General features: G+C 41.1%; 43 protein-coding genes and 1 riboswitch (1 of these 44 running past the window's edge). Of the genes, 10 read left to right on the top strand and 33 right to left on the bottom strand.

All coding sequences use genetic code 11. The annotated features are described in order from the left end of the window. The 7 genes from G585_RS0109440 to dapF form a co-directional block, all read right to left on the bottom strand. Positions 1-1,035: the 5' portion of a glycosyltransferase family 39 protein gene (locus G585_RS0109440; RefSeq protein WP_022774596.1), read on the bottom strand. It extends 591 nt beyond the left edge of the window; only the first 1,035 of its 1,626 coding nucleotides appear in the window; its start codon is at positions 1,033-1,035; its stop codon lies off the left edge, out of view. A 52-nt stretch (positions 1,036-1,087) separates the two neighbouring features. Continuing rightward, positions 1,088-2,965 (bottom strand): threonine--tRNA ligase, encoded by a 1,878-nt coding sequence (locus tag G585_RS0109435; RefSeq protein ID WP_022774595.1) that lies wholly within the window; start codon positions 2,963-2,965, stop codon positions 1,088-1,090. Positions 2,966-3,120: 155 nt separating this feature from the next. After that, positions 3,121-3,627 carry an SEC-C metal-binding domain-containing protein gene (locus tag G585_RS0109430; RefSeq protein WP_022774594.1) on the bottom strand — a complete coding sequence of 169 codons (507 nt, stop codon included), beginning with the start codon at positions 3,625-3,627 and terminating at the stop codon, positions 3,121-3,123. A gap of 132 nt (positions 3,628-3,759) precedes the next feature. Then, complete coding sequence (locus tag G585_RS0109425) at positions 3,760-4,587, bottom strand: class I SAM-dependent DNA methyltransferase (protein ID WP_022774592.1); 828 nt, start codon at positions 4,585-4,587, stop codon at positions 3,760-3,762. A 68-nt stretch (positions 4,588-4,655) separates the two neighbouring features. Beyond that, complete coding sequence (locus tag G585_RS0109420; protein ID WP_022774591.1) at positions 4,656-5,129, bottom strand: COG2426 family protein; 474 nt, start codon at positions 5,127-5,129, stop codon at positions 4,656-4,658. A 96-nt stretch (positions 5,130-5,225) separates the two neighbouring features. Beyond that, entirely contained in the window at positions 5,226-6,275 is a 1,050-nt protein-coding gene (hisC, locus tag G585_RS0109415; RefSeq protein WP_022774590.1) for a histidinol-phosphate transaminase, read from the bottom strand. Between the two features lie 148 nt (positions 6,276-6,423). After that, positions 6,424-7,296, bottom strand: coding sequence for a diaminopimelate epimerase (dapF, locus tag G585_RS0109410; RefSeq protein ID WP_022774588.1), 873 nt, complete (start codon positions 7,294-7,296; stop codon positions 6,424-6,426). Between the two features lie 250 nt (positions 7,297-7,546). On the opposite strand from dapF, the gene G585_RS0109405 reads away from it, so the two are divergent. Beyond that, positions 7,547-8,797 (top strand): LL-diaminopimelate aminotransferase, encoded by a 1,251-nt coding sequence (locus G585_RS0109405; protein ID WP_022774587.1) that lies wholly within the window; start codon positions 7,547-7,549, stop codon positions 8,795-8,797. A gap of 72 nt (positions 8,798-8,869) precedes the next feature. On the opposite strand, the gene G585_RS0109400 is transcribed toward G585_RS0109405, so the two are convergent. The 3 genes from G585_RS0109400 to G585_RS17715 all read right to left on the bottom strand — a co-directional run bounded on the left by G585_RS0109400 (position 8,870) and on the right by G585_RS17715 (position 13,148). Further along, complete coding sequence (locus G585_RS0109400; RefSeq protein WP_022774586.1) at positions 8,870-11,002, bottom strand: M13-type metalloendopeptidase; 2,133 nt, start codon at positions 11,000-11,002, stop codon at positions 8,870-8,872. Positions 11,003-11,158: 156 nt separating this feature from the next. Then, complete coding sequence (locus tag G585_RS0109395) at positions 11,159-12,460, bottom strand: glycoside hydrolase family 28 protein (RefSeq protein ID WP_022774584.1); 1,302 nt, start codon at positions 12,458-12,460, stop codon at positions 11,159-11,161. Beyond that, entirely contained in the window at positions 12,450-13,148 is a 699-nt protein-coding gene (locus G585_RS17715; protein ID WP_022774583.1) for an MGH1-like glycoside hydrolase domain-containing protein, read from the bottom strand. Before G585_RS17715 ends, G585_RS0109395 begins: the two co-directional genes overlap by 11 nt. Before the next feature lie 231 nt (positions 13,149-13,379). Here G585_RS17715 and G585_RS0109385 point away from each other — a divergent pair, with 231 nt between their 5' ends. Continuing rightward, on the top strand, positions 13,380-14,246 hold the full coding sequence (locus G585_RS0109385) for a glycoside hydrolase family 43 protein (RefSeq protein WP_022774582.1): 867 nt from the start codon (positions 13,380-13,382) through the stop codon (positions 14,244-14,246). Positions 14,247-14,283: 37 nt separating this feature from the next. Continuing rightward, the gene (locus G585_RS0109380; protein ID WP_022774580.1) at positions 14,284-15,669 is read left to right on the top strand and encodes a hypothetical protein; all 1,386 of its coding nucleotides are present in this window, start codon (positions 14,284-14,286) and stop codon (positions 15,667-15,669) included. On the opposite strand, the gene G585_RS0109375 is transcribed toward G585_RS0109380, so the two are convergent. From G585_RS0109375 to G585_RS0109295, 17 genes are all read right to left on the bottom strand, one after another. After that, positions 15,632-16,786 (bottom strand): lysophospholipid acyltransferase family protein, encoded by a 1,155-nt coding sequence (locus G585_RS0109375; RefSeq protein WP_022774579.1) that lies wholly within the window; start codon positions 16,784-16,786, stop codon positions 15,632-15,634. The two genes, G585_RS0109380 and G585_RS0109375, sit on opposite strands and share 38 nt — an antisense overlap. 75 nt (positions 16,787-16,861) lie before the next feature. Then, complete coding sequence (locus G585_RS17710) at positions 16,862-20,428, bottom strand: ABC transporter permease (RefSeq protein ID WP_022774577.1); 3,567 nt, start codon at positions 20,426-20,428, stop codon at positions 16,862-16,864. Between the two features lie 9 nt (positions 20,429-20,437). After that, on the bottom strand, positions 20,438-21,655 hold the full coding sequence (locus G585_RS19365) for an ATP-binding cassette domain-containing protein (RefSeq protein ID WP_022774576.1): 1,218 nt from the start codon (positions 21,653-21,655) through the stop codon (positions 20,438-20,440). Positions 21,656-21,811: 156 nt separating this feature from the next. Continuing rightward, on the bottom strand, positions 21,812-23,209 hold the full coding sequence (locus tag G585_RS0109360) for a family 4 glycosyl hydrolase (protein WP_022774575.1): 1,398 nt from the start codon (positions 23,207-23,209) through the stop codon (positions 21,812-21,814). 117 nt (positions 23,210-23,326) lie between these two features. Then, positions 23,327-24,172: a carbohydrate ABC transporter permease gene (locus tag G585_RS0109355; RefSeq protein ID WP_022774573.1), complete on the bottom strand. Its 846-nt coding sequence runs from the start codon at positions 24,170-24,172 to the stop codon at positions 23,327-23,329. Between the two features lie 14 nt (positions 24,173-24,186). Further along, positions 24,187-25,095 (bottom strand): carbohydrate ABC transporter permease, encoded by a 909-nt coding sequence (locus G585_RS0109350; RefSeq protein ID WP_022774572.1) that lies wholly within the window; start codon positions 25,093-25,095, stop codon positions 24,187-24,189. A 127-nt stretch (positions 25,096-25,222) separates the two neighbouring features. Then, positions 25,223-26,665 (bottom strand): ABC transporter substrate-binding protein, encoded by a 1,443-nt coding sequence (locus tag G585_RS0109345; RefSeq protein ID WP_022774570.1) that lies wholly within the window; start codon positions 26,663-26,665, stop codon positions 25,223-25,225. A 301-nt stretch (positions 26,666-26,966) separates the two neighbouring features. Further along, positions 26,967-29,486, bottom strand: a complete 2,520-nt coding sequence (locus G585_RS0109340; RefSeq protein WP_022774569.1) for a glycoside hydrolase family 31 protein — start codon at positions 29,484-29,486, stop codon at positions 26,967-26,969. Between the two features lie 90 nt (positions 29,487-29,576). Next, a complete protein-coding gene (locus G585_RS0109335) occupies positions 29,577-30,380 on the bottom strand; it encodes an alpha/beta hydrolase (RefSeq protein WP_022774568.1) in 804 nt (267 codons plus the stop codon). A 160-nt stretch (positions 30,381-30,540) separates the two neighbouring features. After that, entirely contained in the window at positions 30,541-31,242 is a 702-nt protein-coding gene (locus G585_RS0109330) for a sugar transferase (RefSeq protein WP_022774566.1), read from the bottom strand. Positions 31,243-31,285: 43 nt separating this feature from the next. Further along, on the bottom strand, positions 31,286-32,263 hold the full coding sequence (locus G585_RS0109325; protein ID WP_022774565.1) for a hypothetical protein: 978 nt from the start codon (positions 32,261-32,263) through the stop codon (positions 31,286-31,288). An 88-nt stretch (positions 32,264-32,351) separates the two neighbouring features. Next, positions 32,352-33,113, bottom strand: coding sequence for a class B sortase (locus tag G585_RS0109320; protein WP_022774564.1), 762 nt, complete (start codon positions 33,111-33,113; stop codon positions 32,352-32,354). A 4-nt stretch (positions 33,114-33,117) separates the two neighbouring features. After that, positions 33,118-34,176, bottom strand: coding sequence for an LCP family protein (locus G585_RS0109315; protein ID WP_022774562.1), 1,059 nt, complete (start codon positions 34,174-34,176; stop codon positions 33,118-33,120). A 12-nt stretch (positions 34,177-34,188) separates the two neighbouring features. After that, positions 34,189-34,662, bottom strand: a complete 474-nt coding sequence (locus G585_RS17705; RefSeq protein ID WP_022774561.1) for a hypothetical protein — start codon at positions 34,660-34,662, stop codon at positions 34,189-34,191. A gap of 18 nt (positions 34,663-34,680) precedes the next feature. Further along, on the bottom strand, positions 34,681-35,505 hold the full coding sequence (locus G585_RS0109305) for a polysaccharide biosynthesis tyrosine autokinase (protein WP_022774560.1): 825 nt from the start codon (positions 35,503-35,505) through the stop codon (positions 34,681-34,683). A gap of 11 nt (positions 35,506-35,516) precedes the next feature. Next, positions 35,517-36,245: a YveK family protein gene (locus tag G585_RS0109300; RefSeq protein ID WP_022774558.1), complete on the bottom strand. Its 729-nt coding sequence runs from the start codon at positions 36,243-36,245 to the stop codon at positions 35,517-35,519. Between the two features lie 38 nt (positions 36,246-36,283). Continuing rightward, positions 36,284-37,009, bottom strand: coding sequence for a CpsB/CapC family capsule biosynthesis tyrosine phosphatase (locus G585_RS0109295; RefSeq protein WP_022774557.1), 726 nt, complete (start codon positions 37,007-37,009; stop codon positions 36,284-36,286). 268 nt (positions 37,010-37,277) lie between these two features. Between G585_RS0109295 and G585_RS0109290 the strand changes: the two genes are divergently transcribed. The 4 genes from G585_RS0109290 (at position 37,278) to G585_RS0109275 (ending at position 44,485) form a co-directional block, all read left to right on the top strand. Beyond that, complete coding sequence (locus G585_RS0109290; RefSeq protein WP_022774556.1) at positions 37,278-37,460, top strand: DUF4250 domain-containing protein; 183 nt, start codon at positions 37,278-37,280, stop codon at positions 37,458-37,460. Between the two features lie 180 nt (positions 37,461-37,640). Beyond that, on the top strand, positions 37,641-39,542 hold the full coding sequence (locus tag G585_RS0109285; RefSeq protein WP_022774554.1) for a hypothetical protein: 1,902 nt from the start codon (positions 37,641-37,643) through the stop codon (positions 39,540-39,542). 220 nt (positions 39,543-39,762) lie between these two features. Further along, positions 39,763-42,357, top strand: coding sequence for an ATP-dependent chaperone ClpB (gene clpB / locus G585_RS0109280; protein ID WP_022774553.1), 2,595 nt, complete (start codon positions 39,763-39,765; stop codon positions 42,355-42,357). Positions 42,358-42,541: 184 nt separating this feature from the next. Continuing rightward, a riboswitch (cyclic di-GMP riboswitch) is annotated at positions 42,542-42,617 on the top strand. Between the two features lie 134 nt (positions 42,618-42,751). After that, positions 42,752-44,485 carry a methyl-accepting chemotaxis protein gene (locus G585_RS0109275; RefSeq protein ID WP_022774552.1) on the top strand — a complete coding sequence of 578 codons (1,734 nt, stop codon included), beginning with the start codon at positions 42,752-42,754 and terminating at the stop codon, positions 44,483-44,485. A 64-nt stretch (positions 44,486-44,549) separates the two neighbouring features. Here G585_RS0109275 and G585_RS19900 read toward each other — a convergent pair whose 3' ends face one another. Next, positions 44,550-45,740, bottom strand: a complete 1,191-nt coding sequence (locus tag G585_RS19900; protein WP_022774550.1) for a cob(I)yrinic acid a,c-diamide adenosyltransferase — start codon at positions 45,738-45,740, stop codon at positions 44,550-44,552. A 22-nt stretch (positions 45,741-45,762) separates the two neighbouring features. Further along, positions 45,763-46,362, bottom strand: a complete 600-nt coding sequence (locus G585_RS0109265) for an HdeD family acid-resistance protein (protein WP_022774549.1) — start codon at positions 46,360-46,362, stop codon at positions 45,763-45,765. A gap of 103 nt (positions 46,363-46,465) precedes the next feature. Here G585_RS0109265 and yihA point away from each other — a divergent pair, with 103 nt between their 5' ends. Next, positions 46,466-47,074, top strand: a complete 609-nt coding sequence (gene yihA / locus G585_RS0109260) for a ribosome biogenesis GTP-binding protein YihA/YsxC (protein ID WP_022774548.1) — start codon at positions 46,466-46,468, stop codon at positions 47,072-47,074. A gap of 48 nt (positions 47,075-47,122) precedes the next feature. Here yihA and clpX read toward each other — a convergent pair whose 3' ends face one another. The 3 genes from clpX to G585_RS0109245 form a co-directional block, all read right to left on the bottom strand. Continuing rightward, entirely contained in the window at positions 47,123-48,391 is a 1,269-nt protein-coding gene (gene clpX, locus G585_RS0109255) for an ATP-dependent Clp protease ATP-binding subunit ClpX (protein WP_022774546.1), read from the bottom strand. A 14-nt stretch (positions 48,392-48,405) separates the two neighbouring features. Continuing rightward, positions 48,406-49,008 (bottom strand): ATP-dependent Clp endopeptidase proteolytic subunit ClpP, encoded by a 603-nt coding sequence (gene clpP / locus G585_RS0109250; protein WP_022774545.1) that lies wholly within the window; start codon positions 49,006-49,008, stop codon positions 48,406-48,408. A gap of 157 nt (positions 49,009-49,165) precedes the next feature. Next, positions 49,166-49,921, bottom strand: a complete 756-nt coding sequence (locus tag G585_RS0109245; RefSeq protein WP_022774543.1) for a hypothetical protein — start codon at positions 49,919-49,921, stop codon at positions 49,166-49,168. Positions 49,922-50,088: 167 nt separating this feature from the next. On the opposite strand from G585_RS0109245, the gene G585_RS0109240 reads away from it, so the two are divergent. Further along, complete coding sequence (locus G585_RS0109240) at positions 50,089-50,841, top strand: sigma factor (protein ID WP_022774542.1); 753 nt, start codon at positions 50,089-50,091, stop codon at positions 50,839-50,841. Positions 50,842-50,852: 11 nt separating this feature from the next. Further along, positions 50,853-51,995: an anti-sigma-I factor RsgI family protein gene (locus tag G585_RS0109235; protein WP_022774541.1), complete on the top strand. Its 1,143-nt coding sequence runs from the start codon at positions 50,853-50,855 to the stop codon at positions 51,993-51,995. Here G585_RS0109235 and G585_RS17700 read toward each other — a convergent pair. Beyond that, on the bottom strand, positions 51,992-57,109 hold the full coding sequence (locus tag G585_RS17700) for a choice-of-anchor L domain-containing protein (protein ID WP_155827795.1): 5,118 nt from the start codon (positions 57,107-57,109) through the stop codon (positions 51,992-51,994). The two genes, G585_RS0109235 and G585_RS17700, sit on opposite strands and share 4 nt — an antisense overlap. Positions 57,110-57,671 lie beyond the last annotated feature (562 nt).

The following is a 57,671-nucleotide window of genomic DNA, read 5'->3' as shown; positions in this document are numbered from 1 at the left end:
CGATGCCACAATTCCTACAATGACCAGCAAAGGAAGCACCATAACTGCCATAAGACTCTGAAGGTCTTTTATCTTTTCATTTTCATCCTGATATCCACATTTTATCAGTCTGATCACATTGTTAACCACAATAAAGACAACAAGTATGAACAATATAACCGCCAGGGAAGTGGTAATAATACTATTTGAGAAATATCCGCTAAAGAGATATTTGATACAGCTTCCAAAGGTCCTAAGTCCCACAGGCTGTATCCAGTAGCTTCCGCTCACAGTATGTGCCTGTCCAAGGAGAACTGCAAGCCATGGAACATAGCAAACAGCAGTCAGGTTAGCGCTGATGATAACAGCTGCGATTGCCTTGAAGTTCAGATGCTTTTTGCTACCTTTACCGCCCATAACAGCAACGTACTTTATTATCATCCAAAGTAAAACATAGAAATAAATGATTGCTACTGAAAGTGCAGCATAGTAATGGGTATAAAAAGCTGCTGTTCCAAACAAAAACAGTGCGATTACGTTTGGAAGATCCCATTTTCTGTCTTCGCTCAGATAGTTTTTCATCAGATTGAAGGCATGTATAAGTGAAGCTGTCACAAAGAAAAGTGCCCAGCTGTACATTCTGATTTCAGTTGTGTATTCAGGAAGTCCCGGCATAGTAACTGACGCAAAGCAAAAAAGCCCGCTTGCAAGCATCCCATGATTTTTCCTGATGACAGTGACTGCATAAACAAAAAGCAGTAAAAACGGCAGGATTGATGCAATCTTGCCACTTGTTTCAATTGGCAGACCAAAACTGCTTCCAAGGAGCAAAAACACCCTCACGATCATATAATAGAGCGGCGGGTGCACATCCTTTGAGGTAAGACTGATAAGTTCCTCAAAAGGTCTTTTGGCAAACTCCATGGAAAAAAGCTCGTCGTACCAAATATCTGTAGAAAAGGTCAGAAGAAATGCTCTGACCAGACAATATATAGCCGCAACAATAAAACCTATTCCAATACAGTCTTTTGTGACTTTAATTCTTTTTTCAGACATTCCATCCTCTTAAATATAGGCACAGCCAATAAATAGCTGTGCCTATGATTGATTAAAGTGATTCTATAAGTTCAAGTGAATGCTCTGTGTTAAGCTTCTTGCACATTTCAACAAATGTCTCTAAAGGAACATTCTGAACCTGCTTGTTTGAACCGCGTACATTGATAGATACTGTACCCTCAGCAGCTTCTTTGTCTCCAATTACAAGGATGTATGGATCTTTGTAATTCTTGAACTTTTTGATCTTCTCTTTCATGTTGTTGTCTGAGTAATCAGCTTCAACACGAACGCCTGCTGCCATAAGAGCTTTCTCTACCTTCTCAGCGTATTCGTTGTGCTCAACTCTGATCGGAACGATACCAACCTGATATGGGCTGAGCCAGAATGGGAATACACCCTTGAAGTTCTCGATGATGATACCGATAAATCTCTCAAGTGATCCATAGATAGCTCTGTGGATAACTACAGGCATCTGCATTGTTCCATCCTGAGCCTGGTATGTAAGGCCAAAGTTATGAGGAAGCTGGAAGTCAAGCTGTACAGTCCCACACTGCCATTCTCTTCCAAGAGCATCCTTGATCTGAAGGTCGATCTTAGGTCCGTAGAAAGCACCATCGCCTTCATTTACTTCGTATCCACCCTCGCCGTACTTTTCATCAAGAATTTCCTTAAGAGCAGCCTCAGCTCTGTTCCAAACTTCAATATCACCCATGAAATCTTCAGGTCTTGTTGAGAGCTCAGCTCTGTATGTTACGCCGAATGTCTTGTAGATCTCATCTGCGATAGAGATAACGTCTGCAATCTCCTCTTTTATCTGAGATTCCATTACGAATGTATGGTCATCATCCTGACGGAACTCCTGAACACGGAAAAGACCATTCATCTGTCCTGACTTCTCTTTACGGTGAAGAACATCATACTCGCTGTAACGGATAGGAAGCTCTTTGTAAGAGTGATTTGTTCTCTTATATGTCATCATGGCATTAGGACAGTTCATTGGCTTAGCTGCCATTGTGTCATCCTGCTCACGATTGTAGATAACTGAACCAGCCTGGATCTTGATGTTCTTTGGCTCTTCTGCAGGCTCGTTGATGTTCTCAAGTACACCAGGGATCTCAGCGTCTGCCTTAAGCCATCCTGAAACACCGGGAACCATGAACATGTTGTTTACGTAATGAGCCCAGTGACCACTGATAAGCCAGAGCTTTTTGTTGTTTACAAGAGGGGCAGCTATTTCTGTATAGCCGTGTCTTTCCTGTACTTCTCTTGAATACTTAAGAAGTGCCTGATACATCTTCCATCCTCTTGGAAGCCAGTAAGGCATACCGGGAGCTGTTTCATCAAACATGAAAAGATCAAGTGCAGCCCCGATCTTCTTGTGGTCTCTCTCCATAGCTTCCTGGATCATCTTGATGTGCTGTTTAAGCTCATCCTTGCTTGGGAAAGCATAAAGATAGATTCTTGAAAGCTGATCTCTATGCTCATCGCCTCTCCAGTATGCACCTGAAACAGACTTGATCTGATAAGATGCATTAAAGAGCTCCTGAGAGTTTTCTACGTGAGGTCCGCGGCAAAGATCCACATAATCCTCACCTGTATAGTAAACAGTGATTACCTCATCCTCTGGAAGGTCATTGATAAGTTCAGTCTTGAACTTCTGATTCTTGAACATTTCAAGTGCCTCCGACTTTGAGACCTCTTTACGTGTCCAATCCTCTCTTCTCTTGATGATCTCACGCATCTTGTCTTCGATCGTCTTGAAGTCATCCTGTGTTACAGCCTTTGGAAGAACGAAATCATAGTAGCATCCATCCTCGATCTGAGGTCCGATAGCATACTGAACTTCCTCACCGTAAAGCTCGATAACTGCCTTGGCAAGAATGTGCGCAAGTGAGTGGCGGTAAACTTGTAAATACTCTTCTTTATTCATTTTTTCATCCTTTCGTGCTACCCCTACCGGGAGCAGCCTCTTACATTATTTATATTGTATTAATCAACAAATAGAAATACCGACATTTACATATGAATGAGCAAGCCCTTCACACATAAATTCAATATTTCTACCTGTCAGATCAATATCTCAAATTAAGCGTTTTTGCCGTGGCACTTCTTGTACTTTTTACCACTTCCGCATGGACATGGATCGTTAGGATATACCTTGTCCTCTTTTCTGATAGTATGTGAAGCCTTCTCCTCTTTGTAGAGAGCCTTTCTCTTGTCCTCATCAAAGATTGCTTCCCACTCTGTAAGGTTGTAAAGCCAGTCAGCACCGGCATTTACCATATTCTTATAAAGAAGTTCCTTGTCAAAGCCAAGGTTAACCTCTGTGTCCTCTTCCATATCGTCGATAGGGTTCTGCTCTTTAAGAGAGTCATTGATACCATCGAGGAATCCAACCATTGTCATAAGATCAACGCCGTATTTCTCAGCAAGTTCTTTTACAGTTCCCTTTACAACTTCATCAGGGTTCTTCAAAAGAGTTGCATAGATGTCACGTTCTTTCTGAAAATATTCTGTCCACAGCTTCTGAAGACTTCCCTTATCTGCAGTCTCAGAATAAGCCATATCACGCCATTTTTTAAGTAATGCCATAACCAAATACTCCTATTTCTTTTTTATTATAAATTTTTACTTTTGTTCAAAGCATACACGTTATTTTAATATATTTGCCTGGATATGTAAACCAAAGTTAGTGTAAATATGATGGCAGAAATCATTAATCATTTACTTTCCATTTTCCCTGGCAACTATATAGATTCTCTCACTGCCATCCGTTACCGCTTCATGCGTATCTGCATCAATTGCCGTGATGAATTCAAGACCGGCTTCTTTTACAAATGAAGTCATTTCTTCAAGCGTATAGCCTCGCTGGTAATGAGTCTCTACTGACCTTCTGAACAGCTCTTTTTCCTTATCGCAGATAGCATAGATTGTCAGATCATATTCATTGATATGCTCATCTTCATGATAGTAATTATCCCAGATAAAGCTGCAATCCTCGCGGTTTTCTGCAATTGTCACATCGCCGATCACATCTCTGTACTTGTGAAGGGTATTAAAATCAAAAATAAATATTCCCTTTGGAAACAGGAAATTGTTAACAAGTCTGAATGTTTCTATAACGTCGGCATCATCAAGCAGGTAGTTTATGCTGTCACATACACTGACAATTGTTCCCGCAGTACAGTACAGGTCAAGCTCTCTCATATCCTGTTCAAGGAACATAAGATCAATCCCCTTATTTGCCGCTTTATTTCTGGCAATATCAAGCATATCGGGAGATAAGTCAATTCCCATTATGTCATAGCCTTTTTTTGCCATTTCAATGGTGAAACTACCCGTGCCACAGCCAAGCTCAACCACAAGGTTTTTTTCCTGGTCAAGAGCTTCTTCGCTATCCTCTTTGGCCACGTCAGCTCTTTTTTCTGCATTAATCGGCCTGCTGACACCATATTTTTCAATTAATTCTGCAATAAAATTACCCCATACTTCGTATGGGGTTTCATCCATGAATGTATCATATACACTTGCAAAATCTGTATAAGCTTCCATGTTTATTCCTTTTTTAAAACTGAATGATGATCAAACAGTCCAATACACTTCAAAAAATAATTTTTTGATCAGAAAAGGCTTCCTATAAGAAGTACTACCTTTGTTCCAAGTCCCATTATAATACCGGCAAGTACTACACCGCAAACGACTGCTTTGACGCTCTTTTTGAAATCCATATCAAGGATTGAGGCAGCAAGTGTACCTGTCCATGCACCTGTTCCTGGAAGTGGAATTCCAACAAACAGGAAAAGTGCCCAGTATAAACCTTTTCCGGCTTTCTCTTTTAATTTTTCTCCGCCCTTATGTCCCTTCTCAAGACAGAAAGTAAAGAAACCACCTATCACAGGCTTATCTTTTCCCCACTCAAGGACCTTTCTGGCAAAAAAGAAAATAAAAGGCATTGGGATCATATTACCGATAATAGCAATAATGTAGCTTGGAAGTACCGGAAGCCCCATAGCAATTGCATAAGGTACTGCTCCTCTGAGCTCAACAAGCGGAACCATCGAGATCAAAAATACTATGATATACTTTTTTAACATGAATAAATCTCCTAATCATATGTGCGTTCAGTCAGCAACTCAGAAATTTTATCATTAAACTGTATTAATCGCAATCATGTATTATAGATTCTTCGTTTAAACAATTTCCCGTAGGCTCCCTATCAGCGTATCCATCTGCTCATCGGTGCCTACAGTGATCCTTAGATATTCACTTATACGTGGCAGATCCCATCTTCTTACGATTATTCCGCGCTTGCGCAGCTCCTCAAATATCTTTTTCCCGGAAACATTTTTGTGCTTTGCAAAAATAAAGTTACTTGAAGAATCAGGAAAGACAAATCCAAGCTCTGACAAAAGTGGCTTAACTCTCTCCCTGGTTGCGATTATCTTGCTGCAAGTTTCCTTAAAATACTCTTTGTCGGCCAGTGCCGCTGCTCCAAGCTCAAGAGATGTCCTGTTCATTGTGTATGAGTTAAAAGAAAACTTGGCATCATTTAAGTAACCTATAAGCTTCTTAGAGCCAAAAGCAAAGCCAATCCTCATTCCTGCCATTGCCCTTGACTTTGAAAAGGTCTGAACAACAAGCAGGTTCTCATACTTATCAATAAGGGGTAGTGCACTCTTTCCACCAAAATCAATATAGGCTTCATCAACGATCACAACCACATCCCTGTTATTCTTAAGTATATCTTCTATCATGTCCAGATCTTCAACAAGGCCCGTAGGGGCATTGGGATTAGGGAAGATAACCCCACCGTTTTCAACATAGTAATCTTCCTTCTTTATTCTGAATTCCTCATCAAGCGGAAGCTGTTTGTACGGAATCCTGTATAGGTCAGCCCATACATCATAAAAAGAATATGTGATGTCAGGGAAAAGAATGGGCTTACCCGAGTTAAAAAATGTCAAAAATGCCATAGAAAGCACATCATCAGATCCAACTCCGACGAATATCTGATCTGAAGGCACATTGTAATAGTCTGACAAAGCATTTATCAATACGCCTGAACCCGGATCCGGATATAATCTCAAGGATTCATAACAAAAACTATCCAGGGCCTTCTTTACAGATGGCGCCGGTGGATAAGGGCATTCGTTTGTATTTAATTTTATAATATTGCTTATTTTAGGCTGTTCTCCAGGAGTATATGGAACAACTTTTCTGACATTTTCTTCCCAAGACATGTTAAATCCTCCATTACTTTATTGCTCTACCATGATAAAGCATAGTCTAACATATCATTTTTAAACTGGCAATCTCTTTTATCCCTGTATGTCAAATTTACTTCTAATCCTACGTTACCCTATTATCATCACATCCAATGTGATATCATCACACCTCAATCTCGCCCTCAAATACTGTTGTTGCAGGTCCTTCCATAATAACAGATGAACCACTAACCCCGTCCCAGGAGACCATTACTTCTCCGCCAAGGACATGAACTGTCACATCATTATCTGTAAGTCCGTTCAAGACGCAGGCAACTCCTGTTGCGCAGCATCCGGTACCACAGGCAAGAGTCTCACCTGTTCCTCTCTCCCACACGCGCATGTGAACATTGTTTTTATCATCAATCTTTACAAATTCTGTATTTACGCGTCTTGGAAAGAACTCATGATTTTCAAACTTTGGCCCGATCTTCTCTATATCAAAATTCTCAAGACTCATATCTTCAGGTAAAAAAACTACCGCATGAGGGTTACCCATTGAAACACAGGTCATGTGCCACTCTTTGCCATCAACGACAATTGGTGCATCCACGACCATATCTGTTTTTTCGCCATCATTGATACAGACCGGCACATCCTCCGGTTTTAATATAGGCGCCCCCATATCAACCTTCACTGATGAGACCATTCCATCATCACCAATAGTAAGATCTATGTATTTTTTCTTTCCTGCACTTACGATAACAAGGTTCTTTTTAGTAGTAAGTCCCTTGTCATATACGTACTTTGCAACGCATCTAATGCCGTTTCCACACATTTCTGAACGGGAACCGTCCGCGTTATACATCTCCATTTCAAAGTCGATGCTATCATCATCCACAGGATTTATAAAAATAAGGCCATCAGAACCAATTCCGAAATGTCTGTCAGAAACTTTAATAGCAAGCTCAGATTTCTTTTCCTGAGAAATCTTCTCACTTTTTCCATCTACATAAACATAATCGTTTCCACAGCCATGCATTTTTGTAAATTTCATATCTTAAACCCTGACCACTTCCAACAATCTGCGAAAGTGTCCTTTCTATACATATTTATTTTATAGCACTCAAAAGCCACAACAATTCATCACAGTTGCCACTTATTATTTTTCATATTAAACATCTGCAAAAAAAAGCGCAAGAAAAATGTATACAATTATACAAAAATAGTGTAGGATAAAAAACAAATTAAATTGTGCACGACAGATACGAGAAAAGTATAACACAGTAATAACAGGAGAACACACTATGTTTAAGCCAAATGAAGATTATTTAAAACTACCCGGAAGCTACCTTTTTAGTACGATTGCCAAAAAAGTTGCAGCTTTCCAGAAGGCAAACCCAGATAAAAAGATCATCCGTCTCGGAATCGGTGATGTCACAAAGCCACTGCCAAAAGCAGTTATAGAGGCTCTTCACAAGGCTGTTGATGAGCAGGCAGATGCAGAAACTTTCAGAGGATATGCCCCTGACCTTGGATACGAGTTTCTTCGTCACGCAGTTGCTGAAAACGACTTTAGAGCAAGAGGATGCGATATCGCAGACGATGAAGTCTTTATTTCTGACGGAGCCAAAAGTGATTCCGGAGCTATACAGGAAATCTTTTCAAAAGATGCAAAAATAGCAGTCTGCGATCCCGTTTACCCAGTATATGTTGATTCAAATGTTATGGCTGGAAGATGCGGGGATTATGATGAGAATACAGGAATGTGGAGCAATGTTATCTACATGCCTTGTACAGCTGAAAACGGCTTTGCACCTGAACTTCCATCAGAAACACCAGACCTTATTTATCTGTGCTTCCCAAATAATCCAACTGGTGAAGCCATCACAAAAGACCAGCTCCAGAAATGGGTTGATTACGCAAACAAAGCAGGCGCTGTCATTATCTTTGACGCTGCTTATGAGGCTTATATTTCAGAGGATAACATTCCTCATTCTATCTATGAGTGCGATGGTGCAAGAACATGTGCTATTGAGCTTAGATCTTTTTCCAAGAATGCAGGATTCACCGGTTTAAGACTCGGTGCAACGATCATTCCTCACGACCTTAAGGTTTCCTTCCAGGGTAAAGAGGTCCAGATGCACAGCCTCTGGGCAAGAAGACATGGAACCAAGTACAACGGCGCTCCATACATCGTTCAGAGAGCAGGCGAAGCCATCTACAGCCCTGAAGGCAAGGCTCAGGTAAAAGAAATGATCGCGTCCTACATGAAGAATGCAAAATACATCTATGATGGTCTTAAAGAAGCCGGATACACAGTGTATGGTGGCAAAAACTCGCCATATATCTGGCTTAAGACTCCAGACAACATGACAAGCTGGGAATTTTTTGACTACCTTCTCGAAAAAGCCAATGTAGTTGGAACCCCCGGTTCTGGCTTCGGTCCAAGTGGTGAACACTACTTCAGACTCACTGCTTTTGGAAGCTACGAAAACACAGTAGAAGCCATCGACCGCATAAAGGCCCTCGGGGACGGGGTTAATGGTCCATTTTAAAAACAAACCCTCGGGAACGGAAATAGGTCATTGCAATTAATGGCCCATTAACCCCGTCCCCGAGGGTCTTTTTTACCAGATCAAAATTCTGTTTTCCGGAGCAAGATACATTCCATCGCCCTCTTTTACATCGAAAGCCTTATAGAATTCATCGTACTGCTGCGATGTTACATTTACTCTGAGATAGCTAAGCGGATGTGGATCCTGAGTAAGCTGTGAATAGCTTGCTTCATATGTTTGCATATCTTTCCATATGTTAGCGTAGCTCTCAAAGAAAAGCTTATAATCAAAGTTTTCTTCCTTGGCTGCAAGAGTCATCATAGCTTTAACACCTGCTATATCTGCAATAGCTTCGGTCTGGACAAGAGAACCAATAGCTTTTTCATCACCATAGACTGTTATTCCATCATAGTAATCGATCAGCTTCTGAGCTCTTTCCTGGAATGCGGCATAATCCTCATCTGTCCACCAGCTACTGTAGTTACCATCCTTATCAAACTGAGCTCCATTTGTATCAAAAGCATGGCTTATCTCATGTCCGATAATAGAACCTATTCCTGCATAAAGCTGCTCTTTTGCCATATCATCACTGTAGAAATCTCCATCAAGAATTCCCAGAAGTATGTTGATCGAATTTACAGTTGGGTCGTAGTAGGCATTTGTTTCAAGAGTAGATATGCCTTCCCAAATATTCTTATTTACTTTTCCGTTTGTCCTCTTCTTATCAAGTTCCCACCTATAATTCGCAAGTGCCTTCTGTACTTCAAAATATGAAAGGCCATTCAGATCAAGACCGCTATAGTCCTCATATTCATTTGGCTCAATTACATTGATCTTCAGAGAATCAAGCTTGCTAATAGCATATTCTTTTGTCTCATCAGAGAGCCATTCCTCGCCTTCAAGCATTTCCCTGTAGACACTGGCCACATCTTCACAAAGTTTTGTTATAGTCTTTTTTGTCTCTGTAACATCATACTTAGCCATGTATGCCTTTTCCATTGATTCCGGCAAAGCATTATTTAAATAGACATATGCATATTTTTCATCAGAAAGAGCTCCTGACGCACCATAAATTGAACGCTGGGCATCAAGTCTTGCTTCAAAAGTCTCCTTGTCAAGATAAGCTGTACATCCTAAAACTGTTTGAACCATGAAGTATCCTTTTATGTTCTCAAGATTCTCATCTGTATAAAGTTCAGATACCTTGGCAAGAGCTTCAGGCTCTGTTACAAGGAAAAGCTCTGCATTATCAAAACCATTTGACTTAATAAACTCATCTACCGGGAAATTAGGCGCAAGCTCTGCCATTTCCTCGGGAGCGTAGTAGTTTAGTATCTTCTCATAAATTGCAGGATCGTTATTTTCGAGTGAAGTATATACCTTTTCAGCAAGAGCTGTCTCATAGGCCATGCAGGCTTCAAAGTACTTATCAGCATCATCCTGTGTATATCCCATTCTTGTCATGATACTAGAAAAGAGTTTTTTATAAGCATCATATTTTAGCTTACCAACAGTACTAAACTCTTTATACTCTGCAGAATCTCCAAGAAGCAGACCTGTATGGTCAAAATCTGTCACATATCTGGTTGAATCTGTGAGATCTCCAATATTGCCAACGCCCACCAAAGCAGGTGTAAAGAATGACCTGTCAACATCAGTAACAAATGCTGTGACATCATCTATACTCGAAAGAGATTCGATGTCTTTCACATAAGGTTCAATCGGAGAAACCCCCTTTGCATTTCGATCATCCCAATCAAGAAAAGCATTGTAAAATGCTCTTACAAGTTCAGCATCATGCCCCTCTATGCTTTCATCCTCTAAAGTTGCCAACGCCTTGTCGTCAATTATCTGTCCAACCTCAACAAAGGTACCGGTAGAGGTGTATCCTGCAGGGATCTCGGTGTTTCTGACCCAGTCATAATTTACCGCCATGTTCAGATCGTCTTTTTCTGATGGTTTTTCTGAATTAACAACATTCTCTTTAATATTGGAGTTTATCCACGGATTCCCCCCATCAATGACGTATGATGTGTCTTCAGCCTGAGCTGTTTCTTCGGAAGCCTCAACACTTGCAGCATCTGTTGATGCCTCTGCCGCAACCTCTTCCTTACTTTCCTCCTCGGCAGGAGTTTCAGTTACCGCACTATCAGCTGCAGTTCCGCACCCGGCAAGTAACAAGCATCCTGTCAAAAGAGCTGCCAAAATCTTGAAATATCAATCAATACTATTTCTTTTATCGCATATATAATACAATTATGCAAGCGTACTCACCTGCTTCCTAAAAGAAAAAGCCAGTGGAAGCCCCACGCCTCCACTGGCTGTATTGACTGAAAATTATTTTATCACAAAAATGTGCATTTATGTCTCGTTATCCTGATCTATAAACTTTTCCATACTCTTATCAATGACAAATTCAGCATCCATCGTAATATCTTTTGCATTTCTAAAAAAAGTATATCCCATCTTCATAGAATAGCGGCCTCTGTCAGATGGACGCTCATCAAGAATAAGATCTGTCTTGCCACTTTGATTCTTGAAAACAAATTTTGACTCAGTGACGCTGATATTTTCGATAGGAGAATAGTCTTCTCCGGCCATTATTATCGGTGACTCACAAGTAATAAAAACGTGATCGATGTTTATATCCCTGACTTTTCCCGGGAGCCTGTCCACGCCGTCCCTCTTGGTCGCAGTAATAGCCAGAGGTTCACCTTCACCCCACCAGTTCCAGACTCCGGTCCTTCTGTCCTTGCAATCCACAAAATTTCTGGTTGTTCCGCGAACATGGTGGATATCGATGTTGTAGATTTCGCCGCCATCTCTTGACCAGATGCCTATTCCCCTGATGCAGTCACGAACTATACAATCAGAGATGATTATGTCGTGAATATCTCCAAAGGTCTCTGTTCCGATCTTGATTCCCGAACAATTTGATGACAAAAGACATCCGTTAACCACAATATCCTTGCAATCCCCATACTTTTTATACATTGGAGATGTGGATTTAAGTACAATGCTGTCATCACCAGTTTTTATCCTGCAGCCTTTTATGATAACGTTCTGGCAGCAATCTGGATCTATTCCGTCATTATTGGGACCTCTTTTGTCATTGTCAATGACAATGTTCTCTATTCTGACATTCCTGCAACCCGCCATGTGAAGAGTCCAGAATGCGGAGTCAAAAAAAGTAACATCAGTAACAGTGAGGTTTTCCACATCCTCAAGATAGCTCATTCTGGGTCTGAAGCCTCTGACATTTAAAGGGCTCCCATTTTTTGCCGTTTCAGGATCTTCATCGTCAAAAAAAGCATTCCTTCCCTGACCATCAATTGTTCCCGTTCCGGTTATCGCAATATTCTTTTCATGAAGCGCAAATAAAAAGCAACCGCCTTCCCAGCCGTCAACCTCATTGTCCTCGTCGCCATCCTTGAAATAATCGATAACATCCGCTTCATCAAGACTGGACAAAAGAACTGCTCCATGCTCCAAATGCAGATCCACATTGGACCTGAGTCGAAGTGTGCCTGATAAAAACGTTCCTGCAGGTACCACAACTCTTCCGCCTTTTTCGGTGCAGGCATCGATTGCCGCCTGAATAGCTGATGTACATTTTGTTTTTCCGTCGGCTACTGCTCCATAATCAAGAATATTATAGGTCATTTTCTTTTAAATGCTCCTTTCCTTCCATATCCGTTTCGATGCGTTTTCCTCTGTCAAAAGAAAAAGCCTCTTTCCCGTCAATAAAAGCATAAGCCTTATTCTGTCCCTGTTCAATCCTATAAATATGTCCATTTATATGCTGTTCATAAAAGCCCTCATCTTCTTTTATGCTGCTCCAGATGAGTTTATCTCTTTTAACTACAACTCCGTACATCCTGCTCACATATTCCAAAACCGAAAGCATGGCAGGTCCGTAAGCATCCTGGCCTCCGGAAACGCTGTGTATAGATGGCTTCATGGTAAATGGGTCGTACTGTTGAACAAAAATGCAATCGTCACCTATTGCCTCAAAGAGCTTTCGGCCAAGCTTGGGGATCAGACTATAATAGCCGTAGTTTTCCATCGCATCGATCGCTCTCTGGAAGGTAAGAGCCTGGGGCTGACCACTCCAGTTATTCTCTGTATCATTCCTGTATAAAGGATCTGACACTGAAACTGACGGAAGTGGCATATTGGTCCAAAACTCTTTTTCATTAAGTAAATGCATACTGACAAACCTGTCAGCTTCTTCTCTGGTCATACTGTTCCAGTACATCATCCTCAGATTGTTGTGGATAAGTGTTGGCAACTTATTGTGATTCTTATCTCTGTCAAAAAATGCACCACTAACCCCGTCCCACAGGGCCATTTTGGTTCCCCGTCAAAGATATACTGAATCTGGTACTCATTGTGATAGTAGGAAATGCTTGTTGTAAAGTTCTGATTCCTTGCAACCCGCCCCACGGCTACTCCGTCATATTCCCCTTTATATACTTCTATGTACATCCTTCCTCCATTTTTTTCTGTTTTTATGTCAAGAATAGTAATTCTATTACAACTTCCATGTGATAAAATGAAAAACAAAAACGAGGTTTTTACTATGACACTTGAAGAAATCAACATTCGTGATCCCTTTGTATTACCTTTTAAAGACACATATTACATGTACGGAACAAGAGCCAAGACCTGTTGGGGACTCGCCGATGGCTTTGACTGCTATACCAGTAAGGACCTGGTAAATTGGGACGGCCCTTTTGAAGTATTCCACAAGCCTGAAAATTTCTGGGCTGACAAAAACTACTGGGCTCCTGAAGTACATATTTACAATAACACTTTTTACATGTTTGCGACATTTAATTCTGAAGCTCTCGATAAAAAAGGCACCATGATCCTGTCATCAGAAAGCCCTCTTGGACCATTTAAGGTTCACAGCGACGGGAAAATTACTCCTGATGAATGGAACAGCCTTGATGGAACCTTCTATCTGTCCCCTGAAGGAAAGCCATATATGGTATTCAGCCATGAGTGGGTAGACCTCGCAGATGGGGAGATTTGCTCTGTTGAACTCTCTGATGATCTGACACACCCTGTATCAGAACCAGTCACACTGTTCAAAGCTTCCCAGGCAAAGCCATGGGTTAAAGGAATGCAGCACAGACTTCGCAATGAGATTTGCTATGTTACAGATGGTCCCTTCATGCACCGCCTTGAAAACGGAGAGTTGATCATGCTCTGGGCAAGCATCTCAGAAGGCGGCTACGCAGAAGCTATTGCCCGCTCCGATAACGGAAACATCGATGGTAACTGGACCATAGATGAGAAACCTCTCTTTGATAAAGATGGCGGCCACGGCATGCTCTTTAAAACCTTTGACGGAAAACTTATGATGGTTCTCCACCAGCCAAACGAAACACCAAAGGAGCACCCTGTATTCATACCGGTTAATGAAGAGTCACTGGCAATATAACACAATCTAAAGCTCTCAAAATCTAAGGTGGAAAACTATGGAAAATTTTGCTGATTACAATGTTTGGGGTGGCTTTCTTCTTGTTTCAGTTTTGCTTTTAGCAGTTATAACAGCCAATACCTTAAAGCGCATGATAAAGCCACTTCACAACTCACTTATTCCGGCTTCTGTTCTTGGCGGACTTATACTTCTTTTAATATCAGTTTTGTATAAGCTGATATTTGGTCAGGAAATGCTGGAGACTTACTTTTTTGGGACCAATGGCTGGTCAAACCTCGAAATAATAACCTATCACTCTCTTGCTCTTGGTTTTATCGCCACAACCTTTAAATCGCAAAAGGCTGCCACTTCCAAAAAACGTCTTACTGAAATATTTAATACAGGCATCACCACTGTATCCACCTACCTTCTCCAGGGAGTTGTAGGTCTTAGTATCTCAATAGCTGCAGCGATGCTTGTCCCGAATTTCTTTAAGGCTGCGGGGGTTCTTCTTCCTTTTGGTTATGGCCAGGGAACTGGGCAGGCTCTTAATTACGGCAATATCTATGAAACTGAATTTGGATTTGCAGGAGGGAAGAGCTTTGGCCTTTCCATTGCAGCCATGGGATTTTTGAGCGCCAGCATCGGAGGAGTTATCTATCTGAACATCCTAAAGAAAAAAGGCCAGCTTGAAGAATTGGCAGCAAAGACAGATATGCTCTCAGCTTCAGACATTCAAGGAAGCAACGAGATCCCTATGCAGGAGAGCATGGATAAGATCACGATTCAGCTTTCCTTTACAACAACTGCTTATCTTATTACCTTCTTGGCAATGAAATATCTGAGCATGCTTATACCGGGAATGCGATCCGTAATCTTCGGTTTTAACTTTCTTCTCGGTGTTATCATTGCTTCACTTATGAAGGCCATAATAAGAAATCTTACAGACAGGCACATAATACACAGAGAATATATAAATGATTTCCTTATGACCAGGATCAGCAACTTTTTCTTTGACCTGATGGTGGTTTCCGGAATCGCCGCAATAAGGATAAATGTCCTCTTAGACAGCTGGTTTGTTCTGCTGGTTCTTGGAATTGCAGGTTTTGTTGTAACCTTCATATACAACCACTATGTAGCCAAAAAGCTCTTTCCTGAATACAAAAAAGAGCAGTTCCTTATGATGTTTGGAATGCTCACAGGAACTGCCGGAACAGGCACTATATTACTCAGAGAAGTGGACCACGAATTTCAGACTCCGGCTGCAGACAACATGGTTTACCAGAACTTCCCTGCCATTGTTTTTGGTTTTCCGATAATGCTGCTTGCTACTGTAGCTCCGGTTAAACCATACATGTGCCTGGCGATATTTGCCGGATTATTCATTGTTTTAAACCTGATTCTTTTCAGGAGTAAGATTTTTGGTACCAAAGCAGATACTTGACCGCATTAAATGTACCAGGCCCGGTTATCTCATAGTGCTCAGATCTGCTTTTTTCATGGATACTGAGTCTGTTTCTCTGAACTATATCCACACTGCTTATTGCAGTTTTTTCAAGGCACTCTTCTCCTATCATGAGATGATCATGACAGGCTAAAAGAGTGCTTTTTTTACTGTCAAGGGTTTTGTGGTCATATGTCACTTTTGAAACCGTAACCTCATCCTGCCATAATATCTCTTTTTCTTTATCTTCTAAAAGCTCTTCCAGCAGCTTTTTTTGCCGGTTGCAGGCATCTGTAATAGAAAATGGCTCATTTTTCTCATCACTTAAATATCCATACTCATCCAAGGTAAGTTCATAGCCGCAGCTGCAAATAAGCTTATCTTTCCATGAATGCATAGTTCCTATTTTCTTACAGCAGGGACAGCAGAATAAAAGTGTCTCCAGATACATAGCTCTGTCTGAATACTCAAATCTTACTCTTTCCGTTTCCTGCTCTTTGTAGGCATCAGTATATATTCCTTCTCTGATAACTTTTAGAATGTCGGAAGCAGTCATTGTCTTTAGCTCATCAGCAGACAGTATCCTTGCAATTTGTCCCCTGATTTTTCCTTTTCTTATGCCCCGGCCCCACCTTGGAGTTGTAAGATACCCTCCTGTCAGCCTGTATACTACCAGAGTTGCACCCGTCATCCTGGCAATCTTGCCAATGGCATCGGAAATATCACATGTTTTTCCATCAAAAGACCTGTTTCCTTCAGGAAAAAGCATGACACTTCTTCCGGCCCTTATTCTTTCTGTAATACTCTTTAATGTGGAAACTCCCTTACTCCCCTTATCATGAAGGATAGGTTTAAAGGTCTTGGCCGCCCATCTTGCCAGGGGACCTATTCTCATCATGGCCTCGGTAGCGACAAAATCCATAGGTTCTTCGGACACAGAAACCAGAAAAAGAAAATCGGCATCAGTATTGTGATTGCACAGAATAAATCTCGGTCCCAGACCTTGGGGCAGAGTTTCGCCTGAAAAATTAAACCTTCGCGCGATGATCCTTGCGATCGTAGCTCTTACTGTTTTGTAGAATCTGTCATAAAAGGTGAAATCATCTGCTTTACTCATGAAGCCTCTCCTCAGAAGCTGCAGCAAAAAACTCAAACATTTTATCCGCCTGATTTTTAATTCTGCTACGATTCTTTAGTACTTTGTTATATCTGTTATCGGAATCTTCTTTATTTTGCTAAAAGATATAGAATAGATTAACAGTGCAAATATTACTTCACAGGAAACTGCCAGCGCCCATGCAGCCACATAGGTCTTTCTAAGGAACATGAACCCCTCGGATTCAACTCCCTGAAGGATAAAATATGTGGATGGAATTCCCACCAATAATCCCAATATTATTCCAAGTCCTGTTGTCACAAGCACTTCTCTTACAAGATATCCTATGACCTCCGCGTTTGAAAAGCCATTTACTTTCATGGTAAGTAACTCTTTCATTCTGTGGGCTACCAGAATATTGCTCAGATTCAAAAGAATCATAAACGACAGAATGACCGAGAAACCGATCACAACAAATACCACAATAGTATAAAGCCTTGACATTCCCGCCTTCTGGTCAAGCACCTCATCAGAAAGATGTATTGCCGAGATTCCTTCATATTCTGACAACATATCAGCTACGCTTTTCGGATCCTGATCTTTGACCTTTATCATGTAAGTATTTAATGCAGGATCTTTACCAAAGGCAGTTTTATAGTATTTCGCTGTCATTACACCACCTTTTCCCACATGAAGAAGGTAGTGGCCATTTATGGTAAGTTTCGCTATATCAAGAGAATCTGTTATTAGTGTCACATTCTCTTTGTCCTTCAGGCCATTCTTTTCCATCATTTCCAACGTGACCATAAGACCATCATCAAAGACTTCAATTTCTTTGCCTTTCCCGTTTTCAAGTTTATAGAATTCTTTAAATCTTTCTGTATCATAGATCACATATATTTCTGAAAGAGTCTGTCCTTTTCCGGTCTGAAGAACTCCTCCTATCTTACGAACTTCCATGTAGTCGAAATCCTGAATTTTTTCTTCAATCTTCGCCCTTTCTTCATCGGTGACATTATCAGAAAGTGTAACTGTAAGATCATATCTGTTTATATTCTCAACCTGATTCTTAAGAGCACTGTAGTGACCGAATTTTATACTGCCTCCAAGTCCGATAACAAATACACACACAAGGATTATGACGATTGAAACAGTCTCTCGACCGATATCCATCATGAAATTATTCATGATCAGTCTGAAGTAAACGCTTCCTCTACTGTTTTTCCAAGCCTTACTGCGTCCTCTCTTTGCCGGCTCATTGCCGCTTACAAGTCCTACAGCGGAGCAGGACAATATTTTTTCCGACGACCACACCACCGCAAAAGCTGTGACAATAGCTGCACCCACCGGCATTATGATAATAGGCATAATCCTGAATACATGCTCTACATTAAACACAAAGGTAGTGTTCAATGAATTGCAGATCATTTTTTCAAAAGCAAGTCCTCCGCCGATTCCTGTTAAAGCGCCAAGAACCGCTGCTGTAACGCCAAACAGAAGATACTTTTTTCTTATCTCTGTCTTGTACATTCCAAGTGCCTTACAGGTTCCGATCTGCTTGGACTGCTCCTCCACGATTATAGCCATGGTAAAAAAGCATACAATAATAACAATTCCGGCATATATAGGCGTGAATACACTGCCTACTTTTTTTAACACAACGCAGTTAGACTTAAATTCCACAAAATAAACATTGGCATCCCTTGTCTGGACAAACCACTGGCAATCCCTGTTTTTGGCCTCATCTATCTGCTTTTTCACGTCGGCAAGAGTGTCCATCGCCTCTTTACGTGCTTTATCATATTTTTCCCTTGCCTCGGCAAGTTCTTTTTCACCCTTCTCCTTTTGTTCGTTAAACTGTCTTATACCTTCATCCAGTTCTTCTTTCGCCGCTGCAAGCTGGTCCTCAGCTTCTTTTTTCCTGGCGGCATAGGTTTTTTTTGCATCCTCAAGCTGTTTTGCACCATCAGCTTTTTGAACTTCAAAATCTGCCTTGGCATCAGCAAGCTGTTTTCTTGCCTCAGGCTCTCTTTTGGCAAGCTCCGCCTGACCATCAGCCAGCTCTCTTCTTCCCTGCTCCAAAGAGTACCACCCCTGATCAAGAAGCTTTCTCGCCTCTTCAAGCTCTTCCAGGCCATTTTCATACTTCCTCTGGCCATCATCCAGTTTTTTCTTACCTTCCGAAAGTTTATCAAGTCCAGCCCTGAAATCGCTTATACCAGTTATCTTATCAAATACCTCCAAGACCTTTGGATCAACCTCAGCCATAGCAAAATCATATACCTCCATGACAGCATAGCCTTTGGCCAGAGCATCTTTACTCTTTGAAGCTATAAGATCCGGAACAATAATATCCCTGATCTGCTCTTTATCTTCATCGGTTATCTCAGAATCTTCATAATAACCCTCACAGCCTTCTATTATAATATCTATTGTCTCACTATCGAGGACCTCATCAATCCTGCTGATACCGCTGTTATACTCTTCCCAGCCCTTGTCAAGCTCTTCCTTGCCTCTGATGAGTTTTTCTCTTCCCGCGTTATACTCCTCTTCCTTTTCTTTGAGTGTTTTTTCCGCCTCATCAAGCTGCAGGAATCCGTCAAACAACCTCCATTTATTGTAAGACAGCTCATCCTCCATTTTCTTTTCTGCTTCTTCAAGCTGCCTTTGCCCATCGGCTATCTTAGTGTTGTATTCCTCCTCACCATCCTTTATCTGCTTGGCAGCTGCGCTAAGCTCCCTTTCAGCTTTTGCCTCGCCATCTTCATACTCTTTTTTTCCATCCTCAAGTTTTTGGGATGCTTCCCCTATTTTCTCATCAAATTCCTTCTGGGCATCATCGATCTGCTTTTTTGCTTTTGAAAGCTCTGTATTTGCCTTGTCCTCAGCTTTTTTATATTCACTATCAAGATCATTGGCAAGAGTATTTTTCTTTTCTATTGTCATTCCTTCAATTCTTGCCTGGATGTTGTCATAGACCGCTTTCACGGCGTCATTATATCTTTTGTCTGAGAATATGGCTCCCTTTGGGGTCTCCGCCTTGGCATAAACAGCTGTGTAATCAAAAGCACTCCCTGATGTGTCAAAAGAGCTGATTGGAAGAAGGCAATAATCCATTCTTCCAGACTCCATGTAATCCGGATGTCCGGCTATTCCTGTAACAGTAAACTTCTTTTCCGTAAGTACATTGTCAATACGGGCTGCAGAAACCACGATAGTTATGGTATCTCCGATGCTTACGCCCAGCTTATCCGCAAGTTCGGGATTTATGGCGCACTGACCATTTTCTTTGGGTAAATTGCCTTCTACAGCGTAAGGCACACTGATTCTCTCAGTTACTGAGATGATCAGCGCACCAATGTTTTTCCCTGAAAATCCAAGTTGGCCCGTAAAAACAACTACTCCTTCAGCATCCGCCACTCCCTCAATAGAACGTATATCTTCCACTTCTTTTTCAGTGACCCCCATGCTGCAGGCTATATTCAGGTCTTTATAGTTATGCTCGGTAATATACCTCTCTCCCACAGAAGAAAGAGACGTAAAAGTAAACCTAAGCCCCAATATGACGCTGGTACCGATAAGCACTATTGCGACTATTGACAGCCATGAGACTATTCTTTTTTGGATATTCCTTAGGGCATCTGTCAAAAATGTCTTTTTCATAAATCACCATCACCAGACAATGTCTGCCGCTTTCATAGGCCACGAATTGATGCGTATACTTGAGATCTTTCCATTTCTCACCCTGACAACCCTGTTTGCCATCTTGGCTATCTCCGCGTTATGTGTGACCATTACTACCGAGGTCTTACTGCTTGCTATGAGATCTTCAATAAGGACCAAAACCTCCTGACCTGTTGTAAAATCAAGGGCTGCAGTAGGTTCATCTGCAAGGATTATCCTTGGGTTCTTGACTATAGCCCTTGCGATGGACACTCTCTGTTGTTGTCCTCCACTCATCATAGAAGGGTAATTACCAGCCCTGTCTGTAAGCCCTACCTTAGCAATTGCTTCTTCCGGATCTCCCGGATTCTTACAAATCTCCGCTATAAACCTTACATTTTCAAGAGCTGTCAGATTAGGCATCAGGTTATAGGCCTGAAAAATGAAGCCTATGGAATCTCTTCTGAAATCCACCAGTTCTTTTTCCGTGGGGTGTGAAAAATCATTTCCATCAACGGTTATACTGCCTTCAGTGAGACTGTCCATGCCGCCGATTATGTTAAGAAGTGTAGATTTTCCGCAGCCGCTCTCGCCTAAGATTACCAAGAGCTCATTTTCGTATACATCAAGATCGACGCCCTTAAGGATATGAACAACATCCATTCCTGAGGGATAGTCCTTTTTGACACCTCTAAGGGACATTATTACCTTCTTTTCTGTTTGCGCTGCGTAGTTATATCCCTTCTCCTCTATCACCATGGGAATGAGTCCTGCAAGAGAATGCATGATATATTTGTCTTCGTCGCTAAACTCCCCGCTCTTGGTCCTGTTTATTATCTCGATGCAGCCAACTGTCTCTTTCCTTAATGTCATTGGCACGAAAACGACATTTTTCATTTCAATACCGCTGATCTCATCTTTACCTGCAGGGAATCTCTCGTCATTTGCCGCATCAGAAACACTTATCATCTCCGTGCTGTCACAAGCTTCTCCCACAAGGCCCTGACCATACTCTATAGAAAACCCTGTCAGATTGTCCTCTCCAACTGACACGATACAGTATATGTGCTTATTTTCTGGATTTTTTATCCAGACAGCTGCAGACTCAGCTTCTATACTTTTAAGCAGCGTCTCCATTGCCTCTGAAATGCCGTTTTCTACCTGTTCCTCATCCAGTGCCTGCATGAGTTTCCATAATACTGAAATATTATCGCCTTTTCCCGCCATTGATCCACCTCATATAATGTACAGAATTGATAGTATAAAACACTTATATATACATTATATCAATCATAACTATTACAATAAAATAGTAAAAATCCCCTTAGGAAACTTTCGTCTACCTAAGGGGAGATCATGTCTAATAAAAGAATATATTTTTACTTACCATTCTTTTGGAAGGTAAGCTTTAGTATTTTCAATCATATCATCCACAAGCTTATGAATATCTTCTACAGAGCAGTTCTTGCCGATGAACTGTGGATCATTCTCAAAAGCCTCATAGACAAGAGCTCTGTCGCATGTTGTAGCAGCCTTGTAGATTCTCTCGTGATTCTTTACATGAGGCTCAATGAGTTTTTTCACATCCTCTTTTATGGAACCGGCAAAGATCGGTCTAATGGAATCTCTTGAGAAAACAGCATTGGTCTCGACAATCGCATTTGCCGGAAGATTAGGAATCTGAAGCGCATAATTTGGAATGTTTACGTTACTTACAAACCTGCTAAGTCCGCACAATGCCTTAATGAGAAGGATTCCTTCTTCTCCTGTTTCTTTAAGCTCCATTTTTTCCTCGCCACTTGCAAGGCGCCTACTTCTTTCAAGCCTGTCCTCTAAGTCTTTTTTTCTCCATTCAACGCTTGTCAGAGCGTAATTCCACTTGGTTACTGTCTCAGGGTCTTTTAGATATTCATTGCCCGGCATAAACTCTGCAAGATGTCTGTCACCTGCCGCCGCGATCAGACCATATCTGTTAAAAAGATCCATCTTGACCCTGTGCTTGCAGACAAAATTTGCATTTAACCAGTTCTCACTCTCCAATGTGACACCGGTGTCAAAATGCTTATCAATATAACTTCTGTAGATAGGGAAAAGATCTATTCCCTTATATGAACTCTCTGTAAACCATGTGAAATGGTTGATCCCGACTACGTTTACAAAAACGTCATGCCAGTCATCGATCTTTTCACCTGTCTCTTTTTCATAAATTGTCTTTAAAACCTTCTGGGTACCAAATACTTCGTGGCAGCAACCAAAGGCCTTGATCTGAGGATATGCCTCATAAAGAGCCTTCACGCAAAGTGACATGGGGTTAGTATAATTAATTACCCATGCATCCGGTGAATATTTCTTTATAGCCTGTGCGATCTCAGTGAACATTGGGATAGTCCTTAGAGCACGGATCATTCCGCCGCAGCCTGCTGTATCGCCAACTGACTGATATACCCCAAGTCTCTCAGGAAGATGCACATCCGACTCCATCTCATCAAAGGTTCCCGGCAAGATTGAGATAACCACAAAGTCAGCTCCTGTGAGAGCATTTTCAAGTGATGTCCTTACTTCAAACTTCCAGTCACCTTTCGCATCGCTTCGCGCCATAAGAGCATTTCCAATTACAGCGTTATTCTCAGCTGCCTTCTCATCAAGGTCATAGAGCCTTATGGTTCCTGAAATTTCATCATCCAGAGCAAGGTCTGTCATAAAGGTCCATGCCCAGCCACGTGAACCGCCACCAATATAGGCAATGTTCACATCCTTCATTTTTCCTGCTTCATACCTCATATTTTTTACCCCTTCCCTTATGAGCGAAAACTAATAATCTCTCGCATATTCATTATTTCACTATGCGAGAGATCATTCTTATTATTCATTTCACTATTTTACGTATTTTTATTGATATCATCCCTTAATACCTGAGCTTGCAATTCCCTCAACCAGTGACTTCTGGAATATAAGGAAAAGAATTGTTGCAGGAACGATTGAAAGTGTTGACATAGCAAGTGTCGCACCGATATCTGAACCGGCTGATGGGTCATTAAAGAGCTTCAAGGCCAGTGATATTGGTCTCATTTCAGGCTTTGTAACATACAGCAAAGCTGAAAGGTAATCATCCCATCTCCAGATAAATGAGAAGATGGCACTTGTGATCATGGCCGGTACGATAAGTGGCAGGATGATTCTGAAGTATATTCCGTAAAATGAGCAGCCATCGATCTTGGCAGCCTCATCCAGCTCTTTTGGCACACCCTGAATAAAATTCATGATAAGGTATACAAAGAATCCCTGAATAGCAAAAAAGTATGGCAGGATCATTGGGAAGTAAGTACCAACCCAGCCAAGTCTTCTAAACCACATGTACTGAGGAATCATCAGAATCTGTGGTGGAAGCATCATTGTGGACAACACCAGAATAAACAAAGGCTTTTTAAGCTTAAAGTCAAGTCTCTGAAGTGCATAAGCCACAAGTGATGATGAAATCAGAGTTCCAAAGGTTGATGTGATGGAAATAAAGAAGGAATTCTTAAAGAAGGTTGCGAAGGTGTAACCCATAAATCCCTTCCATCCTGTCTTGTAGTTGTCCAGTGTCCATACTGACGGAATAAGCTGTTTTGCAGTTGGCAGGACATAAGTTGTCGGTTTAAAAGAGCTGAAGATCATCCACAAAAGCGGATAGATCATAACAAAGGCTCCAAAAAGAACCAGTATATGATAGATCAAATCCAAGATCTTTCTTTTCGTATTCATAATAAGCGCCTCCCTTAATCTTCATATACCCACTTGCTACGGCTCCAGAACAACAGAGCAGTTACAGCGGAAATAATGATGAGCATTATCCATGCAAGAGCTGATGCATAACCCATCTGGCTCTTTCCCATGTTAGGGAATGCTTTTTTGTACACATACAGTGTATAGAACAATGTGCTGTCGTTTGGCTGACCATCAGTAATAAGTTTACTCTGTGTGAAAGCAAGGAACGAGTTGATCGTCTGCTGTACCAGATTAAAGAAAATAGTAGGAGTCAAAAGAGGAAGTGTTATCCTCCAGAACTGTCTCCACTTGTTAGCTCCATCAACTTCCGCAGCCTCGTACAATTCGCGATTGATCTGCTTAAGTGATGAAAGGAAAATAAGCATCGATGATCCAAACTGCCAGACAGTTAAGATAATGAGAACCCAGATCGCGCTTCCCTCTCCAAACCAGTTAAAATTGGATATTCCGGGATACACAACTGAAAGAATGGCATTGATAGTACCTGTGGGTTCGAACATTCTTCTCCAAAGAATTGCTACAGCAACTGATCCGCCAATGATTGAAGGAAGATAGTATGCTGCACGATAAAAACCTGTAAGCTTTGTATCTTTTGCCAAAATAAGAGCGATGATAAGAGCGAAAACAACCTTTAACGGTGTGCCTATAAGTGCATAATAACAGGTAACCCTTAAGGCTTTCCAAAATGATGTGTCATCGGTAAAAATGTTGATATAGTTCCTAAGGCCAATAAATTTTGCAGGATTTTGAATGTCGTACTTACAAAATGAAAAATACAGCGATAGTATCATCGGTATAAGCATGAACATCAAAAAACCAATGATAAACGGCAAACTGAACACATAGCCTGCCACTTTCTCCTGCCCAATCCATTGGCGGAAGGTTTTCTTTTTATCCATAGAACTCTCCCCTTTCTTCCTGATGTCCAGTAATGTTTGTAAAAAAAGAGAGGCGCCAGTTTATAAGTTATAAAAATAACGCCTCTCTTTGGTTCAATTACTTAAAGTAAAACTGTTATTCCCCAGATCAATAATCAGCTGCTACCTTATTTGCGCCCTCTACAAATGCCTTTGCAAGGTCTGCAGGTGTATCTGAAGGATTCTTTGAAAGTGCTCTGCTTGTGATTCCCTCGATAACGTCTGTGTTAACTGTTCCTGCATATCCAGGAAGTGGAGGGAAGATTGATGTTGAATTCTTTGATACCATATCAAGGTAAGAAACAATGATAGGATATGTGTAGTCTGTCTGTGATACTGTATCAGCAATAGCTGCAGCTACTTCACTGTTAGCCGGAACGCCACGCTCTGCTCTAAGAAGAGTGTTGGCATCAACATCGTTGATGAGATAGTTAAGGATTGCTACTGCAAGATCAGGATTCTGAGTATCGGTTGTGATTGAGAAGAACTGAGAAGGCTTAAGGTAGTTAGCCTGTGCTCCATTGTCCTCTGGCCATGTTGTGATACCAAGCTCGATTCCATCAGCCTTAGCTGCATCGCAGAATGCCATGTACTGGTTTGAGAAGTTGAATGAGCACCAGCTTCTTACGCTAGGATCTGAACCATATACAAGTGGGCTCTGAGGAATTGTAGCTGTGTCAACAGATGCGAACTTATCTGTATCGAAGAGCCATCCTTCAGCTACAGCGTTCTGAAGACGTGTATAGAACTCAGTCATCTCTTCTTCTGTAACTGTAACGCCATCTGCTTCAAAGAGTGCGTTGTGGCCCTTGCCACGAGCAAAGTATGCAATTGGGTTCTCAGAGTTGAAATTGTGCCATACAACACCGATTCCCTTTGCGTCATAAATCTGTTTTGAAATCTCTGCGAACTGATCCCATGTCATGTTATCAGGAACTGTGATTCCAAGTTCATCTGTAAGTGTCTTGTTGTATGAAAGAGCCGGAGCGTTCATACCTGCGCAGATAGCGTAGATGTGTCCGTCGCTTGCGCTCTTACCTGTGTCTACGATACTCTCAGGAATCTTTGAAAGATCAAGTGCACCGCTCTCAACATAAGGTGTTAAGTCAAGAAGGTCTCCTGCCTCAACCCACTGCTCAAAGTATGCGTAATCCTGCTGCATAAGATCTGGCAGTGTATCACTTGATGAGAAGCTTGTCATCTGTGCCCAGTAGTCATTCCATGCCTGAGAATTAAGGTTAAAAGTAACATTTGGATAAAGCTCTGTGAAGTGGTCACATGCAGCCTTTGTAACTTCATCACGAACCTGGTTGCCCCACCATCCAAATCCAACAGTTACATCACCTGCTGTTGCAGGATCATATGCTGCAGCTGAAGCATCAGCAGTCTCAGTTGCCGTTGTCTCAGTAGCTGTAGTCTCTGCCGTCTGAGTCTCAGCCTTTGGTGTTTCCTCTGCTGCAGGTGCAGTAGTGTCTGCGGCTGTTTCTCCGCATGCTGCCAGGGACATGATCATCATTCCTGACAATACCATTGAAATAACTTTCTTTTTCATTTCTTTCCCTCCTAAGTTTAATTGCAGGCTTTTGTATAAATATACCATACCCTATTATATCGTTATTTTGTACCTCTGTAAATATTAGACACAAAATATTGATATCATACTAATAATATGTGCATGTTGCACAACCATATATATACAGAGCGATATACGGATTGCTACACTTCGTTCCCGCAATCCTACGTACATGAGGAATCCGCACTATCGTGCTACTTCCTCATGTACGTTCAGTCTTCAAATAGATACAAAGCTTTGTGCAAGCACAGCTTTGTATCTACTTGAATCCTTATATCGCTCACATCCCAATAAGATCAAACTCTTCAAATGAAACCTTAAGCGTAGCATCGTGCTTTGGGTTCCTGAACTTGACGATGGCGGCTCTCAAGGTCTCGCTGTAATACCAGCAGTTGTCGGATGCTTCAAACTTTTCCCTATCCAGAATGTGAGTCAGCGTATTTCCTTCAAAGGATATCCACAAAGGCGCTTTTTCTTTGTACACAACTGTAGCTGCCACTGTTTCTACAGTGTCCTTATAAGTGCCCTCACCCTTGAATGAAATATCGATGACACCGCTGCCACTCATGGTAATAGTGGTCTTTCTGTATACTCCGTCCTCGAAATCATTGCTGCATCCGTCATCATCGTAATATACATACTCTGAGACATGCTCTTTTCCATCTGTATACGGAACGAAGGTGAGGCTTAAATCCGTCACCGGGTCTTTTTCCGCATTCATAGGCTGATTGAGAGCCGCTGGCAGGATTGCACCCTCTCTCAAAAATCTCGGGATAGAGTTTATATTTACTGGTATAGATATCACCTGTCCGCCTTCGTAACATTTAAAGTTATTCTCAAGATCAAACCATTTACATCCTTCAGGAAGATAAATGTCTTTTACTATCTGCCCCTTATCAAGGACATTTGCCACAAGCAGGTCTCTTCCAAGCATGAACTCAAAGTTTTCTTCATAGACATTCTCATCATTCTGGAACTCATAGACAAGAGGCCTCATTATTGGCGCACCGGTCACATGTGCTTCATACTCCAGTGAATAGAAATGCGGAAGCATGCGATATCTAAGCAGGATCGCATTTCTTATCCTGTCAGTCTGTCTCGAGTACATCCACGGTTCTGTAACAGTATTGTCACTACTTGCTGAATGAATTGAGAATCTTGGCTGGAATATGCCATGCTGCACCCATCTGACAAAGAGCTCTTCTTCAGGTGCCGGTCCCGCAAAACCGCCAATATCACAGCCTGTATTAGGCTGGCCTGATAATCCCACTCCTAAAAGTGTAGGTATATTGTGCTTTATTGTTCTCCAGGAAGTGCAGTTATCACCAACCCAGTTCTGAGCGTATTTCTGAATTCCACTGCTACCGCTTCGGCAAACCACATAAGGTCTTTTGCTCTTGTCATGCTCTTTTACCGCTTCACAGGCAAGCTTGCTCATGATGGTACACATAACAGGCTTGAACTCGCCAATCCTGCCACCTTCTCCGTCATAATCACACTTGCTGTCGTGATCCAAAAGGCTGTCATATTCGCAGTTATCATCCCAAATAGAATTGGTTCCAATATCAATAACAGTTTCTGTCAGATATTTTTTCCAGAGTTCTCTTCCCTTAGGACTCGTATAGTCCCAAAACGCACCGGGTCCTCCCCACCAGGAACCTACAGCCGGTTCTTTATCATTTTCACTGTCTCTGACAAAAACGCCTTCCTTTTTGAACTCATCAAACTTTGGATGCATTAAAAGAATTCCCGGCTTAACATTAGGAACATTCTGAGCCCCAAGTTCGTTCATCTTTGCAAAATACCCCTTAGGATCAGGGAACCTTTCTTTATTCCAGGTAAATACACACCTCTTATTTTCATATGATGTATATCCGGATGAGAGATGGAATCCATCGATTGGGAATCCCTTTCTTCTGACAGTCTCAACAAATTCAATAAGCGCCTTGTCAGAGTCTTTTTCAAGCTCCGAATAGTACATTGATGACCCCTGATAGCCAAGAGCTCTTTTTGGTAAAAGAGCCGGTCTTCCCGTCAGAGATGTATAGTCATCAAGCACATTTTTTATGGACGGACCGGTGAATATGAAAAGATCAAGATTTCCGCCGTCAGCCTGGAAGTATGTGTATCTTGGCCAGTAATTGCTCTTTTCTTTTCCCATGTTAAATACTGATTCATGGAAGTTGTTATAAAAAAGTCCCGCCGCCTTCCGTGTCTGTCTGTCGAGCCTTAGATAAAAAGGAATGTGCTTATACATGGTGTCGCACTTTTCAGGATCGTAACTCCAGCAATCGGTGGCTCTTTCTCTGATAAAATCCTTATTTTTATTTATAGGACCAGTCTTTTCACCAAAACCATAGAAGCAGTCGTCTTCATTCATTCTGGTGTATCCTGTCACTCTGTTATTGGCATCTTTTATAAATGGGCTTCCCTTTACACCTTCATAAATGGCATCTCCGTCTTTATCCACAAGCTTTATGGCAAGAGGATCCTTTTCCAACAAAAGAGATAATGAATCAGTCTTCAGACATATCTCATTTTCTTTTTCCTCCAAAGATGCATTAAGTGGAGTTACATGTTTTCTGTCATTGAAAAGAAAGTCAAGTCTGTCATTCCAACCTGTCATCTGAAGTACATATGATCCTTCTGGCTTATCAGCATCTGAAATATCTCCAAAGGAAACTTTAATTCTGACAATGCTGTCAGTTAAAAAACATATCTTCATGTATGCTTTGTCAAGTTCAGCCAGATATCCGTAATCAGTCTTTTTTATGCTGTTTAACTTTTTACAAATTTTCATGGGATGCTCCTAATACTTTTAAATATTCATAATTCACTTTGCTCATCAGTTCATTTTCATAATAATGTGCATTTTTAGAATCTGCTTCAATTATGCCGGAAACATCCAGTCAAGGATGCTCCTGATCTCCAGATCCCAGAATTCCCAATTGTGCATATGGTCAGGAACTTCTTTGTAAATGCTCTTTACTCCCATTTTTTCAAGTTTTTCATGAACGCCCTGATTGAGTTTGTATAAGAAATCTTCTGTGCCGCATGACTGATACAACTCCGGAACCTGTCCATTTTCCATATCTCTTTTTAAAAGTGCGAACAGGTCTCTGTCGCTCCCTTCAAGGTGGTCAGCTGTTTCACCAAAAGCATCCTCCCAAGGGAATGGGTTATCCACTTTACCGGCCACTGCTTCATCATGAAGACGCACGATATCAAGAGCTCCTGACATTGATGCAGCCTTTGAATACATATCTGGCCTTGAAAGGGCCAAAAACCAGGCGCCGTATCCTCCCATCGAAAGACCTGCAACATATGTGTCTTCTCTTTTCTTTGACGCTGGGAATATACGTGTAATGTACTCCGGCAGTTCTTTTGTCATATAAGTAAAGTACTGGCCTCCGCGCGCCATATCCTGATAAAAACTATTCTCAACGCCCGCCATTACCGCAATGCAGTTATGTGCCTGAGCGTATCTTTCTATGCTTGAAAACCTTGACCATGAGCTGTTGTCCCCAAAAGCTCCATGCAACAAATAAACTACAGGAAGACCATTCTCATAGTCATAACGCATATCTTTCCCTGTAGCAGTAATCTGCTCATTTCCTTCAGGAGTCGGAATTACAACATTAATCTCCGTATTGTGATTTAAAACGTGGCTAAAATAGTGACATGTACAAAACATATAGACCTCCCCAAGAATATCAATGAATTAATTGTACTCATGCGATATTGCGTTAGTCTATAGTGTAAATTTGATAAGAATAATAGATGAATTTTGTTGATTATGAAGATTGAAAAAAAGCCTGCACAGAAATCTATCTGTGCAGGCGCATCTTATTCAATCAGTACGCTCCGTCCTGGCCGAAGATGGCTGGGAAGGTACGGAAGATAAGTTCTATATCTTTGGCAATACTCATATCTTCAATGTACTTAAGATCAAGTTCGACCCATTTATCCCACTTTATCTTTGCTCTTCCGCATACCTGCCAGTAACAGGTAAGCCCGGGTTTTACGATAGTGCGCTGCTTCTCGTAAGCGTTACATGCCTCCATCTGAGATGTAAGGATAGGTCTTGGTCCAACAATACTCATATCACCTTTGATGATGTTAAAGAGCTGTGGCAGCTCATCTATTGAATATCGTCTTATGAACTTCCCCACATGGGTAACTCTGGGATCATTTTTTATCTTGAACGCATGTCCGGTCTGCTCATTTTGTGACTGCATCCTCTCGAACATGGATTCAGCATTCTTATACATGCTTCTGAACTTATAAATCTTGAAGCTCTTCATGTCCTTGCCTGATCTCAGCTGCGTAAAGAAGACAGGTCCGCCATCCTCAAGTAATATGGCAATTGCTGTCAGTATAAATATAGGCGAGAGGATAATGATCGCAATACTTGATGTGACAATATCAAACACCCTTTTTATCCACTTGTAAATATTGGGCTTATGATCATAGATTTCCTGATAATTAAGCTCAATTATCTTTTTTCCGGCCAGGACCCGTTCAACCCTTACCGGCACTGTAGAAGCTTTTGCCATATATTAGCCCCCTCATAGGTCAAAAATGACAGCTTATTTCTTATCAGTTAGTAACATATGCAAGAACAGGAACTCTTATAAATGCTATTGTGCCGTGTCTGGTCATATTAACAATGACATGGTCTTTTCTAATCTCAACTACAGGAAGCTGTACCCACTTACTTCCCTGAATCTGGTACACTGCAATGTTATCTCCGACATTAACTCCGCTAACATAGAAGTTAACCTTCGCTGTTTTGAATGAAGCTCCAGGTGAGCTTGTATTTACTACATTAAGAAGTGCTCCACCAAGGCCAGCTGAAAAGCCTGTAGCTGATGTAAGCTGTCCGCCTGTAGCAGGAGTAAGAACAAATGTCACATTGCTCTTTCCTCCATTGATCTCAACATGTCCGCCCTGTCCAACGATAGTAGAGCCATAGCCAATTATATTATTTCTCTTATAGAAATCATTTGCAGATGAAGAACTTCCTCCACCTCCGCCACCGCCGCTTCCATAGCTTCCTGAAGACTTGGATTTACCTGATGAACCCGATGAACCTGATGAACCTGACCCGGAACCGCCGCCAGCGTTGATAGCATTGGCAAGATTCTGAACCTCAGTTGTGAGCTTTGCAAGCTGAGCAGTATTAACAAAAAGCTCTTCTTCATATTCTGTAAGAGCTTTTTCATACTCATCCATCTTGTCGTTCAGTTCTTGTATTTTTTCTGTATTAGCGCTCTCACTTTCTTCAAGTGTCGCAATCTCTTCTTTGAGACTCTGGATCTTTTCCTGCATGGTTACTACATTTTCTCGCAATGTGGCAACGCTTTCGCGAAGAGTCGTGATCTGCTCTTTTGAGCTATCTTCACTGTCCTTTATTGCCTTCTCAAGATCTGCCTGCAACTCTTCAATCTGCTTCATCAGATCATCTGTAGTCACGCTATTTGATCCCGTATTGGTGGTACCGTCTGCCGCACATACACTTAAGGATGAACATGCAAGCAAAACACCTGCAACTGTGAGAGCAAGAATTTTCTTCATAATAATTTGCCTCCATACGCTTTCATAAAACACAACTTAGCCATCTATATCTGATCTGGATTCCTCCAGCTGTGGCTCTCTGGCCATTTTAAGGCTTACTCCAACCCATTATGGAAAAGTCCTCTTCCGGATCTCCCCAGTCGATTTCTCTGTCAATCTTCCCTGCTGCATCTCCAACAAGACACCCGATTACCACAATCTGTCTGTCACTGTCATCCGATGTAAGCGTCAAAAGAAAATGGCTTGGCTCAAGGCCTGTTTCCCATCCTGACCTTATATTCTTACTCATGGTCCTGCCGGAATAAATCTCATCGATAAACTGCTGGCAGCCTGACGCATAGGAAAAATCATATTGTTCCAAAAGTCTTGTATTCTCTCTTGTATAGGCAGCCATAATGTAATAAATTAGGGCATTTCCTTCCATATACACATGTATGTACTGCTGCCCTTCAAAATAGCTTCTGTCAAGGAATCTGCTAAGTTCCTCCGTCGGTACCCCGTGGACAACTTCATTAAAATCACACATATCCGCCATATTAGCGGCTTCTATGTAAAAGCACCCTTTTGCATCCGGTTCCTTTGCCACATTATGGTTTGCATAAAAGCTGTCATCGCCATCTGCGCTTTGAAGGATCGGCCCATTGATCTGTGTTCCCGGAACATATATCCATGCAAATATATCTCCGTTCTCTTTTTTTAATTTTTCGAAATCAATGATCGGTCCGCCTTCTTCTGAAGTACTGACAATTTCCTCTTTTTTGCCACATCCTGCAAGCAGTAGCCAAAAAAAGATTATCCAAAAAAGACTTATAAGAGCTTTCCTATCTATATATCGTCTAGTTTTATTCATTTATTTAGCCCACAACATCAATTTTCTCATAAAAAACATCTATTATTGTTTTGTAGAGATCATCATCATCCACATAAAACTCTTCAAATTTACCATTTTTCACATTTTCGCCCTTTATGCTAATAATGTCATCAGAGCTAAAACTAAAGGAAGAAATATATGGTGCCAGATAGCTTATCTCATCTGCAGTTATATTAGTCACCATTTTGTCGTTTATTGCTGTAAAAAGTTCCACTGCCGCATTATTATTCTCTTTTGTGGTTTCTCTTACAGCATCTATAAAGCCTTCAAGGTACTGTCTCTGCCTCTCAAGTCTGTTTTCATTGGATCCAAAGACATGTACATCTCTTGCTTTGACATAGTAAAAGGCACTGTCGCCTTCCAAATGAACCTGTGCCCCCTTCTTCAGTGATTTGTCCCATTTGGTAAGGTCCTCCAAAACAGTTACATCTACCCCTCCGACCTGATCATTTATAGTAGGAATTGCACTCATGTTTATCGCCGCATAACCATGTATCGGAAGCTGATAAAACATGTTTGAAACAGCTTTGACCTGATAGTTACAGCTCTCTTCCATGCCGTCTCCAAAGCCATGCTGGGTCGCGATCTGAGCTATAACAGTGGTCATATACCTTCCATATTCATCGTAAACATCTATATCGGTCATGCTGTTTCTGTTAATACCAATTACTTTTATGGACTGGTCACGTGGATTTAATACCAAAAGAAACAGTGCATCCGCCTGGCCTCCATCAGTTCCTTCCGCAACCTTGACCACAGTTTCGTCGTCCTTGTCGATTCCCATTATCAAAAAAGTTATTATGTCATCGTTGTAATCGTAGACATTTCCATTGTATGGCACCCAGTCTTCTTCCCAGTAAGCATCTGTACTTTCAGAGACAGACATATCCGTCTGCGCCATCATTGGTGTTGATGTCGCAGATTTAGAGTCAAGATTCGATTTTCCAAGTATTCTCATAACTTCAAATCCGGCAAGACCAAGGGTCGTCACTGTCATAAGCACTGCCCAGATTATGAGAAAAACTTTTCCTGCTCCTCGCATTTATAATCGCTCCTAGTTTTCATTTTCTGTTGATGCACCCGTTGCTGAATCCCCCTCACTACTTTCTTCGCCAGCTTCTATCTCACCACCTGATAACATATCAGGGAAAAGACCATCCTCCATAACATCCACAGCATCTCCGTTGTTATCAATATCTTTTATATCTGCCGGAAATACTCTGGACTGTTTTGTCACATTCCCGCTGTAGTCCGCAACAGCATAGTACACGACCGCAGTTCCGGCATCCCTGTTGAGCACTACCTTTTCAACTACAATTCTCTGCGTAAGATCTCCATCTCTGGAATCATACGCATTTATGCCCTCAAGCAGATCGTTGTCTGTAGTCTCGGAATTGTAAGTCAAATTAAGAGCTGAGAATCTGAACTCCGGAGCTATCCTGTCACTTCTTCCATAAGCAAGCACTATAAGTGCAATCAATACCCCGCTTAGTATGGTAAAAAAAATACCTAAAATGTTTCCTTTCACATGCTTCTCCCCATAAAATCAGTCTTTTCTGGTAACTCCGGCAAGATAGTTCAGTTCATCAAGATCATCATCATCCGGAGGTATCGGTTCTGCTTTCTTTGGTCGAACCTGCTTGTCAGCTGTATCCTCTCCGTTTCCATAGTATTTGCCATAATACTTGCCGTAATATTTGCCGTAGTAATTGCCATAGTGGCCATAATAACCTTTTCCTGAGATATCAACTTTGTTGAGCACAACTCCAAGAATCTTTGCCCCTGCTTTATCCAGCTGGTCTTTTACCCTCTGGGCAAACCTATAACTTATGGAATTGCTCTCGATCACCATCACAGTGCCATCGCATTGTTTTGAGACAACCGCCGCATCAATAACGCTTCCAAGAGGCGGCGTGTCTATGATTACATAGTCAAAGACCTGCTTCATATTCTCAAGGACCTTTTCAAAGATTCTTCCGCCCAAAAGCTCACTGGGGTTCGGTGGAACAGGTCCACTAAATACAACATAAAGATTGGGCGTATCTGTCTCACAGATAACACTTGAAAGCCTTTCTCTTCCAACGAGACAATGAGTAAGTCCAAGCCTTACCGAACCTGTCCTGTATCTTCCGACAAGAACTGACTTTCTCATATCTGCGTCCACAAGAATAGTCTTTTTACCTGCCTCAGCAAAGGCTCTTGCAAGAGCCATGGCCACCGTTGTCTTCCCTTCACCGGGAGTACAGCTTGTAACTGAGATGATCCTCACATTCTGACCACTAAACTCTATATTGCTTCGCAAAGTCTTATAGGCTTCTTTTATCTGATAATTGTTTTCTGCCTGGCTAAAATGAAGTTTCGCGTTCTGCATAAATCCCCCATTTACTTCTTCTTTGCTTTTTTCTTATTTTTCTTTTTATCCTGTTCCTCTAAAGTCAGTGGAACAAGCGCCAGTGTACTAAGTCCAAGATATCTCTCCACATCGTCATTGCTCTTTATTGTGTCATCAAGAAGATAACCGAGTATTACAAAAAACGCTACTATAACCGCTCCGATAAATCCCGAAAAAACTGTCCATCTGCCTACGCTGGGACTTGCCTTTTCTGTGGGAACATTAGCTGTCTCTGCCACATTGATTGCATCAATATCCATAACGTTTGTGATATGTTCACTCGCAACTTCGCGTATGCAGTTTGCAATCTTCATTGCCATCAGAGGATCTTCGTCTTTTACTGTAATTGCAACAATTCTGGTGTCAGATGGTGTGTCAACCTTTAATACATCTGAGAGATCTTTATAATCCATCTCTATCAGATTCAGCCTCTGGATAACCTCTTCCAATACATATCTGCTCTTTATAAGTTCAGCATAGTCCTGTGTGAGCTGTGTGGATATCTGCACATCAGAATATGTAACCGTCTGATTTTCTTCTTTGTTCAGGATATAAATCTTGGTGGTTGATTCATATACAGGGTGAAGCACAAATTTGCTGACGAACAGTCCCGCCAGGGCAAAAAAGATTCCGGCGGTTATGATCACAAAAGCTCTCCCCAAAAGGATTGCAAACAATTCCCCAAGATTAATTTCGATGATGTCATCTCTCTTGTTCACACTAAATCTCCCCTGATACTTGTTATCAGCTGCACAGTTTATATCACTTCATTTTTTAAAACGCTTAATGGATTATCGCAAAAAATCTTTTGACCATAATCGGCGCCTATTTTCTTATCCACATAATTTCTGCAATCCTGTAAATGGGGGGCTCTTTTTTTGGTGTCATGGGCATCTGTGGCTACAAAATGAACCAGACGCTTTTTTAATATCTTCTTAGTAAAATGAGCTATACCAAAGCCATATTTTCCCATTACACTTGAAGCATTTACCTGGATATAGCACCCCATACTTATAAGTTCTTCTATATAAGATGGGTGCGATACTATGTCGCTGTATCTTTCAACATGGGCAATAATAGGAATATATCCTGCTCCCAATAACTGATAGACCGCATTATGAATCGCTTTATAGGGATTGGTTGGATGAAACTCAACAAGAACATAATCAGATCCAGCCAGAGTACATATCTTCCCCTCTTCGAGTTCTTCAAGAACCTTTTCGCTGTAATATATTTCGTTTCCGGAATAAAGCTTTATTTTTAATCCAAGATCTTTGGCTTTGCTTTTAAGAGAATCTTTGTAAGATGCGTTGTGCGCAGGGCTTACATTATGATGCATAGGCTTATGATGCGGTGTCAGGATCATGGCCACAATGCCGTCCTTTTCAGCTATCTGCAGCATTTTCAGGCTCGTGTCCATATCCGGCGAACCATCATCAACTCCAGGCATTACATGACAATGAATATCAATACAAGTCTGCATTTAACATCTATCCTTTTTAGCTTTTTATTTACTAAAAAAATCATGTACTTCCGAATGACCGCACAAAAATATATGATATATCAAAATAATTATACACCTTTATTTTCGGGCGTTTCAACATAATGGGGTAATTTATAAAATTTTTACCAATATATTGGGTTGAGTAAATTGCACATTCTTGATGATAAAAAATCATGATGATAAACTGTTGAATGATGTAAAAAAGGTTCCAATAAACACAGAACAAATAAGTTAAAGGAGAATAATAATGATCCCAAAAGACCCTGTAATGCTGCTTAGTTTTATAAATATGAAACTTCGAGATGAATATGGAAGCCTTGAAGCTCTTCAGGAAGGCCTCGATATTTCAAATGATGAATTACAAGATATTGTATCCAAACTAAAAAATATCGGCTATATATATGATAAAGTCAATAATAAATTTTCATAATTTTCTAAAAATTCAATACAAAATATAATCAAAGAATAAAGAAAATAAACCCATCATAAACATTAGATTAAGAAACATTTTGGAGTGCAATTATGATTATCTTCATGATTGCGCTCTTGTTATTATGGCCCTAACAAAATGGTGAAACGCACATATAAACGAAAGGTGAGGGTGAATGTTATGATGAGAAAAAATTTTTGGAACCACAAATTAAAGAACATGATGATCATTTTCCTTTCAGCCGCTGTATCTTTTTCATCAGCTGCTGGAATGAGTCTTAATTCCTACGCTGCAGATGAACAGCAGGAAAATGAAGAAGAAACAAACGACAGCAGTGAGAACGGTGATGCCGGTGAAAGCAACGATGCAGGAGAAAATAATGAAGCCGGTGAAAACAACGAAGCTGCTGAAAACAACAATAATAATGAAAATAACGAGAACGCCGAAGAAAATGCTTCAAATGATGAAGCAGACGATAATGAATCCGATACCAATGACAATGACGCAGGCGAAGAAAACGAGTCTGATGAAGCAGGCAATTCCGATGAAACAGATAATAACTCATCAAACAATGATGACAATAATTTAGGCGATGAGACAGAAAATAATGAAAATGCACAGAGTGAAGAAAACAATGGAACACCAGAAAGCGCAGCTTTTGCCCCTGTAGAACCTACAAAGCCTGAGATTGAAGGCGAACTTGATAACGACAAGATCCGCCAGTACAACCAGGAAGCCGAGAATTACAATCAGCAGGTTGATGAGTATAACAAGGCTGTAGATGATGAATATGAGCAGGCGCTTATAGATACTGAGAAAAGAAACGAAGAAATAGAAGCTAATAACCAGGCAGAACTTGAAAAGGCCAAGGAAATTCAGCAAGAAAACGAAAGACTTCAGGCACAGTACGAAGAAGCTCTTGTACAGTATGAAAAAGACCTTGCAATGGAAGAAAGAATCAAGGCAGCCGGATATGATTCCGTAGAGCAGTACAACGAAAGAATTAATAATGCATATAACATTCCGGCTAAAACTTCTGTCGAAGAAAATGCAAAAGAAGAGAATATTTTTGAAATAACCGAATCATATGATGTACAGCAGGCTGAAACAGCATCCGGCAATAGTGTTAAAGTCTATTTAAAGCATGTCTTCTTACATGCAACTCTTGAGGAAGATTACAGTTATTCCTATGAAGAGCAATTCAGTTATTCATATGATTTTGAAATTGATGAAAATGATATCATAACATTCTATGCTGCAGGAGTACAGCTTAAACCCACAGCGCCGGGTTGGTGCGCATTTTATATGAATTCTGATGAAAGTCACAGTATAGGATACTGGTCCCAAGCATGGAGTGACTTCGAAAACACTGCTAATAATAAATCTGACGGCTGGAATTGCGGTGACACTCACACTTCAACCTATAAAGATGGAAAGCTGTACCCATCAGACTCAACAGATACTTACATGACTTACTATTACAAGTGGAATCCGCTCAAAACTGCAAAGACCTACAACGTTCCTGTAGAGCCAACTTTAAACCTTGTAGAATATACGCCAAACATCCTTGAAAAGCTTGCAGCACCTAGCAAAAGATCATATTTAAGCCACATTAGCCTTATGGATCTTCTTGCAGAACCGGAAATTATTCCTACTCCTGATCCAGAACCAGTAGTTGATCCTGAGCCTGTGATTATACCGGAAGTTACTCCAGTTCCTGAAATAGATCCTATAATTACACCAATAATACCTGATCCAGTAGTTCCAACAGCTCCGGCACCTGCAAACGAAGACACAACTGATGATGATACTGATACAACTACTGGAGACGAAGTTACTCCATTTGCTCCAGCAGCTATAACAATTGCTGAAACTCCTGTACCAATGGCAGCAGCTACTGAAGAAGGAGCAGTCCTTGGAGCAACAAGAGATACAAATAACGAAGCTGCAGTACTCGGCGCAAGAAGAGCATCAACCGAAGACACAACAAATACTTCTGCAAGAATCATGATTCTCCTCCTTGCAGCATTCACATCAATCACAGTTATAAGAAAAACAGCAAAGAACGCTGTTCTCAGATAATACTTAATTGAAACCCTTTTTTAACTTTCATATAGCTTCACCTTAAAAGCAGGGACTGTACTCATCGCAGTCCCTGTTTTTTATTGCCTTTTAAAGAATTTCTGCCCCAGTCCAGGTAATTCATAAAAATAGGATTTGACATTATCATTTTCTGTGTTATAGTTGTAATAGAACAATAATAACAATGTATATTGATCCTTTTTTATGAGGAGGGAACTTTATGAATATACAGAAATTCACACAAAAATCTATCGAAGCTGTCAATGGCTGCGAAAAAGTGGCTATTGAATATGGCAATCAGGAGATTGAACAGGAACACCTTCTGTACTCTCTCATGACTATTGAGGACAGCCTTATTTCTAAGCTCATAGAGAAAATGGGCATAGATAAGGAAGCCTTCCTAAACAGGATAATCTCCGCCATTGAAAAGAGAACCAAAGTTTCCGGCGGACAGCCCTACATCGGTGCTGACCTTAACAAAGCTCTTTTGTCTGCTGAGGATGAAGCCAGAGCTCTTGGAGATCAGTACGTATCAGTCGAGCACCTGTTTATGTCTCTTATTAAGAAACCCAACAGAGAAGTAAAAGAGATCTTCAGAGAATTTGGAATTGACAGAAACAGCTTTCTTCAGGTGCTTTCAGAGGTACGAGGCAACAGAAATGTCACAACTGACAACCCTGAGGCAACCTATGACACCTTAAGTAAATACGGGACAGAGCTTGTTGAAAAAGCCAAAAAGCAAAAGCTTGACCCTGTAATAGGAAGAGACACAGAAATCCGAAATGTGATCAGGATCCTGTCCAGAAAGAGCAAGAACAATCCTGTTCTTATCGGTGAGCCTGGTGTCGGCAAGACTGCAGTCGTCGAGGCCCTTGCCCAGAGAATTGCAAGTGGCGATGTGCCAACTGCTCTTAAGGATAAAAAGATCTTTTCCCTTGATATGGGTGCACTGGTAGCCGGTGCCAAGTATCGAGGAGAATTCGAGGAGAGGTTAAAGGCAGTCCTTGAGGACGTCAAGGCCTCCGATGGAGAGATAATTCTTTTCATAGATGAACTTCATCTTATTGTAGGTGCAGGTAAAACAGACGGTGCCATGGATGCCGGTAATATGCTTAAGCCAATGCTTGCAAGAGGCGAGCTCCACTGCATTGGCGCTACTACCCTCAACGAATACAGACAGTATATTGAGAAGGATGCCGCTCTTGAGAGACGTTTCCAGCCTGTCATGGTTGAAGAGCCTACAGTTGAAGACACCATCAGTATCCTTCGTGGATTAAAAGAGAGATATGAAGTCTTTCACGGAGTTAAGATCATGGACAGTGCCCTTGTTAGTGCTGCTGTTCTTTCTAATAGGTACATTTCAGACAGATTTCTACCGGATAAGGCAATAGACCTTGTAGATGAAGCCTGTGCTCTCATCAAGACTGAGATGGATTCAATGCCCGCTGAGCTCGATGAACTAAACCGTAAGATCATGCAGATGCAGATTGAAGAGGCTGCCCTTAAAAAGGAAGATGATTCCCTCAGCAAAGAGAGACTTACAAATCTGCAAAAAGAGCTTGCTGAACTTAAAGAAGACTTTGATACCAGAAAAGCTCAGTGGTCTAATGAAAAAGAAGCTGTCGATAAACTTGCAGCAATGCGTGAACAGATTGATACCATCAATTCAGAGATTGCCATTGCCCAGCGAGATGGCGACTACGAAAAAGCCGGTGAGCTCCAGTATGGAAAGCTTCCTGCTCTTAAAAAACAGCTAGAAGAGGCTGAGGAAAAAGCCAAGGAAAAAGAGGCCGATGGTGCACTTGTACACGAAAAAGTTTCAGAGGACGAGATTGCCGGGATCATCAGCAGATGGACAGGAATACCTGTAAATAAACTTACAGAGAGTGAGAGAAACAAGACCCTTCACCTCCCTGATGAGCTTCATCAAAGAGTAATTGGTCAGGACGACGCCGTAGTAAAGGTATCCGAGGCCATAATGAGATCTAAGGCCGGTATCAAGGACCCAAGTAAGCCAATTGGTTCATTCCTCTTCCTTGGTCCTACTGGTGTTGGTAAGACAGAACTTGCCAAAAGTCTTGCCCAGTCACTGTTTGACGATGAGAACAACATGGTCAGAATTGACATGAGCGAATACATGGAAAAATACAGCGTGTCCAGGCTTATAGGAGCGCCTCCAGGATATGTTGGTTATGAGGAAGGCGGTCAGCTTACAGAGGCAGTTCGCAGAAAGCCTTATGCTGTAGTTCTTTTTGATGAAATAGAAAAAGCTCACCCTGATGTATTCAATATCCTTCTTCAGGTGCTTGATGACGGAAGAATTACTGATTCACAGGGAAGAACTGTAGATTTCAAGAATACTATCCTGATAATGACTTCAAATATCGGAGCTCAGTATCTGCTAGATGGTATCAGAGATGACGGTTCAATAAGCGAAGATGCTGAGAAGGCCACAATGGAAGACCTCCGCTCTCACTTTAGACCAGAGTTCCTGAACAGGCTTGATGAGATAATAATGTTTAAGCCTCTCACCAAGGATAACATCGGAGGAATCGTTGATCTTGTAATAGATGACCTCAATAAACGACTGTCCGACAGAGAGATCAGCATAAAGCTCACAGATGCTGCCAAAAGCTATGTAATTGATAACGCCTACGATCCTATATATGGTGCAAGACCTCTTAAGCGTTACATACAAAAATATGTTGAAACACTCTCTGCCAAGATTATTCTTGAAGATAAAGTAAAACCACACGATACTATCACTTTTGACATAGAAAATGGCGAACTTGTTGCAAATGCCCAAAATATATGATCATTTTTTTGCTTTTCAGTGCACTAAAAGCTAAATTGCGTGTACAATTTAACGCTTGTGCAATATTGCCAAATTAAAGTGGTAAATTATTTTATTTGTCCAAAACAGTATATAAATTTTTTATAAACAAAAAATAAATATTGCATTAAGTAAGCTGGTACATTATAATCCTCACTAGTTTTAATTTAACATTTGGCAAAGCAGGCGAAAGCCTGCGGCGCAAAGCTATAGGGACTTTAAAATGTCAGCCAGTTGTACCTTTAAGTAGGTTATTACTTAACTAATAGGAGCATGGGACATTTTCGTCCCATGCTTTTTTATATCAAAAGGAAAGAGTTTTGATATAGCGCTTATTTTACTGCTTTTTAGCAGCTGTTAGAGGAAAGGGAAAAAAATGAAAACAAAGAACAGGAATATGGTTCGGACCATAATACTTATTGCATCAGTGCTTGCACTGCTTATGGCTGCATGTGTAGGCATAATTGGATTCAGGAACATCCAGAAAGCTTATCTCACATCTTTTTCAGAAGGATTACATGCCGCTGCAGTTCTTCTTGATGATGAGGTTTCAAATCAGTTTCAGGGTGATTGGGCACTTTCAGAAGACGGTCAGCTTATGAAAGGTGACGTAGCTGTTCACGACATTTATCAGGCACAGCTCGATGCCCTTCATGAGAAAACCGGTATGCACTATACATTATTCTATGGCGATACACGCTTCGTTACATCTCTTACAGACGCAACTACAGGTCAGCGCATGGAAGGAACAAAAGCTTCTGAAGCTGTAATTAGCGAAGTACTTAATAGCGGTAACGAATATCTTGCTTCAAATTTTGAGATTGCAGGTCAGGATTGGTACGCATACTATCTTCCACTTAAGAACTCTGATGGTTCTGTTGTTGGTATGGTTTTTGCAGGACGTGATACTACTATCGTAAAAGCAAATATGAACGCAGCGCTTCGTTCTATTGTTATAACTTTTGTATGTTTCTTTTTATTTAATTTTGGTGTTGCCCGCTATTTGATAAGCACATCAACAAGATCAATACGTGACATCGTTTCTGGACTTAAGAATCTGGAAGATGGTGAACTTTCTTTCTACATCAATGATCGTACATTCAACCGTAAGGACGAGCTTGGTGTAATTGCAGAAAGTTCCGCTATGGTTCGTGATAAGTTGCAAGATGTTATCAGTGCAACAAAAAAACTCTCAGAAGATGTTACAAATTCAGGTGTAAAGCTTGCTACTTCTGCTGAATCAGCATCTAACGTTGCTGAGCAGATCACAGCTGCTGTTGAAGATATCAGCCGTGGCGCTGCTTCCCAGGCTGAGAGCATGGAAAGTTCGGTAGCAAACACTAACCAGATGGGTGACAGCATTGATGAGATTACAGGAAGAATTGAAGATCTTTCAAATGCAGCAAACGAGATGATGTCTGGTGCACAAAGAACTGTTGAAACACTTAACGACCTTATGGACAAAAACCAGGGCGTTATGTCTTCTATGCAGGACATCCACAACCAGATCCGCACAACAAATGATTCAGTTAAGAACATTGCAGAAGCTTCAAATATGATCACTGCAATTGCTGAGCAGACTCATCTTCTGTCTCTCAATGCTTCTATCGAGGCTGCAAGGGCCGGTGAGTACGGCAAAGGATTCTCAGTAGTTGCTACAGAGATTGGTAATCTCTCACAGCAGTCAAAAGAGGCAGCTGTTTCAATCAAGCAGATTGTTGAATCACTAGTAGCTGAATCACAGAAAAACGTTGAGACAATAGAACTCCTTGGCAAGAGCATGCAGGAACAGAACACTCAGCTCAACACAACAAAAGATGACATGGATGTAGTAGTTGAAAACGTAAACAACGTAGACAGCTCAACAAAACTCATCTCCAAAAAGATCCACTTACTCAACGAGCTTAAGGCTGGATTCTCAGACATCATCACAGAGCTCTCTGCAATATCACAGCAGAACGCAGCATCAACAGAGGAAACAAATGCTTCCATGGAAGAACTTAACGCAACATTCTCCCTTATAAGCAATGCTGCCAACGATCTCCGTGACATGGCAGAAACCCTCAACGAAAAAATGTCCTTCTTCACATTAAGTGAAGCAAATTCATAATCACAAAGATAGCACAAATAAAGAGCCTCATCGCAGCTGTATAAGCCAGATGGGGCTCTTTTTGTTAGTATTCTATTCCCTTGCGTGCTTCAATGCCGCTATCATAAGGGTGCCTTATTTTTTTCATCTCTGTAATGTAATTGGCGTGTTCAACGAAGAAGTCAGGGGCATTTCTGCCAGTGAGAACTATTTCCATTGAAACGGGTTTATTAGTGATAAGTGCTTCAAATCTTGCTTTGTCGATGATGCCGTAGTTGTAGGGATAGGTGGATTCATCCATGACAAGGACGTCACACTCTCCACTACTTACGAGGTTTTCTATTTCTGTAAGTATTCTGTTGTGTTCGCCGGTAAATGCAGCTATGGAGTCCTCTGAGTCCTTTTTGAACCAGCCGAGGTTCTTATCACTTCTTATGACTTTGATATTAGGTAGCTGAGCAAAAGAGTTTAGCTCTGATGTTTTTCTTCCTTTCATGAACTGAGAGAATACAACTTTTTTACCTGAGCCTGCTGCCCTTACGGCAAGTCCGATAGATGCTGTAGTCTTGCCCTTGCCATCGCCGGTGTAAAGATGGATCAGGCCTTCAGTCTCATTATCATCAATTACCATATTCTCTCTCATATCTTTCAACAAATCTTTTTTAGAACTATCAACATCTTTTGACACAGTTATTGCACCCAAATAGCTACTTGTCCTGTATACACATTTTTCAGCACTACAACTGCTACACTTAGAGTGCTTTTCCTGCTTCGTTTCAAATAATGGCGTCATAAAGACAACACTCTTTTTGGGAACAAGGACAAAAGCATCATTATACCTTACTTTCTTTTGTCCAAGCTTTTTCATGGCTTCAGGGATACTTTCAAGCGGAAAGCTATCACTTCCAGCAAACTGATATCCTCCGGCATAAAGACCTGTAGACTCATGGAGCTTTTCATCTATTTTTTCATAAGCAAGTGATAAAAAATCAAGTCCGAGACAATCAACTATGTAGGCTTCCTGAATATTTCCTTTTTCCAAAAGATTATTCTGAAACTCATCAATTGCTCTTCCAAGACTTGCTACTACAAGTGCAGACTTTTTTCCCTCTACATCCTCTTCGATGATATGGTGAAAAATAGCGTGAACTCTTGGAGCAAGCTTCCTGTAAATTCTTATTATTTCTGCTTTTTCATTGTCATTAAAATGATATCGCCTGATGAAAGCATCAATGCAGCCCTCATCAAGCGATACCTCTATTGGTTCAAATGTCATTATTATTCCTCAATTTCCGGCATTACTTTTTATCTACATCTTCAACAACTGCTTCAACATCAACAGCATTCATCTCCTGCTTAACTCTTTTTGCATACTTGGAGACTCTTGATATTGTCCAAAGATTGGTGATTCCATCATAAACCAGGAATATTCCAATGATAGTCACCGCAATTTCTTTTGCATCCTTAGGATTAAACAAAAGAAATGCTCCCATACCGATAGTTCCTACAGCCAGGATCAATGAGATCCACCAAAGTGAATATCTGTAGCTTACAAGGGAGATTGTCTGCCCCAGATTCATAAGACCACTAAGAAGTATAAATACGCCAAAGAGCTTTGGGATAAAATCTGTAAATGCGTCAGGTTTAAGGAAAATCCAAACACCAACGGCTGCAATAATGACTCCCATTGCAAAACCACCTGACATTACTATGCTGCGTTCTTTATGTAAAAAATAACTAAATACAAATATTACACCTGCTATTACCAGCAGAATTGCCAACGCTCTCGCCATGATGAGAAGGCTTGCTTCTGTCCAAAATATAAGAACAGCACCTATAGCAATCATCACGATGGCTTCAATCACGTAATTTAACTTCATTTTTTTAAGTGTTTCCATACTCTGCCTCCGAATATGCTATAATGTATTAACATTCACCTTAAATTTTAACTTAATCAATGATTATTGTTAAGCATCAATTACAAAGAATAGAGAGAATAGTATGGTTATTAAAAATGTAAATCTTGAAACAGTTTGTGGAATCACAAGCACACTTCCGGACAACCCATTCCCAGAATTTGCCTTCGCAGGAAAAAGTAATGTAGGAAAAAGCTCACTCATTAACGGCATAATGAATCGAAAAAACTATGCCAGAACTTCACAGGAACCCGGAAAAACTCAGACAATCAACTACTACAATATAAACAATGAGTTCTACCTTGTAGACCTCCCGGGATATGGATTTGCTCGTGTCCCCGAAAAGGTTAAGGAGCAGTGGGGAAAAATGATTGAAAACTACCTCCACACATCCAAGCAGCTCCTTAGAGTTTTCCTTCTTATCGATATCCGCCATGAACCTTCGGCCAATGACGTTCAGATGTACAAATGGATCGTTCATCAGGGCTTCCAGCCGGTCATCATCGCTACCAAAGCTGACAAGATCAAACCTTCTCATCGTGAAAAGCACCTGAATATGTTAAGAAACGGCCTTGGTCTTCCTGATGAGATAAAGATTTTCCCTTACTCAGCCCTCTCCAAAGAAGGCAGACAGGAAATCTATGATTTTATGGATGAACTGCTCGCGGAAGCATCTCCTTCAACCGAAGCCTAAAAAAGAAGCTGTGAAAAATGATCTCTCATTTCTCACAGCTTTTATTTTTTATTTAGCCTGCTTTAATTTCTTGCTGTCCTTGTGGACAATGAGTGGCTGGCTTGTGCCATCTACAGAAGCATCTGTGATAACGCACTCGCTGATGGTGTCATCAGAAGGAATCTGATACATAACATCCATCATAGTCTTCTCCATAATAGAACGAAGACCACGGGCTCCTGTTTCTCTCTCGTAAGCCATCTCTGCAATTCTTTGAACTGCTTCGTCCTCGAATGTAAGCTTAACATCATCGAAGTCGAAGAGTTTCTGATACTGCTTAACAAGGGCATTCCTTGGCTTTGTAAGAATCTTGACCAAAGCTTCCTTGGAAAGACCTTCCAAAGTAACTGTAATCGGTACACGTCCTACAAACTCAGGAATGAGACCAAATTTAACAAGATCCTGAGGTGTTACCTCTTTAAGAACCTCTCCGATCTCTCTTTCTGACTTATCAGCAATCTCTGCATTAAATCCGATTGAATTTCTGTCAAGTCTTGCCTCAACGATCTTATCAAGGCCATCAAATGCACCGCCGCAGATGAAGAGGATATTGCTTGTATCAATCTGGATAAGCTCCTGATGAGGATGTTTTCTTCCGCCCTGAGGTGGAACACTTGCAACAGTACCTTCTACGATCTTAAGAAGTGCCTGCTGTACACCTTCACCTGAAACATCTCTTGTTATAGATACATTCTCACTCTTTTTGGTGATCTTATCAATCTCATCGATATAAACAATTCCGTACTGAGCTCTCTCAATATCGTAGTCAGCATTCTGGATAAGTTTAAGAAGAATATTCTCAACGTCTTCACCAACATATCCTGCCTCAGTAAGGGTAGTTGCATCAGCAATAGCAAAAGGAACATTTATGATCTTGGCAAGTGTCTGTGCAAGATATGTCTTACCTGAACCTGTAGGTCCGATCATGATGATGTTACTCTTTTGAAGCTCAACATCGTTTTTGTCCTCGCTCTTAGGAGCAAGAACTCTCTTGTAATGGTTATAAACAGAAACTGCTAAAACCTTTTTAGCTTCATCCTGTCCGATTACATACTCATCAAGAAAGTTTCTGATCTCAACCGGTTTGAGAAGATTGATGTTCTTCTCACTGGCTGCAACAGGCTCGTCCTCGAACTCTTCCTCTATGATATCTGCGCATATCTCAACGCACTCATCACAAATATATACTCCTGCAGGTCCTGCTATTAACTTTTTTACCTGATCCTGTGTCTTGTTACAAAAAGAGCACCTGATCTCTCCGGAATTTTTTCCTGCCATAACATCTCCTTTGATTACTTAGATTCCTTTTCTACAGGACGATTCTCAATGATTGAATCGATAAGACCGTAGTCAAGAGCTTCCTGAGCTGAAAGCCAGTTGTCACGCTCTGTATCTGCGCAAACCTGCTCATATGTCTTTCCTGTATTTTCTGCAAGCATTCTGTTCATCTTCTCTTTTGTTCTGAGGATGTGCTTTGCAGCGATCTCGATTTCTGTTGCCTGGCCCTGTGTTCCGCCAAGTGGCTGATGGATCATTACTTCAGCATTAGGAAGTGCCATTCTCTTACCCTTTGCACCACCTGCAAGAAGGAACGCACCCATGCTGGCAGCCATACCGATACAGATTGTGCTTACATCACACTTGATGTAGTGCATTGTATCGTAGATAGCCATTCCGGAAGTGATCTCTCCTCCAGGACTGTTAATGTACATGTGGATATCCTTGTTAGGATCCTCTGCCTCAAGGAAAAGAAGCTGCGCAACCACAATACTTGCTGATGTAGCATTAACTTCCTCACCAAGGAATACGATTCTTTCTTTTAAAAGTCTGGAGTAAATATCGTAAGATCTCTCTCCACGGCTTGTTTGTTCAATGACATAAGGTATTAAACTCATTATCTGTCCTCCAACCTTGCCTTATCAAAAAGCATTATTTACCACTAAACCTAAATAGTGTGGTCTGCACAGCTAAAAAACTATACACAACCACACTATATTATACGGCTAAATACTGTTTTTTGAAAGTCTTTCGCACAATTTAATAAACTCTTAATTATTCGCTCTTCTTGAATAATTTGTTAAAAAAGCTCTTTATTGCGTTTCCAATCTTCTTGATAGGGCTTGTCTTCTCAACAGATTCATCAGCACTTCCATCTTCATTTACGGCAGGCTCTGCATCCTTCGGTGCAATTTCTTCTGATAACTCTTCACCATCCTCTATAGCCTTTGACGCTTCATCACCTGTCTTTGGCTCTAGGTCAAAATCGATTCCAGCTTCTTCCAAAGCGCTCTGCAGCGCTGCTCTCGCATCTTCAACAGCCTGCTTAACTTCAGCTAATGTATCTTCATCAGATTCTGCATCTATTGCTGCCTGCTCTGCATCAAGAGCATCTACAAATGCATCATATAATTCTGTAATGTTTTCTTTTACATCTTCATCATCCAGAGCTTCGATCGACTCAAGAAGATTTTCAAGCAAAGTTGTCATATCTGCGTCTGCTAAAGGCTTTTCGCCATCCTTAGGCTCTTCTTTAGGAGCTTCACCCTCTTTTGGTGCCTCACCCTCTGGTTTTTCAGGGGCTTCACCGGTGCTTGCAGTTCCTGATGCATCAGGCATTTCCGGTGGCTGCTCACCATCCTTTGGCGCCTGTCCGCCCTTTGGCGCTTCGCCCTGGGCAGGTGCCGCTCCCTGAGCAGGTGGCTGCGCATCTTTTGCCTGAGGTGCTGCCATGGCTGTAACCTGCACGGTCGCAAGCATTATAATCGCCGAAGCTATTGCTGTCATTGTTCCTATTATTCTTTTCATCATAGATTCCTCCATTTTTAATTTATTTTTAGTTCCTCACAGTAATATTTCTTGCAAGCAAACAAATATAGTGGGGTCACATTAAAAAAATTCAAAAAATCTTTTTTGGCGGGCTACCCCATTCTTTGTCCATCCATATTCGAATAATTCAATATACTCGGGAGTTAATTATGGAAAAGAATGCATTTAGCGAAGAAGTCATAGAGGTAAAAAATTCTCCGTCTCAGCTGAATTCTTTTATTGAAAAAAACACAGGATACATAAAATACTGTGCATATAAATGTGCGGGAAGATTCATAACAGAAAGTGATGATGAGTACTCCATTGCACTTAGCGCTTTCCTTGAAGCTATCGATTCTTACGATATTTCCAAAGGAGCTTTCTCAAGTTTTGCAAATCTGGTCATAAAGAGAAGGATTCTTGATCATATGAGAAAGGCAAAGCACCATGAATGCGAGCTTAGCGTAGAACCCTACCTTTTTGAAGGAGAAATAGATGAGGACAAGGAGTCTCCTATTTCATTTGAACTTAAGGAAAAATCGGCGGATATTTCTTACGCAAAGCAAAATTCCATAGACCATCAGGTAACTGTAAAGGATGAGATAGCAGAGATCAGCAGCAAGCTTACTGACTATGGTTTTAGCTTTATGGATCTGACAAAATGCTCCCCCTGCACGGAAAAGACTAAGAGAGCATGCGCTAAGGCTGTAAAGGTGATGTTAACTTCAGAAGAACTGTTGCAGAAAATGAAACGTTCAAAAACTCTTCCAATGAAAGAACTCGAGGAAAAAAGCCGGATATCAAGAAAAATGCTGGATAGATACAGACGCTACATAATCACTGCAACACTGATAATAAATGGTGATTATCCACAGCTTTCAGAATATATGTGGTTTATAACTAACTCTCCATCAAATTTGTAAAGGGACAGATCATGCACGCAATTGTAATGGAAAAAAAGAAAAGAATATGTGCCGTTCTTTGCGATGACGGATGCTTTAGAAAAATAGCCGGTAACTTTGACGTCGGTCAGGAAATATCAGTCATTGCAGACTCGCCAACAACCTGTCATATAAGAGGCAAAAAAAACAGGCATCAAAGCATGTACAGCTTATTTCTGCCATATGCGGCTGCTGCCCTTATCATCATTGCTGCAGGCCTCTCCTATATGTACGAGACAGCTCTTGCTTATTCCTATGTTACAGTCGATGTAAATCCATCCATAGAATACACCTTAAACAGACTGAACAGGGTAATAAACGTAACCGCCCTCAATGACGATGCTGCCGAGGTTGTTGATGCCCTTAGTGATAGTCTGAAAAACAAAAGTCTTTCCGATGCACTATCAGAAACAGTTGCTGTTTTGCAGAAAAACAATTATCTCCTCGGTGACGATGCCTCAATACTAATTGATGTCGTCCCCGGAAGTGAACGCTCTTACAGTGATCTTTCTGGTGATATATCCGAAGCTTTTGATGATAGCAATATCAGTCTTTGCCTCCTTGAATCTGATATAGCTTCAAGGCAGGAAGCCATTAACTCCGGTATGAGTACAGGCAGACTCGAAGCCATGAAGCAGATAGCTGATAACACTCCTCTAAATGAAGCTGATTCTTTTACCGGTGATAACAGCCAGGACTTATCAACACTTAAAGATGTTTATAAGTCACTCCCCGTAAAAGAGATACTCTCAGAGTACTCTGGTGCTGAAGGTAACGGAAATGGTCCTTCTGAAATTCCAGGCGAGATTCCGGAGGAAAACACAACTGATAAGCAAATCCCAATTGATGATCCCGAGAGCCTGCAAAATCCCGACATCCCATCCGAAGACAACAACAATCCTGATTTGCAAATAGCACCTGATAGTAAAAATGCATCTCAGTTAAATGAAGCTTCCAAAGAAAATAGCGTTGCTTCAGAAAATGCTCCTCCTGCAGATAACAGGCCAACTACAGAAGGTGCCCCAGCTGAAACCAATAATAATGCAATAAAAGAACCGGTACCACAAGATACCGGTTCTAAAGGCATTTCAGAAATGCCGTCGGCTCCGCAAGATGCTCCGCCTCCAACAAATTAGTGCTCATCAACTCTTGCCGCACATATTACCAGTCTCATAGAGTCATCGTAAGTACAGGTAGAGAGCGTAACTATATGGTCAAGGCTCTGAGGTGCAACACTTGATTCAACGTCTGCATTCTTGATGATATCACTGAGTGCACTCCAGTAATGCCTTGGATCCTGTCCATATGCATAATAGATCTCGTGATCGTCAGAGATCAGTTTGCAGGCAAATATCTGGTAGCGGTAAACCTTATCCTTCGTAAATATCTGGAAGAATTTGTGCTCATCATAATACTCTTTGTCATTCTCATAGAATTTTAGTTTACCAAACATGGTAAGATTACCCATATTATGGCCATAGATCAGAGTATTAGGATCGTTAAAATCAGGTGTTGAAAGACCATCTACAAATATCGCTCCGGCATTGGCCCACTCTCCATTGTATGCAGTCTCAAGATAAGTCGTATTATCGCCGCTATAAACTATAGGATAGCTTATATCCTCGTTTTCAAACATTATCCATCCAACGACATCCACATAGTCTTTGCTCATTTCTTTTACGTTGACCTGAGCAAGATTCCACCAGTCATTTGGCGCACTCGTCACAAGCACATGCTCATCCGCATAACCAAAAGACTCTGCTACAGTCTTACTTACAGCCGCGCTTGTAACTGTCATCTTACCGGCGTTTCCTGATGAAGTAGTGACATATTCATTCTTTACTTCATCGTACATAGCCTTAGACTTTATATAGTCCTGGTTAAGCCTGTATATAAGGATAAAAGAAACAGCCATTATCAAAAGTCCTACGCGGCATATGGACTTCCATCCATCCTTGTACCACAGCTTATCCTTTTTCTTTTCACCTATGTAAATATATATACCTGCCAGTAAAACTGTAATAATTGCCTCAAGGATAAGAATCCACACACCGGTAAACTTTCCAACATAGAATCCACTGGTCTTAGGGGCTCTTCCCGGAGTTATGATCACAGGAGGCGCTGGCACTTCCACTGGGGCCGGAGTATAAACCACTTCCTCATGTTTTACTTCCGGATCAGGTGTAGGCTCCGGAGTTGGCACTGGTGCAGGCTTTGGTTCCGGTTTAGGCTCTGGCTTCGGCTCTGGCTTAGGCTCTGGCTGTGGCTCCGGTGTAGGAGTTGGCGTTGGCTCAGGCTGTGGTTCTGGTTCAGGCTCTGGTTCCGGCTCCGGAACTACTTCCACAGGAACTACATATGAAAGAACATATGTAGAAAAGTACCTTGAATAGATGCAGATCACATCTTCACCAAAATATACAGTGCCATCAACATAGTCATCTGTTGGCCTGTCTGAAAGTGAAGCAAAGGCAAGGACTTCTCCATCGTGTTCTCTGACAAGTTTAAAGTCCTCTTTATCAGTCATATCAAAGCCAACTTCAATCTCTATTGTCCTGTCAAGGTCATGGATATTCTCAGGATCTTCATCATTGATTCGCCTTGTAACTCCAATATCCAAAAACTCTTTTTTCACATTATCAAGATTTGAGCTGTCATAAAGGCTTTCTATCTTGGAAGTGACGCTATTTACAATGCCACTATCAATATCTTCAGGTTTCTTAGGGGTTACAAGAAGTCTTACTCTGACCTTATCTCCTGACTGCTCATCCGTGTAGTCAGTAAGCTTACTCGCTGTGACAGATGTTATGGAACTCTCCACATCGTCATTTTCCAGATCTACAATAGTTTCTTTTTCCGGAGGCAATATAGTGATTATCATGCTTCCATACTCAGTCACATAACCAACCTTTGCAGCCTGATAGTAAACTGTATACTGACCAACGTCCTTAAAAATAGGCGTAGAGTACCCGTAATGCTTATCATCACCAATTGAATATCTGAGGATTGCATCAGCCGGGTCAGAAGTGCAAACAAATGAATGATACTCACCATCTGCGACTATCGTCTTTTTATCAGGTTCAGTGACAGTGATCCTCAGCAGATCCACAGGATTAAGCCTTGTATGCACAGTCGTGCCTTCAGAAATTTCGGATTTAAAATTACTGTCTGTAGCCGGAATCCAGGTCTTTATAATATAATCAGTGTCTTCATCAAGCCCTCTAAAGGTCAAAGGAGTCCCATCCGTTGGCGCATCAACCCAGTCTCTTCCCGGGATCTCATTGCCATCTTTATCATAAAGCCGATATTTCTGTGGAGGCTTTGCAGGATTAGGAGACGGAACAATGACAGAAACCGTCTCAGGATCAGCAGATATTCCTCCACCAGTTGGATCTATATCTTCAGCTATTGGCCTTGGAGGAATAGCCAGCAGCTGTGGAGGTGAATCTCCGTATCCACCGGTACCTTTTTTTACTATAGCTACAGCAGTATCAATAATGTTATAAGGTGTTCCGTTGTCATCAGTACCTATAAGTGGTATTGTTCCGCTTCCTGATGAAGTAATACTAAGAACTGTTCCATCATCAGTTGTTATTTCAAAAAGTGACGATGGATCAAGGTTATTAAGTTCTTCATCTATATATCCAATTTCCGACTCAGGGGCATGGAAAGAAAGAGATCCTGCCTCGATAAAAATATACGAATTAACAGAAGTATCTGTTATATCACAGATTGCAAGCTTGATTTTTACTGTATCTCCAACATTAACCTGTTTCTGAGCTGTAAAAACATTAGAGACTCCGTTAATATTACCGCCATTAATATGAATTTGCTTTTCTGTAAAAAGACTGTGAAGTCCTCCTAAAGAAGTATTTTGTCCGCCATTCATCTCGTTACCGTCAATACCTGCTCTTAAGCTATTGATAGTGACAGGAACCTGGTTTCCATCTGTTCTTGTTATGAGTGCAATATTTTCATATGCTCCGCCATTTACACTTACAAAGAGACCAAATATATCATTATATATTGGTTGCTGATTAAACTCTCCTGAAGCGAAAGCATAATTAAATGTCAAAAGAGGCCCATTTGCAACCAGTGAAAACTCCAAGGTGGACGTATGTCCGCCATATCTATAAGCAGAGTCCTTAATTGAATCAAGCTGTGGATCATTTCCACCACCAACATACCCGCTTGTATCAAGAATAATTCCTGCATCTATCCCTACATCTGCAAGTCCATTCGAAAACGTATATACTGTTCCCGTTCTTGACTCGTTAGTCGCAGCTATTCCGCCGCCAAGAATCTCTTTTACCAGATCACTGGCTGATTTATTATAGTTATTATCATATTCTAAAGTTCCCCCGACCGCAGTTATGATTGCATCAGTCATAAGGATCTCATAGGTAATACCATCAATGTCAACCTCTAGTTTTTCATCTGTATGGAACTCTGCCTCTGAAACAAGATATATCTCACCTTCGTCAGTTCTTTTTACACTTACCAGGTCCTCATTGCTTGATCTTGCATCCGTAGCAGTTCCTTTAAGTCCCACAGCTTCAAGGATTTCGGAAAGGAATACTCTTCCACCGCCTTCAATTGAATATTCAATCTTTCCATAGGTGAACTCTACAGTGTAAAAAGAAAAACCGTCAGTTTCTACAGTAACTTCATTTCCTATAGTCTCTGCATTAAGCTGTGATGCATTAAGATCTCCGCTCTCTTCTGATACATGGTAAACTTCTGCATCAAGATTTTGATTTGTCACTTCCTCAATGGCAAAACTAACCTTGACTTCTCCCTTTGATGTATCCGGCTGTATTTCAACGCCGTCCTCATCAACAACTTTTATGTCAAAGGCATAGGAAACAGCAACCTTTACTTCACTGCTTCTTCCCTTTTCAACAGCATCTGAAATCTGCTCTTCTTCATTCTTGGAAACAGCATTTACTATAAGGCGGGCACCTTTCGGAAATACTCCTTCGGCTGCCTTCACAGTTATTGAAACGCCATTTATAATACTGGTCTGTTCAAAAGAAACTGCTTCTTCATCTTCTTTTTTCTCATCCACATACACAGTTATAGTTGGAAAATCACTCTCAATCCTGTATTCATCAGAAATAACAGGGAAGTATACAAATACTGCCCCTGGTTCCTTCGTGCTAAATTCATCAGAAGTACTCTTGGCGTCATCAAGCTTCCACTCTATTCCTGAAATCGAGATTTCTTCAAGAGTTCTCTCATCATCCTCTTTATCAATATCGTCTTCAGTATCGTCTTCGTTGTAATCTCCGGGTGCCATGTAAGATGATGTCTTATCATCATCATCTTCTTCTGCAGCATAAACTGTCATTCTGCCAAAAAGTCTCTCCCAGAACGTCAATTTTGCACTGTCACCTGAAGCATCGCCTGAATTATCGTTTCCATCACTATTTGAGCTGTCATCCTGATCGTTATCGGAATTTTCAGCACCATTTCCGGAATTACCATCGTCTTCCTCATCTCCGTTTCCGGAGTCAGTATTTGCATCCACCTGGTCACTGCCTGCGGTACTATCTTCTTCATCCTGATCATTTCCAGAATTTGTGTCTTCACCATCATGATTACCACCAGGAGTATCTTCTGACGTTGTGCCAGGCTCTGTTTCTTTTGCCCCTTCACTGGCAGCCTCTGCTTCTTCATTTCCATCGCTGTTATTTCCCGCATTACCTGTTCCGGTTTCGCTTTCCTTTTCTTCCTCACTACCTGATCCGTCTATAGTATTGTCTTTAGCTGATGTATCTGATTCAGTGGCATTTTCATTTTGGGAAGATCCACTTTCACTGCTATCAGTTTTGCCATCGACCATACTTCCTGCTGTTGCTGCATCGGAAGGCTCTTCTTCAGTTGATGCGCTTGCAGCAGCATCGGCCTCATCCAGCGAACTGCTACTGCTTGCTGCAGCATCCGCTGAATCTCCACTTGAAGCGCTAAGTGAAACTGCAGACTCATCGGAAGATAAAAGTGACGAAGCTTCTCCACATTCACTTACCACATATGCTATTAGATTATCCGGGAATATTATCTTTTCAAAAGGATCCCCCACAGACAGACGCTGGGTAACGATACCCTCAGGAAGTTCTAAAAAACTGCTGATGACCTTAGCATCATCTTTTTCGGGCTTGGCAAAAGATGTCAAATTGATGACAGATGCTGCCAACACAAATGACATAGATATTGCAACTATTCTTTTATTAAGTACTGATTTAATAGTCATGAACATTAATCACCCTTAATAAAAAGACTATTACTTATCTGTTTATCGTACGTTTCACTATAATAATTAACGCTATAAGTCTAACTTTTTTATAAAAATGCTACGCCAAAATAAAAATATAAACGAGCGATAATTAATAATCGCTGTAGAATATTCTTTCTTTGTATATGCGTAAGTGACTTCTTTAACTCTCTAAAAATTTTAGATTGCGGCTACGTAGGCCACAATTGACTGAACCTGAGGAAAACTCCTTGTCCTGCGAGCCGACGGTGAGGATGATAGGAACAGTAGAGGTGGCCGGAAGTTTTTTAGCGCTATATGCCCAAATCATCCTTTTCATCTAAACATCAATGATTGTTTTATAAAAAGAAAGCATGTGTACAGAAAAAAGATGCTCGCGTCATGTCGAAAAAGATGTACAAGACATGAATAATAGAATAAATTCTAGATTTCATGCCAAACGATTCTATTCAAGGCATGAAATTATGAGAAAAATCTGACACAGCATGTCGAATTACTAAGCAAAGACATGGTATCTGAGTCAAAATCACTAACAACATGT

Source organism: Butyrivibrio sp. AE2015, from assembly GCF_000420825.1.
Classification (GTDB): domain Bacteria; phylum Bacillota; class Clostridia; order Lachnospirales; family Lachnospiraceae; genus Butyrivibrio.
The sequence above is the reverse complement of the archived record's forward strand: the minus strand, read 5'-3'. Positions and strand labels throughout refer to the sequence as shown.

Excerpts from the sequence above, each read along its gene's own strand:
- G585_RS0109325 (WP_022774565.1), bottom strand. The coding sequence starts at position 32,263 with ATGAAGAAAATTCTTGCTCTCACAGTTGCAGGTGTTTTGCTTGCATGT.
- G585_RS0109305 (WP_022774560.1), bottom strand. The coding sequence starts at position 35,505 with ATGCAGAACGCGAAACTTCATTTTAGCCAGGCAGAAAACAATTATCAG.
- G585_RS17715 (WP_022774583.1), bottom strand. The coding sequence starts at position 13,148 with ATGGCCCTGTGGGACGGGGTTAGTGGTGCATTTTTTGACAGAGATAAG.
- G585_RS0109295 (WP_022774557.1), bottom strand. The coding sequence starts at position 37,009 with ATGCAGACTTGTATTGATATTCATTGTCATGTAATGCCTGGAGTTGAT.
- G585_RS17710 (WP_022774577.1), bottom strand. The coding sequence starts at position 20,428 with ATGAAAAAGACATTTTTGACAGATGCCCTAAGGAATATCCAAAAAAGA.
- clpB (WP_022774553.1), top strand. The coding sequence starts at position 39,763 with ATGAATATACAGAAATTCACACAAAAATCTATCGAAGCTGTCAATGGC.
- G585_RS0109435 (WP_022774595.1), bottom strand. The coding sequence starts at position 2,965 with ATGAATAAAGAAGAGTATTTACAAGTTTACCGCCACTCACTTGCGCAC.
- G585_RS0109240 (WP_022774542.1), top strand. The coding sequence starts at position 50,089 with ATGGAAAAGAATGCATTTAGCGAAGAAGTCATAGAGGTAAAAAATTCT.
- G585_RS19900 (WP_022774550.1), bottom strand. The coding sequence starts at position 45,740 with ATGACATTTGAACCAATAGAGGTATCGCTTGATGAGGGCTGCATTGAT.
- G585_RS0109315 (WP_022774562.1), bottom strand. The coding sequence starts at position 34,176 with ATGCGAGGAGCAGGAAAAGTTTTTCTCATAATCTGGGCAGTGCTTATG.
- G585_RS0109395 (WP_022774584.1), bottom strand. The coding sequence starts at position 12,460 with ATGACCTATAATATTCTTGATTATGGAGCAGTAGCCGACGGAAAAACA.
- hisC (WP_022774590.1), bottom strand. The coding sequence starts at position 6,275 with ATGTCTTGGGAAGAAAATGTCAGAAAAGTTGTTCCATATACTCCTGGA.
- G585_RS0109265 (WP_022774549.1), bottom strand. The coding sequence starts at position 46,362 with ATGGAAACACTTAAAAAAATGAAGTTAAATTACGTGATTGAAGCCATC.
- dapF (WP_022774588.1), bottom strand. The coding sequence starts at position 7,296 with ATGAAATTTACAAAAATGCATGGCTGTGGAAACGATTATGTTTATGTA.
- G585_RS0109330 (WP_022774566.1), bottom strand. The coding sequence starts at position 31,242 with ATGGCAAAAGCTTCTACAGTGCCGGTAAGGGTTGAACGGGTCCTGGCC.
- G585_RS0109345 (WP_022774570.1), bottom strand. The coding sequence starts at position 26,665 with ATGAAAAAGAAAGTTATTTCAATGGTATTGTCAGGAATGATGATCATG.
- G585_RS0109385 (WP_022774582.1), top strand. The coding sequence starts at position 13,380 with ATGACACTTGAAGAAATCAACATTCGTGATCCCTTTGTATTACCTTTT.
- G585_RS0109245 (WP_022774543.1), bottom strand. The coding sequence starts at position 49,921 with ATGATGAAAAGAATAATAGGAACAATGACAGCAATAGCTTCGGCGATT.
- yihA (WP_022774548.1), top strand. The coding sequence starts at position 46,466 with ATGGTTATTAAAAATGTAAATCTTGAAACAGTTTGTGGAATCACAAGC.
- G585_RS19365 (WP_022774576.1), bottom strand. The coding sequence starts at position 21,655 with ATGGCGGGAAAAGGCGATAATATTTCAGTATTATGGAAACTCATGCAG.
- G585_RS0109380 (WP_022774580.1), top strand. The coding sequence starts at position 14,284 with ATGGAAAATTTTGCTGATTACAATGTTTGGGGTGGCTTTCTTCTTGTT.
- G585_RS0109360 (WP_022774575.1), bottom strand. The coding sequence starts at position 23,209 with ATGAGGTATGAAGCAGGAAAAATGAAGGATGTGAACATTGCCTATATT.
- G585_RS0109290 (WP_022774556.1), top strand. The coding sequence starts at position 37,278 with ATGATCCCAAAAGACCCTGTAATGCTGCTTAGTTTTATAAATATGAAA.
- G585_RS0109350 (WP_022774572.1), bottom strand. The coding sequence starts at position 25,095 with ATGGATAAAAAGAAAACCTTCCGCCAATGGATTGGGCAGGAGAAAGTG.
- G585_RS0109405 (WP_022774587.1), top strand. The coding sequence starts at position 7,547 with ATGTTTAAGCCAAATGAAGATTATTTAAAACTACCCGGAAGCTACCTT.
- G585_RS0109275 (WP_022774552.1), top strand. The coding sequence starts at position 42,752 with ATGAAAACAAAGAACAGGAATATGGTTCGGACCATAATACTTATTGCA.
- G585_RS0109340 (WP_022774569.1), bottom strand. The coding sequence starts at position 29,486 with ATGAAAATTTGTAAAAAGTTAAACAGCATAAAAAAGACTGATTACGGA.
- G585_RS0109425 (WP_022774592.1), bottom strand. The coding sequence starts at position 4,587 with ATGGAAGCTTATACAGATTTTGCAAGTGTATATGATACATTCATGGAT.
- clpX (WP_022774546.1), bottom strand. The coding sequence starts at position 48,391 with ATGGCAGGAAAAAATTCCGGAGAGATCAGGTGCTCTTTTTGTAACAAG.
- G585_RS0109430 (WP_022774594.1), bottom strand. The coding sequence starts at position 3,627 with ATGGCATTACTTAAAAAATGGCGTGATATGGCTTATTCTGAGACTGCA.
- G585_RS0109235 (WP_022774541.1), top strand. The coding sequence starts at position 50,853 with ATGCACGCAATTGTAATGGAAAAAAAGAAAAGAATATGTGCCGTTCTT.
- G585_RS0109335 (WP_022774568.1), bottom strand. The coding sequence starts at position 30,380 with ATGTTTTGTACATGTCACTATTTTAGCCACGTTTTAAATCACAATACG.
- G585_RS0109375 (WP_022774579.1), bottom strand. The coding sequence starts at position 16,786 with ATGAGTAAAGCAGATGATTTCACCTTTTATGACAGATTCTACAAAACA.
- G585_RS0109420 (WP_022774591.1), bottom strand. The coding sequence starts at position 5,129 with ATGTTAAAAAAGTATATCATAGTATTTTTGATCTCGATGGTTCCGCTT.
- G585_RS0109285 (WP_022774554.1), top strand. The coding sequence starts at position 37,641 with ATGATGAGAAAAAATTTTTGGAACCACAAATTAAAGAACATGATGATC.
- G585_RS0109355 (WP_022774573.1), bottom strand. The coding sequence starts at position 24,172 with ATGAATACGAAAAGAAAGATCTTGGATTTGATCTATCATATACTGGTT.
- G585_RS17700 (WP_155827795.1), bottom strand. The coding sequence starts at position 57,109 with ATGACTATTAAATCAGTACTTAATAAAAGAATAGTTGCAATATCTATG.
- clpP (WP_022774545.1), bottom strand. The coding sequence starts at position 49,008 with ATGAGTTTAATACCTTATGTCATTGAACAAACAAGCCGTGGAGAGAGA.
- G585_RS0109320 (WP_022774564.1), bottom strand. The coding sequence starts at position 33,113 with ATGAATAAAACTAGACGATATATAGATAGGAAAGCTCTTATAAGTCTT.